Annotated in this window: 51 protein-coding genes and 2 pseudogenes (2 of these 53 running past the window's edge); 9 read left to right on the forward strand and 44 right to left on the reverse strand. The window is 41.5% G+C overall.

The window, feature by feature from the left end; all coding sequences use genetic code 11:
- The 3 genes from MHB38_RS09500 to MHB38_RS09510 form a co-directional block, all read right to left on the reverse strand.
- Positions 1 to 960, reverse strand: partial view of a glycoside hydrolase family 1 protein gene (locus MHB38_RS09500; protein WP_058213716.1) — the 5' portion only. The gene continues 516 nt to the left of window position 1, outside the view; only the first 960 of its 1,476 coding nucleotides appear in the window; its start codon is at positions 958 to 960; its stop codon lies beyond the left edge, outside the window.
- Positions 961 to 974: 14 nt separating this feature from the next.
- The gene (locus MHB38_RS09505; RefSeq protein ID WP_135227037.1) at positions 975 to 2,867 is read right to left on the reverse strand and encodes a beta-glucoside-specific PTS transporter subunit IIABC; all 1,893 of its coding nucleotides are present in this window, start codon (positions 2,865 to 2,867) and stop codon (positions 975 to 977) included.
- Between the two features lie 117 nt (positions 2,868 to 2,984).
- A complete protein-coding gene (locus MHB38_RS09510) occupies positions 2,985 to 3,827 on the reverse strand; it encodes a PRD domain-containing protein (RefSeq protein ID WP_008343748.1) in 843 nt (280 codons plus the stop codon).
- Positions 3,828 to 4,199: 372 nt separating this feature from the next.
- Between MHB38_RS09510 and MHB38_RS09515 the strand changes: the two genes are divergently transcribed.
- Positions 4,200 to 4,508, forward strand: a complete 309-nt coding sequence (locus MHB38_RS09515; protein WP_007499277.1) for a DUF4870 domain-containing protein — start codon at positions 4,200 to 4,202, stop codon at positions 4,506 to 4,508.
- 53 nt (positions 4,509 to 4,561) lie between these two features.
- On the opposite strand, the gene MHB38_RS09520 is transcribed toward MHB38_RS09515, so the two are convergent.
- From MHB38_RS09520 to MHB38_RS09595, 16 genes are all read right to left on the reverse strand, one after another.
- Positions 4,562 to 5,965, reverse strand: a complete 1,404-nt coding sequence (locus MHB38_RS09520) for a sensor histidine kinase (RefSeq protein ID WP_017359555.1) — start codon at positions 5,963 to 5,965, stop codon at positions 4,562 to 4,564.
- Between the two features lie 2 nt (positions 5,966 to 5,967).
- Positions 5,968 to 6,675, reverse strand: a complete 708-nt coding sequence (locus tag MHB38_RS09525; protein ID WP_202734420.1) for a response regulator transcription factor — start codon at positions 6,673 to 6,675, stop codon at positions 5,968 to 5,970.
- Positions 6,676 to 6,806: 131 nt separating this feature from the next.
- Entirely contained in the window at positions 6,807 to 8,072 is a 1,266-nt protein-coding gene (locus tag MHB38_RS09530; RefSeq protein ID WP_025207427.1) for a glycoside hydrolase family 30 beta sandwich domain-containing protein, read from the reverse strand.
- A gap of 41 nt (positions 8,073 to 8,113) precedes the next feature.
- Complete coding sequence (locus MHB38_RS09535; protein WP_046527322.1) at positions 8,114 to 9,658, reverse strand: glycoside hydrolase family 43 protein; 1,545 nt, start codon at positions 9,656 to 9,658, stop codon at positions 8,114 to 8,116.
- Between the two features lie 223 nt (positions 9,659 to 9,881).
- Positions 9,882 to 11,342, reverse strand: coding sequence for a CoA-acylating methylmalonate-semialdehyde dehydrogenase (locus MHB38_RS09540; RefSeq protein ID WP_046527323.1), 1,461 nt, complete (start codon positions 11,340 to 11,342; stop codon positions 9,882 to 9,884).
- Between the two features lie 365 nt (positions 11,343 to 11,707).
- A complete protein-coding gene (locus MHB38_RS09545; RefSeq protein WP_007499268.1) occupies positions 11,708 to 13,039 on the reverse strand; it encodes an alpha-glucosidase/alpha-galactosidase in 1,332 nt (443 codons plus the stop codon).
- 31 nt (positions 13,040 to 13,070) lie between these two features.
- The gene (locus MHB38_RS09550; protein ID WP_007499267.1) at positions 13,071 to 13,901 is read right to left on the reverse strand and encodes a carbohydrate ABC transporter permease; all 831 of its coding nucleotides are present in this window, start codon (positions 13,899 to 13,901) and stop codon (positions 13,071 to 13,073) included.
- Positions 13,901 to 14,833: a carbohydrate ABC transporter permease gene (locus MHB38_RS09555; RefSeq protein WP_007499266.1), complete on the reverse strand. Its 933-nt coding sequence runs from the start codon at positions 14,831 to 14,833 to the stop codon at positions 13,901 to 13,903. Before MHB38_RS09555 ends, MHB38_RS09550 begins: the two co-directional genes overlap by 1 nt.
- A gap of 30 nt (positions 14,834 to 14,863) precedes the next feature.
- Positions 14,864 to 16,120 (reverse strand): ABC transporter substrate-binding protein, encoded by a 1,257-nt coding sequence (locus MHB38_RS09560; RefSeq protein ID WP_341003183.1) that lies wholly within the window; start codon positions 16,118 to 16,120, stop codon positions 14,864 to 14,866.
- Between the two features lie 217 nt (positions 16,121 to 16,337).
- A complete protein-coding gene (locus MHB38_RS09565; protein ID WP_341003185.1) occupies positions 16,338 to 17,378 on the reverse strand; it encodes a LacI family DNA-binding transcriptional regulator in 1,041 nt (346 codons plus the stop codon).
- 183 nt (positions 17,379 to 17,561) lie between these two features.
- Entirely contained in the window at positions 17,562 to 18,254 is a 693-nt protein-coding gene (gene alsE, locus MHB38_RS09570) for a D-allulose 6-phosphate 3-epimerase (RefSeq protein ID WP_008343724.1), read from the reverse strand.
- A 17-nt stretch (positions 18,255 to 18,271) separates the two neighbouring features.
- Positions 18,272 to 19,534: a PTS ascorbate transporter subunit IIC gene (locus tag MHB38_RS09575; RefSeq protein WP_025207436.1), complete on the reverse strand. Its 1,263-nt coding sequence runs from the start codon at positions 19,532 to 19,534 to the stop codon at positions 18,272 to 18,274.
- Between the two features lie 26 nt (positions 19,535 to 19,560).
- Positions 19,561 to 19,827 (reverse strand): PTS sugar transporter subunit IIB, encoded by a 267-nt coding sequence (locus tag MHB38_RS09580; protein WP_017359544.1) that lies wholly within the window; start codon positions 19,825 to 19,827, stop codon positions 19,561 to 19,563.
- 15 nt (positions 19,828 to 19,842) lie between these two features.
- On the reverse strand, positions 19,843 to 21,915 hold the full coding sequence (locus MHB38_RS09585) for a BglG family transcription antiterminator (protein ID WP_341004298.1): 2,073 nt from the start codon (positions 21,913 to 21,915) through the stop codon (positions 19,843 to 19,845).
- 287 nt (positions 21,916 to 22,202) lie between these two features.
- Positions 22,203 to 22,643, reverse strand: a complete 441-nt coding sequence (locus tag MHB38_RS09590; RefSeq protein WP_039963523.1) for a hypothetical protein — start codon at positions 22,641 to 22,643, stop codon at positions 22,203 to 22,205.
- A 200-nt stretch (positions 22,644 to 22,843) separates the two neighbouring features.
- Positions 22,844 to 23,287 carry a GNAT family N-acetyltransferase gene (locus MHB38_RS09595; RefSeq protein WP_046343687.1) on the reverse strand — a complete coding sequence of 148 codons (444 nt, stop codon included), beginning with the start codon at positions 23,285 to 23,287 and terminating at the stop codon, positions 22,844 to 22,846.
- 108 nt (positions 23,288 to 23,395) lie between these two features.
- Between MHB38_RS09595 and pdxR the strand changes: the two genes are divergently transcribed.
- On the forward strand, positions 23,396 to 24,772 hold the full coding sequence (gene pdxR, locus MHB38_RS09600; RefSeq protein WP_341003193.1) for a MocR-like pyridoxine biosynthesis transcription factor PdxR: 1,377 nt from the start codon (positions 23,396 to 23,398) through the stop codon (positions 24,770 to 24,772).
- Positions 24,773 to 24,956: 184 nt separating this feature from the next.
- Here the strand turns inward: pdxR and MHB38_RS09605 are convergent, their stop codons facing one another.
- From MHB38_RS09605 to MHB38_RS09630, 6 genes and pseudogenes are all read right to left on the reverse strand, one after another.
- On the reverse strand, positions 24,957 to 25,256 hold the full coding sequence (locus MHB38_RS09605; protein ID WP_017359539.1) for a contact-dependent growth inhibition system immunity protein: 300 nt from the start codon (positions 25,254 to 25,256) through the stop codon (positions 24,957 to 24,959).
- 113 nt (positions 25,257 to 25,369) lie between these two features.
- Entirely contained in the window at positions 25,370 to 25,825 is a 456-nt protein-coding gene (locus MHB38_RS09610) for a hypothetical protein (RefSeq protein WP_017359538.1), read from the reverse strand.
- Between the two features lie 15 nt (positions 25,826 to 25,840).
- Positions 25,841 to 27,439, reverse strand: coding sequence for a T7SS effector LXG polymorphic toxin (locus tag MHB38_RS09615; RefSeq protein ID WP_076821593.1), 1,599 nt, complete (start codon positions 27,437 to 27,439; stop codon positions 25,841 to 25,843).
- A gap of 302 nt (positions 27,440 to 27,741) precedes the next feature.
- Positions 27,742 to 28,215: a GNAT family N-acetyltransferase gene (locus tag MHB38_RS09620; RefSeq protein WP_017359536.1), complete on the reverse strand. Its 474-nt coding sequence runs from the start codon at positions 28,213 to 28,215 to the stop codon at positions 27,742 to 27,744.
- 118 nt (positions 28,216 to 28,333) lie between these two features.
- A pseudogene (locus MHB38_RS09625) lies at positions 28,334 to 28,474 on the reverse strand (DUF6262 family protein); the annotation flags it as partial.
- A gap of 35 nt (positions 28,475 to 28,509) precedes the next feature.
- Positions 28,510 to 28,929 (reverse strand): MarR family winged helix-turn-helix transcriptional regulator, encoded by a 420-nt coding sequence (locus MHB38_RS09630; RefSeq protein ID WP_052320523.1) that lies wholly within the window; start codon positions 28,927 to 28,929, stop codon positions 28,510 to 28,512.
- A 170-nt stretch (positions 28,930 to 29,099) separates the two neighbouring features.
- Here MHB38_RS09630 and MHB38_RS09635 point away from each other — a divergent pair.
- A pseudogene (locus MHB38_RS09635) lies at positions 29,100 to 30,618 on the forward strand (MDR family MFS transporter); the annotation flags it as partial.
- A gap of 43 nt (positions 30,619 to 30,661) precedes the next feature.
- On the opposite strand, the gene MHB38_RS09640 reads toward MHB38_RS09635, so the two are convergent.
- The 5 genes from MHB38_RS09640 to MHB38_RS09660 form a co-directional block, all read right to left on the reverse strand.
- Positions 30,662 to 31,531 carry a class II fructose-bisphosphate aldolase gene (locus MHB38_RS09640; protein WP_025207447.1) on the reverse strand — a complete coding sequence of 290 codons (870 nt, stop codon included), beginning with the start codon at positions 31,529 to 31,531 and terminating at the stop codon, positions 30,662 to 30,664.
- A 2-nt stretch (positions 31,532 to 31,533) separates the two neighbouring features.
- Positions 31,534 to 31,992 carry a PTS sugar transporter subunit IIA gene (locus MHB38_RS09645; protein WP_017359532.1) on the reverse strand — a complete coding sequence of 153 codons (459 nt, stop codon included), beginning with the start codon at positions 31,990 to 31,992 and terminating at the stop codon, positions 31,534 to 31,536.
- Positions 31,993 to 32,007: 15 nt separating this feature from the next.
- Positions 32,008 to 33,423, reverse strand: coding sequence for a PTS fructose transporter subunit IIC (locus MHB38_RS09650; RefSeq protein WP_341003198.1), 1,416 nt, complete (start codon positions 33,421 to 33,423; stop codon positions 32,008 to 32,010).
- A 12-nt stretch (positions 33,424 to 33,435) separates the two neighbouring features.
- The gene (pfkB, locus tag MHB38_RS09655) at positions 33,436 to 34,350 is read right to left on the reverse strand and encodes a 1-phosphofructokinase (RefSeq protein ID WP_017367375.1); all 915 of its coding nucleotides are present in this window, start codon (positions 34,348 to 34,350) and stop codon (positions 33,436 to 33,438) included.
- Between the two features lie 130 nt (positions 34,351 to 34,480).
- The gene (locus MHB38_RS09660) at positions 34,481 to 35,257 is read right to left on the reverse strand and encodes a MurR/RpiR family transcriptional regulator (RefSeq protein WP_007499235.1); all 777 of its coding nucleotides are present in this window, start codon (positions 35,255 to 35,257) and stop codon (positions 34,481 to 34,483) included.
- 160 nt (positions 35,258 to 35,417) lie between these two features.
- Here MHB38_RS09660 and MHB38_RS09665 point away from each other — a divergent pair, with 160 nt between their 5' ends.
- Positions 35,418 to 36,824 carry a phospholipase D-like domain-containing protein gene (locus MHB38_RS09665; RefSeq protein ID WP_202734413.1) on the forward strand — a complete coding sequence of 469 codons (1,407 nt, stop codon included), beginning with the start codon at positions 35,418 to 35,420 and terminating at the stop codon, positions 36,822 to 36,824.
- Positions 36,825 to 36,836: 12 nt separating this feature from the next.
- Here MHB38_RS09665 and MHB38_RS09670 read toward each other — a convergent pair whose 3' ends face one another.
- From MHB38_RS09670 to MHB38_RS09680, 3 genes are read right to left on the reverse strand one after another with little or no spacing between them, the layout of a single operon-like run.
- Positions 36,837 to 37,322: a DMT family transporter gene (locus tag MHB38_RS09670; RefSeq protein ID WP_017359528.1), complete on the reverse strand. Its 486-nt coding sequence runs from the start codon at positions 37,320 to 37,322 to the stop codon at positions 36,837 to 36,839.
- A 21-nt stretch (positions 37,323 to 37,343) separates the two neighbouring features.
- A complete protein-coding gene (locus MHB38_RS09675) occupies positions 37,344 to 38,030 on the reverse strand; it encodes a Crp/Fnr family transcriptional regulator (protein ID WP_025207452.1) in 687 nt (228 codons plus the stop codon).
- A gap of 13 nt (positions 38,031 to 38,043) precedes the next feature.
- Positions 38,044 to 38,469 carry a DMT family transporter gene (locus MHB38_RS09680; protein ID WP_008343684.1) on the reverse strand — a complete coding sequence of 142 codons (426 nt, stop codon included), beginning with the start codon at positions 38,467 to 38,469 and terminating at the stop codon, positions 38,044 to 38,046.
- A gap of 212 nt (positions 38,470 to 38,681) precedes the next feature.
- Here MHB38_RS09680 and MHB38_RS09685 point away from each other — a divergent pair, with 212 nt between their 5' ends.
- The 3 genes from MHB38_RS09685 (at position 38,682) to cysI (ending at position 43,886) form a co-directional block, all read left to right on the forward strand.
- On the forward strand, positions 38,682 to 40,109 hold the full coding sequence (locus MHB38_RS09685; RefSeq protein WP_202734412.1) for an aldehyde dehydrogenase family protein: 1,428 nt from the start codon (positions 38,682 to 38,684) through the stop codon (positions 40,107 to 40,109).
- Between the two features lie 213 nt (positions 40,110 to 40,322).
- Positions 40,323 to 42,134: an assimilatory sulfite reductase (NADPH) flavoprotein subunit gene (locus MHB38_RS09690; RefSeq protein ID WP_202734411.1), complete on the forward strand. Its 1,812-nt coding sequence runs from the start codon at positions 40,323 to 40,325 to the stop codon at positions 42,132 to 42,134.
- A gap of 33 nt (positions 42,135 to 42,167) precedes the next feature.
- Positions 42,168 to 43,886, forward strand: a complete 1,719-nt coding sequence (cysI, locus tag MHB38_RS09695) for an assimilatory sulfite reductase (NADPH) hemoprotein subunit (protein WP_058213698.1) — start codon at positions 42,168 to 42,170, stop codon at positions 43,884 to 43,886.
- Between the two features lie 27 nt (positions 43,887 to 43,913).
- On the opposite strand, the gene MHB38_RS09700 is transcribed toward cysI, so the two are convergent.
- The 10 genes from MHB38_RS09700 to MHB38_RS09745 form a co-directional block, all read right to left on the reverse strand.
- Positions 43,914 to 45,848 (reverse strand): AMP-binding protein, encoded by a 1,935-nt coding sequence (locus MHB38_RS09700; RefSeq protein ID WP_341003210.1) that lies wholly within the window; start codon positions 45,846 to 45,848, stop codon positions 43,914 to 43,916.
- A 14-nt stretch (positions 45,849 to 45,862) separates the two neighbouring features.
- Positions 45,863 to 47,386: an acyl-CoA carboxylase subunit beta gene (locus MHB38_RS09705; RefSeq protein ID WP_341003212.1), complete on the reverse strand. Its 1,524-nt coding sequence runs from the start codon at positions 47,384 to 47,386 to the stop codon at positions 45,863 to 45,865.
- 18 nt (positions 47,387 to 47,404) lie between these two features.
- Complete coding sequence (locus tag MHB38_RS09710; RefSeq protein WP_202734408.1) at positions 47,405 to 48,187, reverse strand: enoyl-CoA hydratase; 783 nt, start codon at positions 48,185 to 48,187, stop codon at positions 47,405 to 47,407.
- Positions 48,188 to 48,202: 15 nt separating this feature from the next.
- Positions 48,203 to 49,108, reverse strand: coding sequence for a hydroxymethylglutaryl-CoA lyase (locus tag MHB38_RS09715; protein WP_057079455.1), 906 nt, complete (start codon positions 49,106 to 49,108; stop codon positions 48,203 to 48,205).
- A 12-nt stretch (positions 49,109 to 49,120) separates the two neighbouring features.
- Entirely contained in the window at positions 49,121 to 49,336 is a 216-nt protein-coding gene (locus MHB38_RS09720; protein ID WP_008346646.1) for an acetyl-CoA carboxylase biotin carboxyl carrier protein subunit, read from the reverse strand.
- Positions 49,333 to 50,682, reverse strand: a complete 1,350-nt coding sequence (locus tag MHB38_RS09725; RefSeq protein WP_008346644.1) for an acetyl-CoA carboxylase biotin carboxylase subunit — start codon at positions 50,680 to 50,682, stop codon at positions 49,333 to 49,335. The genes MHB38_RS09720 and MHB38_RS09725 overlap by 4 nt, the downstream gene beginning before the upstream one ends.
- An 8-nt stretch (positions 50,683 to 50,690) precedes the next feature.
- The gene (locus MHB38_RS09730) at positions 50,691 to 52,328 is read right to left on the reverse strand and encodes an AMP-binding protein (RefSeq protein ID WP_202734407.1); all 1,638 of its coding nucleotides are present in this window, start codon (positions 52,326 to 52,328) and stop codon (positions 50,691 to 50,693) included.
- A gap of 42 nt (positions 52,329 to 52,370) precedes the next feature.
- Complete coding sequence (locus tag MHB38_RS09735; RefSeq protein WP_202734406.1) at positions 52,371 to 53,513, reverse strand: acyl-CoA dehydrogenase family protein; 1,143 nt, start codon at positions 53,511 to 53,513, stop codon at positions 52,371 to 52,373.
- A gap of 159 nt (positions 53,514 to 53,672) precedes the next feature.
- Positions 53,673 to 55,208, reverse strand: a complete 1,536-nt coding sequence (locus MHB38_RS09740; RefSeq protein WP_144610082.1) for a glycoside hydrolase family 10 protein — start codon at positions 55,206 to 55,208, stop codon at positions 53,673 to 53,675.
- Positions 55,209 to 55,232: 24 nt separating this feature from the next.
- Entirely contained in the window at positions 55,233 to 56,120 is an 888-nt protein-coding gene (locus MHB38_RS09745) for a tyrosine-protein phosphatase (RefSeq protein ID WP_048002649.1), read from the reverse strand.
- A gap of 90 nt (positions 56,121 to 56,210) precedes the next feature.
- Between MHB38_RS09745 and MHB38_RS09750 the strand changes: the two genes are divergently transcribed.
- Both MHB38_RS09750 and MHB38_RS09755 read left to right on the forward strand, forming a co-directional pair.
- Positions 56,211 to 56,963 (forward strand): DeoR/GlpR family DNA-binding transcription regulator, encoded by a 753-nt coding sequence (locus MHB38_RS09750; protein ID WP_048002648.1) that lies wholly within the window; start codon positions 56,211 to 56,213, stop codon positions 56,961 to 56,963.
- A gap of 121 nt (positions 56,964 to 57,084) precedes the next feature.
- On the forward strand, positions 57,085 to 57,474 hold the full coding sequence (locus tag MHB38_RS09755; RefSeq protein WP_017359513.1) for a tautomerase family protein: 390 nt from the start codon (positions 57,085 to 57,087) through the stop codon (positions 57,472 to 57,474).
- A 33-nt stretch (positions 57,475 to 57,507) separates the two neighbouring features.
- Here MHB38_RS09755 and MHB38_RS09760 read toward each other — a convergent pair whose 3' ends face one another.
- A protein-coding gene (locus MHB38_RS09760) for a hypothetical protein (RefSeq protein ID WP_017367394.1) crosses the window boundary here: on the reverse strand, positions 57,508 to 57,671 show its final stretch. Its footprint extends 391 nt past the window's final position; the window shows 164 of its 555 coding nt (coding positions 392-555); its start codon lies off the right edge, out of view; its stop codon occupies positions 57,508 to 57,510.

Genomic DNA, 57,671 nt, shown 5'->3' on the forward strand with positions numbered 1-57,671 from the left:
GATGCCCTCTTTCAAAATTTGCTCATCCTGCTCTTCGATATCAAGTTTGATGTCGTTGTCAGCAAAATATTTCACCATGTATGTTGGATATTCACCTCTAGCTTGAACATCCGGATAGAACATATTCAATTGGTTCGATTTTACCGCTTGCAGCTGGTCCTCTGGTTTCGTTGTTTTTGCATAGGCTTCAATTTGGTTTATCATACAGCCAATTTGGACATTTGGAATGATTTCTTTTGCAGCCTTCACAGTGAGAGCGCTGGCGATAAATTGATGATGTGATGCTTGATACGCAGCCTGTAATTTATGGTCTACTAGGTCCTCTAAAATTCCAGCACCGGTGTAAAGGCTGTTGAGGTTCATATTCATTTCATTGAATGTAATCCAATACTTCACTTTATTTTTATATCTTTCTAAAATGGCACGGGCATATTTTTCAAACAACGGGACAAGCTCTCTACTCATCCAGCCATTATATTTCTCTGTTAAAGTAATCGGCATTTCATAGTGAGACATCGTGACTAACGGTTCAATTCCATATTTCGCACACTCATCAAATACGTTATCGTAAAAAGCCAATCCTTCTTCGTTCGGCTTGTCTTCTAAACCAGTTGGAAAGATTCTTGCCCATGAAATAGACAAGCGAAACACTTTAAAGCCCATCTCTGCAAATAGTGCAATATCCTCTTCATATCGATGGTAAAAATCGATTCCGCGTCTTTTCGGGAAATCAAATTCATCGGGTTGTTCCTTGTATCTTGTTAATTCAGCTGAACTCACATCGAAAGTAAAGTTGTTCACTTTTCCTTTTTCATAAGGATCTTTATATGCAGCAAAGTCTGATGTCGACAGGCCCTTGCCACCTTCTAAGTATGCGCCCTCTATTTGATTGGCAGCAGTTGCGCCACCCCATAAAAAATCATCTGAAAATCCTTTTTTTAATTCTTTCATTTCAATCATCCCTTCTCTTTATATTAGTGAATAAGCATTAAGAGCTTATTTTGACCTGCGGTGACATGAGTGTCACCTGTATGAATCACATCAAGGTATTGCGTTGAATTTGTGACGATTATAGGTGTCACTACATCTAAATGGTTTGATTGAATGCCTTCTATATCAAACGATAATAAATGATCCCCCGTCTTTATCTTATCGCCCTCTTTTACCAGTACATCAAAGAATTGGCCGTTTAGGCTGACCGTATCAATCCCCACGTGGATCAATAATTCAATCCCATCATCTGAAACGAGTCCGATGGCATGTTTAGTAGGTGTAACAGTCACTACTTTTCCTGAGAACGGTGCTTGTACCACCCCCTTATCAGGCAAAATTGCGACTCCCTTCCCCATCATTTCACTTGAGAACACGGAATCATTCACTTCAGATAAAGGAATGACCTTTCCACTCATAGGTGCTTGAACTTCATAAGGGTTTGTTTGCTTAGACATTTGTTGATTCTCTGTACTCTCAGTGTGATTTGGCTTTTCTGCAGCTTGCTCATTAAAAGCCGTGACAGACTCCTGAAATCCAAGGAGAATGGTGATGAGAAGTGACACGATGAAGCTAAGGGCGATTCCAATCAGAGCCAGCTGGAAATTATTTGTCCCTTTCATAATGTAAGTTGGCAGTGAAGTAATGCCTGGGATCGAAAAGGCTGTCGTTTTAACTGAAAATAAACCGTAAAAACATCCACCGACTGCGCCGCCAATTAATGAAGCATAAAAAGGTTTTTTTAGTCTAAGTGTGACTCCATAAATGGCTGGTTCTGTGATCCCGAAGAAACTAGGAAGCAATGTTGAAAGTGCTAAAGACCTTGTTTCTACCCGCTTGGTGCGGATGATGACACCTAACACAGCGCCTGCTTGTGCCATATTCGCAATGAAATTCATCGGAAGCAGCATGATATCGTAACCCACTTTTTCAAAGCTGGCTAACGTGCTTGGGAAGAATGCGTAATGCATTCCAGTTAACACAATGAGTGGCATAAGGCCCCCCATTAATAAACCGGCAATCGGACCAGCGAAATTGAACAAAGAAGTGAAAAAGATTTCTAAATATTGCCCAGAAACGTTCCCAATAGGAGCGATAAAAGCCAGTGTAAGAGGAGCCGTGATCATCAGGCTCAGTACCGGTGTAAATACGATACTTAAAGATTTTGGGATCGCTTTTGTTATCCACTTATCGACAAAACTTAGTAATAGCACACCTAAAATAATTGGTAATACAGAAGATGTGTAATTATTTAGTGGAATACTTAACCCTAAAAAATTTAATGGATCTGCTCCTTTTGCTGCACCTTCGATCATCGTTGGATATAGTAAAATCCCTGCTAATGCGAGCGCAAGAGATTCTCGCGTTTTAAATTTCTTCGCTGCCGAATAAGCAATGAGGAAAGGTAAAAAGTAAAAGACAGCATTTGAAAAAATTTGAAGTACTTGATAGGTAGAACTTGTCTCCGTCAGCCAGCCTAAGCTAACGAACAGTGCCATGATTCCTTTGATCAATCCACTACCAACAATCGCTGGCAAAATAGGTGTGAAAATCCCGCTGATCACATCGAATACGACTTCAATTGGGTTCATCTTTGACGTGTTTTTAACAGGAGCAGAATTATTGCTACTATGACCGGCTAGATGATCGATTTCCTCATAAACCTCTGCTACCTTTGCTCCAATAATGACTTGGAACTGTCCACTTTGGAATTGAGCACCTAAAACACCATCTAATGTTTTCAGCTCATCTACTTTTACCTGACTTTCATCGTTGAGATTAAATCTTAGCCGTGTGATACAATGCCAACTTTGAGATATATTTTCGGTTCCACCAATTAATTTTACAATTTTTCCAGCCAATTCTTTGTTTTCCATGCTTTCACCCCTTCATTTTCACAAAAAAACCTAAACAAAATCCACCATAGAAAAGATCATTCTTTCTCATGGAGATTTGTTTAGGTTAATGCTTTTTCATAACACGCCTAAAAGAAATCATTTATTTTTTTGGTGTTCCTTTGTGATTCGCTCAATATGGATGACTAAAAAAACAAGTTCGTCTTCTGTCACATTCCAATTGAATTCTCGTTTTAACATTTCTTTGATGATCAATCCGCAGGCATAACTCTTCATATAACGATCCTGTATTAATTCTTTTAACGAGTCATCCATCTGCTGCGGTGGTTGATTGGTTTCCTGCCTGACAATAAAATATCTCAAGTGGGTAATAAACCTCGAATAATTAATGGATGATTTATCCAATATCATCTCGAAAATATTTTGAATGATTTTGACGATTTCTTTCGTCAGGTGAGTCATCTTAATGGTGTCTCCCATAGACTGACCATCTATTTGAGCGTTTACAAAATGCAGGGCAATGAGTGAAGCTTCAGTATCTTCAAAAGAAATGCCCATCATCTTTTGAATAATTGTCAGTGCTTTTTTCCCGACTTGATATTCTTGAAAATAGAGATGTGGAATTTCCCACACAATGGGGTTTTCATACGCCATTTTTTCTTCGTGCCTTTGAATAGCGAAGGTGAGATGATCGGATAGCGAAAAGAGCGCGCTGGAACCTAACTTCTTATTCAACATCTCTTCGCCTACGCGAATGATTTTTTCAGTTAATAAAAGGATATCAGTTGGGATAGCGGCAAGTTGAGATTCTAATGGAGACGTCTGATCAGAATAAAATGTCTTACTGACAGCGCTCTCATCAAGTGTATCACCTTTCTTCTTTTTAAAACCTATTCCTGTTCCAAACACAACGACTTCATTTTGAGCCTCTGTTAGAGCTAATACGATATTATTATTTAAAACTTTAACGACGGTGAACATCCTCATCCCACCTTACCTAAAATGCTAAAAAAGCATAAAAAAACACCAAAATCTCAGCAAACAACGTACAAATGTACAATCTGTTTACCTGACTTGGTGGTGCCTGATCATATCAGTAACACTCCTGCATCGGTTACGACTTTATTTTAAATAGACGGATGACCAAAGTCAACTATTTTTTCTGAAAAAATAGATTAAAATACCCAGAATCATTTTATCTTTCCTTGTCTTTTTACAGTTTAACATATTTAAGGTTGCTGTAAGGTTCGGATTAATACGAGTTAAGGTTGAGGTTGTACAATGGGTTTGTAAGGAATTGAGGGATGAGTCAAATGGTCCCCTCTTCTAAATCAATCATAGAGGTGAAAAGCTTTGAGAGAAAATAAAATTTTGTCTTCATTATGTTACTTCAGTATCTTTTTTGCACCGTTTCTATTTCCGATTATCGTTTATTTCTTAGGAAAAGACGAAGTGAAATACCATGCGAAAAAATCACTATGGACACATATTATTCCTTATTTGATTTTCGGTCTTGGTATTGCCGGTTCTGGTTTACTTGGCATGAACGATATCAGTCATGCTGGTCCGTTCTTAATTGCAACGTATGCTGTGACATTCCTTGTGGCGATCTACTTCTTCATTTGGAACATTGTGAAAGGCATTAAAGTGTTTTCAGAATAAGGGTTAGAAAAAACGGTTCTGTGATTGAGCAGAACCGTTTTTTGTATGTCCGTTTAAGCGGGTAATTGGATATCAATCGTTGTTCCTTCTCCTATTATACTTTGTATTGTAATATCTCCCCCGTGTTTTTGGATGATATCTTTTGCAATCGCCATTCCAAGACCTGAGCCTGCATGTGTCCCTCCTGTATTCGTCCCTCTATAGTAGCGGTCAAACACTTTTTCTAGCTCTGCCTCTTCAATTCCTTTGCCGTTGTCTTGAATGGTGATGTGGGTATGTTCTTTTTGTTCAAGCTGTACAATGATTTTCACATCAGCATCATTGTGAACAAGGGCATTTAAAATGAGATTGGTGACCGCTCTTCTTATGAGGATCGTATCAATATTCAGCATAAGCTTGTCTACATTCGTTTGCAGCTCAATGGTCTGATCTGCATATCTCGAATCGTTGAGGATATCAATTAACGTTTCACGCAGCAATGGCACAATGTTCACCAGTTCTTTATGCAGCATCACGTCGTTATTTTTCAGCCTTGTTGTTAAATTGAGATCCTCCATCACATCTTTGATGTACAATGATTTATTCTCTATGATGCTGGCATAATGTCTAATGTCTTGATTTGAAAGAGGATAATTTGGATCTTTCATGATTTCTGCATAGCCTTGAATCGAGGATAATGGTGTTTTAATATCATGAGAAATATGACTGATCCACTCTTCTCGCATTTGCTCTAATTTGTCTTTTTCTTTTTGGCTTGAAGCGAGCTGCTCGGATAAGTGATTGACATTATAGAACACATCTTTATATATCCCCTTCGTTGGCAGCTTTGTCGTATAATCTCCGTTTGTGAGCCGCTGGATGCCATAAATGGCACGGCCGAGCGGTTTGATGAGTTGCCGGCTGAATAAGTATCCAATGAATAAGGCAATGATGGCATCAATCGATAATAAAATCATCGTCCCGATATTGAATTGCGATATTAATTCTTTCGTATCAAAAGAAAATAAATATTTTCCGATGGAAGGGTCCTTAAATCCGATGAAGTAGCTGTATTCCTTACCCTTTCCATTTTTCCCTCCAGCATAGATCGTCGACATCAATTGCTTATCTTTATATTTATGTAAGTTTACAATTTCTATAGGTGTGTATTTGCTCTTTAAGCCTTTAGGTGCTAGTGCATGATAGACGTCTTGTCCATTTTCGTCTAATATTTGAATCCACGCATTTTGTTGTTTTAAGGCTTGCTGTCCTTCTTTACTCACAGTGATATTTTGATTAGACAAGGTGATGTATTGTTCAAATGTTCTTGTGAAGGTTTCCGGCGTATTTTCTTCGTTTTGCTGACTGCTTGCTTGTAGTACAAGCCATATCATGAATCCAAATAAGTTAATAAAGACCGTGATAATGGTCACGATAATGACAGAGACCATGTATCTGCCTGTTAATCGCCATTTCATCTTTACGCATCCTTTACAACAAATTTATAGCCAAGTCCTTTGACCGTCACGAGAAATTCTGGTGTAGATGGGGAATGTTCTATTTTTTCCCGCAGTCTTCGTATATGAACCATTACCGTATTATCAGAACCGAAGAAATCCTCTCCCCAAACCGTTTGATAAAGCGTTTCTTTACTGATGACGCGATTCGGATGCTGCATGAAATAAGTCATCAACATAAGTTCTTTCCGAGTGAGTTCAATCGCCGCACCGTTTTTCGTCAGTTCGGCTTGCTGCTCGTTTAACTCAAATGGTCCTTTTTTGATCACGGGCTCCGCTTGAGAAGGCTGTACGTATGATGACCGTCTTAGCTGGGCTTTTACCCGGTAGGCGACTTCTTTTGGACTGAACGGTTTTGTAATGTAATCATCGCCGCCAATGGCAAGTCCTACAATTTTGTCTGATTCCTCTCCCTTTGCTGATAAAAAGATAATCGGAACATGCGAGACATCTCTGATTTGTTTGCAAATATCGTAGCCTTCTCCGTCTGGCAGCATAATATCCAGTATGACGAGATCTGGTTGTTCTTGATGAAATTGCGTGAGCCCATCACGGGCAGTTGAAGCTGTTAACACCTGGTCAATGCCTTCTCTTGTTAATACGGTATGGATTAATTCTAAAATTTCTTTTTCGTCATCTATAATCAATACTTTGCTTTGAACCTTTGGCATAATGATCACTCTCCTGAAGTCATTGTTATTATTATACCCAAAGTGTTGACGTCGTGAAAAATCAACTTTCTATTTACACAGAAAAAAGCCAATTTTCTTTTTTAATGAGAAAATTGGCTTTTCGTGTTTCTCTAGCGTTTGACCACAAATGTTGTCACACTTTGAGCAGGGAGATGAGCCCAAAATTGATTTCCTGATATGTTTAAGTCAGTTCCAGGTTGAAGGTTGCTGCTGCCGCTCGTCACCCATCTAGACGCCTGAGAAACAGAGCCATTTTGCACGACGAAGTGTTGATTGACCCCTGCATTGTTTTTATTAATCGCCACAATGACGACCTGATTGTTTCCTTTATAAGCTGAGACGAAAACATTTGATTCAGGGCTTTTCGTTGCATCAATTCTGACGTACCCTGGACGCACAAACTTGGAGAAATGCGCCATGTTGTATCCGCGCTTGCTAATCATTCCATCTTCTTTCATAGGACCGTATGATCTCCGGATGTACCACCACACATACGCCTGAAAGTCCCCTTCCACCATTGAATGGTGAATATGCTCTGATACCCCTAATGCCTCAGGCCAGCGGTCCGCTGAATTGTTATCACTATTCGGGTAGTAGACCTCTGTCATCCATAGCTCTTTCCCTGCCCCTTTTTGTTTGAAAAGAGGGTACGGAAGCTGGCTAATTTGGGTTCCGTATAGATGAGCGCCGAGAATGTCCATATTCCTTAGCGCCTGTGGATCGTTTAAGATAGGATCTGAGATATTCTTAAGGTATTGAAAGGATTCTGGTGCAATCACACGTGCATTAATGGAACCGGCATTTTCTCTCATGAAACGCAAGATTTCCTGAGGTGTCCACCATGTCCATTCGTGTGCATAATCGGGCTCGTTTTGAACAGAAATGGCATAAAGATTGACTCCGTTGTTTTTCATGTAAGTGACAAAATCATTCAGATGCTGAGCATATGCTGCGTATTGATTGTATTTAAGCCGCTTGGCAGGTGATCCATTCCGGTTAAATGTTTCAACCATACTGCTTGGAGGATTCCAAGGGGAAGCAATGACTAGAGCACCATGCTCGATCGCTCGTTTGGCCGTCGCAACTTCTCTGCTCCAATTGTTTCTGTTTTCGTCTACATAAATTCTAAGAATGGAAAACCCTAACTGATTTTGTCCATTGCCAAAGGCAGTCTCCCTTTGTGGCGCTGTCAAATCACCAATCCAAGCTGGATGGTTCATTCCGCCAAAACCACGAATCACTTGTCTTTCTGCATTAAGGTTAATGTTTGCGTCAGCTGCTGATACTTCAGCTACTCCAGGTCCTATGAACATGACAGACAGCATGGTGAAACACACCAATAAAGCAAGCATTGGTTTTTTTATACATGACATCAAATTCCCCACTCCTCTATCAAACATTTAAGCACCTTTATTCGCTACCTTTGAGTAAACTGCCAAGAATCAAATTGGAATAGATTTCCCCCGCCTGTTCCGGTAAAGACAAAAAATACGTTGTGCACACCGGATGCGCCGTTAATCGCTGTTTCTATTTCCCGCCAGTTTTGTGTTCCACCGGTGGAAGGTACATTCAGTGTACCGACCAGTCTGCCGTTCGCGCTTCCAAGTCGTACTTCTATTTTCCCGCCTACTGTCGATGCGACATTGGCTTTAAATGTTCTAGCGCCATTTGAACCAAAGTCTACATTCCCTAAAGCCACCCAATCGCCATTTTGAATATTGGTGACATGCTGGTTATTCACTGGTCCTCCTGGTGCTGACGAGGCTTCTGTCAAAATGCGTCCATTCCAAGCGAATGTTTCAGCTTCAACACGTTGATATGGATTCAGATTAGATAGCTGTTTCACCCCTTCATAATTGGCTGCTACTTCTCGAAGGGAGCCATCTGCATTATGCACAAGCTTGTTAATATGTGGAGAGCGATAGCCTTTGCCGCTTCCGTATAATGCAGAGCTAACGGTTTGCGTATGATACACGACATACCACTCGTTTTTAAAATTGAACACCGCATGATGGTTGTTACCGCCGCCACCAAAAAAAGCACCCGGATTTTTCAGAAAGTGTCCTTTATACGTGAAGGGTCCCATCGGGCTTGAACTCGTCATATAGCCGATTTCACCGGGTGGTTTATCAGCAGGATGTGAGCCGCCAAAATTGATGCAATAGGAATAGTAATAGGTACCGTTATACTTATGCATCCCTGAATCTTCAAACATAAAAGGAGCATCAATGGTGGATGCGCTACTGGCCACACTTGTCATATCAGCACCTAGCTTCAGGACTCTTGCTGTTTTAGGATTTGCCCATTGTCCCTGCGTTGGATTGGAACCGCCTGGAACGCCACCGCCGGCATATAGATAACCAGTACCGTCATCATCTACAAATACGGCCGGATCAAAAAGCCATACAACTCCAGACATGCCAGGTGTACTTGGCGTAACGAGCGCTTTTCCAATTGGATCAGTCCATGGACCAATCGGGCTGTCTGCTGTAAGGACTCCAATCCCTCCGCCGCTGTTAGCGAAATAAAGGAAAAATTTATCCTTTCCGTTGATCTTCTTTACCGCTGCTGATGGGGCCCATGATGCGCCTGCCCATTTGGCAATGCCTCTGCCGCCGTTTGCCCCATTTGCCCCCGCTACTGGAATCGCTCCGTGATCGGTCCAGTTGACCATATCCGCCGAAGAGATGACGAATACTCTATTCAGATTTGCAAATGAATTGTCCTTAATCGTTCCGTTGCTTTGATATTCATAGTCATCACTCGACATATAAAGGTACACTCTTCCGTTATAGGTAAGCGCAAACGGGTCTGCTCCTAAGTGATGATCAATGAGCGGGTTTGCATTTCCTACTTGCTTGGCAATTGGTGTGCTTGCCGCATGCGCTTCATATACTGGCAAACAACTCAGTACCAAAGTGAAAATCAATAAACAAACGCTGCACTTCATCCTCGTCCTCATCGAGTCATTTCCTCCTGTTTTCATCTTCCTGATATTGGGGTTTAGGCCCAATTTCAAATTATGTTGATGTTTCGTGATGAAGAATGAATACAAAGAATGATTTCTCCCTGCGAATCCCTGTAAAGAGTACAATGAAAACCCTTACTTTTTAACTAGAAGACAACAAAAAAATGCAGTCTCCATTTTGGAGCTGCATTCTTTCTCAATGTTCAATAAATGTACGCTACATATACCGAGCGGTCACCATTTTCTTTCTCGTGTAAAACTCTACTCCGTCTGTTCCATTGGCGTGCAAGTCTCCGTAGAAGGAATCTTTCCAGCCGGAAAATGGGAAGAAAGCCATTGGAGCAGGAACACCAATGTTAATGCCTAACATGCCGGCTTCGATGTTTTCACGAAATTCTCTTATGCTTGAAGCGCTGTCTGTGTATAGGCAGGCACCGTTTGCGAATTTTGATTGATTGGACAGGTCGATTGCTTCTGCGAGTGATGAGACACGGACAATGGATAAAACTGGGGCAAAAATCTCGTCCTGCCAGATTTTCATTTGATTTGTGACATGATCAAAGATCGTTGGTCCGACAAAATACCCTTCTCCATTTATTTCTTTATCTTGTCTGCCATCACGAATCAGGCTTGCGCCTTCTTCAATTCCTGATTGGATATATTGAAGAGTTCGTTCTTTATGCTCCTTCCGAATGACTGGTCCGAGAAAGACATCTTTATTTATTCCGTTTCCTATGACAAGCTGGTTGGATTCATCGACCAATTGTTGAATCAAGTCGTCTGCCACGTCTTCTTCCACTGCGACAACGGCTGCTGCCATGCAGCGTTCACCTGCTGATCCAAAAGCAGCGCCAATGATTTGTTTTGTGGCTGATTCTAAATCAGCATCTTTCAAGACGATAGAGTGATTTTTTGCACCGGCAAGTGCTTGTACACGTTTACCATGTGATGTCCCTTTTTTATAGACGTATTCTGCGACTGGCTGAGAGCCGACAAACGAAATGGCTTTTACCTTTTCATGTTCAAGCAGACCGTTTACTACATCGTGAGCGCCATTGACAATGTTGAGCACACCTTTTGGAAGTCCCGCTTCTTCAAATAGTTCTGCTAACCGTGCAGCAAGGATTGGCGTCCGTTCTGAAGGCTTTAAAACAAATGTATTTCCGCAAGCGATGGCAAGCGGGAACATCCAGCATGGGACCATCATCGGAAAGTTAAACGGGGTAATGCCGCCGATGACGCCAATTGGGTAGCGGTACATGCCAGACTCTAGACCAGTCGCAATATCAGGCAGTTGTTTCCCCATCATTAAGGTTGGTGCACCAGCGGCAAATTCCACACATTCAATTCCTCGCTGCACCTCTCCTTTTGCTTCTGTTACACTTTTTCCGTTTTCCAGCGTGACAAGTTCAGCTAACTCATCCCATTTCTCTACGAGTAACTGTTGGTATTTAAATAAGATACGTGCGCGCCGGGGAACAGCTGTTTTAGACCAAGTGGTGAACGCTTCTTGTGCTGCCTGGACTGCATGTTCTACATCCGTTTTTGTTGAAAGTGGTACTTCTGCGATGACTTCGCCAGTAGCTGGATTATAAACAGCTTCCGTTTGGTTCGTTTCGGCGTCCACCCATTGTCCGCCAATATAATTTTTCAACGTTTGTACATCTGTTTTGGTCATGTTCCCTCTCTCCTCTTTGTTTGGATTGTGATGCAATCGTGTGTTGATTTATCGTCATTGTCTCATCTAAGGGGCCTTCATCTGTATACACTCTTTGTCAAATGAAACCACAATTTTGCTTTACGTTCTGATAAAACATGTGAAGTCTATACCTTCTAGCTCTTTTGGTTCCGCAGATCTGTCCCCCTTTTAGGTCGTTTTGTCTGTGTGTCATGATCATGTTAATCAATTGATGATATATTTTTGGTTAACTGTTGGTTAACTTTAAAAAATCATAATATTAAAAACGCTTCCAGTCAATGATCAGTTTGTTGATCTAAAAAAACCTGATGCCAGGTGCATCAGGTTAAGACTGTTTATGTTAGTTATTTAGAAGAAATTGCGTATTGACTTGGCTCTGTATAAGCCGGGAGCATCTCCCCGTGTGCTTCAATTAATTCATTACATAGTTTGATGGTGTCATCAATTGATAATTCAGCACTTGTATGCGGGTCTAATAATGCCGCTTGGTAAATGTGTTCTTTTTTGCCGCTGATTGCAGCTTCAATCGTCATGAGCTGTGAGCTGATATTGGTCCGGTTGAGTCCAGCCAATTGTTCAGGTATCTCTCCGATATAACATGGCATGATACCGCTCCGGTCTGCAACACATGGCACTTCCACACAGGCTTTTTCAGGAAGGTTGTGAATGAGTCCTCCTGTGTTCAGTACATTTCCACCAAATTTAAAGGGAACGTTCGTTTCAATCGCTTCAATGATACGTGAACCATATTCTTTAGAGCGCGTATGCGTGATTTGTGTGTTTCCCACAAGGTCATGTTTCATCGTATTCCAATTGTTGATTTGTTCCTCGCAGCGTCGTGGGTATTCATCGAGCGGAATGTTAAACTGTCCAATCAGTTCTGGATAACGAGATTTGATAAAATACGGATGATATTCTGCATTGTGCTCTGAGGATTCGGTGACATAGTAGCCGAATTTATCCATTAGTTCAAAACGAACCATATCAGGATGCCGCGTTTTTTGTTTTTCTTTTGCTCTTGCTTTGATTTCTGGATACAAGTCTTGACCGTCCCGTTTCACTTCTAATAACCATGCCATGTGGTTAATGCCGGCAATTTTTTCTTCAATGCCTTCATGGTCCATTTCAAGTGATTGAAATAAATCTTTCGTACACACCTGTACGCTATGGCAAAGACCAACCGTTTGAACCCGAGTATAACGCAGCATAGCGCCAGTCAGTGTGGCCATTGGATTCGTGTAATTTAATAATAAGGCGTGTGGACATACTTCTTCCATATCCTTTGCGAAGTCCAGCATCACGGGAATGGTTCGAAGGGAGCGGAAAATACCGCCGATGCCAACCGTATCCGCAATCGTTTGTCTTAATCCATATTTTTTTGGAATCTCAAAATCAATAACAGTGCTTGGCTGATAGCCTCCTACCTGGATGGCATTGATGACATATTTCGCATTCTTTAAGGCTTCTTTCCGGTTGTGATACGACTGAATGGTCACATGTGCACCGTAGTTCTCTTTTAAGTGACGTAGCATCGTTTCTGATTCTTTCAGCCGGTTATGGTCGATATCATATAACGCAAATTCAAAGCCAGCAAGTGCGGGAACGAACAAACAATCTCCTAATATATTTTTAGCAAACACGGTACTTCCTGCACCGATAAATGTAATTTTAGACATAGACGACACTCCTTTTTACATCAAGGTTGGATTACCCTTTAACAGAGCCTTGAGACAGCCCTGCAATAAAGTATTTTTGCAACAGTAAAAACATCGTGACCATTGGCAGCATCGCAATAAGAGCAGCGGCGCCAACGAGCTGGAGCTGGTGTTGATTTTGACCAAAGAAATTGGATAAGGCGACTGTAAGTGTATGCATCTCTTTATCTTGCAAGAAGAAGATGGCAAATTGATAGTCGTTCCAAATATACACACAGGCAATGATTAAAACAGAAGCGGTAATCGGCTTCAGCAGCGGAAAAACGACGGTGAAAAAGACTCTGAGTGTTCCCGCGCCATCAATACGAGCGGCTTCTTCAAGCTCCTTTGGTATCGTCGACCGGATAAAACCGGCATATAGAAAAATCGTCAGTGGCAAAAAAGCAGCAACATTGTTTAAAATAGCGATTTGATAAGTATTCATCATGCCAATTTGTACAACCATTTTGTATAAAGGGACAAGGGCTGTGAGCGGCGGTATGACCATAATGGCAATGAATAAGAGATACACCGCTTGATTCAGCTTTGTTCCTCTTCTTGCAAGCGGATAGGCGGCAAGTGATCCAAAGATGATGAGTAGGGCAGCCGAGCTGAACGTAATGATCACTGTATTCAAAAAGGACTGGCCAAGCTGAGCATCTGTCCATGCCATCAGAAAGTTTTCAAAATGAAGCGTTGATGGGAACAACCATTTTGAGCTAAAATCTCCTATCCCCTTTAGAGAGGTCGTGACTAAAATATAAAATGGAATCAGGTGCAGCAATGTGATCAAAAGGGCGAGTAAGGAGTACCATCTTTTCTTTCGTTTATAGGCGTTATCCATCACACCTCGGTCTCCTTTCGTTTGAAATAAATGAGCGCTGCGACACTAACGACAAGGATGATAATAGCCATGAAGACACCTTGCGTCGCTGCATAGCCTGCATCCTGCCGTTTGAAATACAAATCGTACATAAAAGTCGACATCGATTGCGAGGAATCTCCGGGTCCTCCGCCAGTGAGGGCGACAATGACATCAAATAATTTAAGTCCACCGATCACATTGAGCACAACATTGATGGTGATAGATGGCATTAAAAGCGGTAATGTGATGCGCCAAAATTGCTGAAGACCTGAAGCGCCATCGAGTTGTGCTGCTTCATAATAATCTTTAGGTATGCTTTGGAGTCCTGCTAAATAAATGATCATGGCAATCCCGACGAATTGATACGTATTCACAAACACAATGATCCAAGTGTTTAGCTGCGGATTACCAAGTGCGTTCATTGGATCAAATCCAAAAAAGGTAACAACGTCGTTTAAAGCACCACCTTGGTACGCAAAGACAAAATACCAAATATAGCCCATAGCAATCGGGCTGATCATGACGGGTAAATAGATCACCGTTCTTGTGATGGCTCTCATTTTTAAACTTTGATTTAATAAGAGTGCATATCCAAGACCAATCATATTTTGTAAGATGGTGCTCCCGATGCCGTAAAGAAGGGTATTTTTCACAACAAGCCATGTGGTTGGATCTTGCAGTAGTCGTTTGTATTGATCCAGTCCGATCCACTCATACTGTTGTGAGAAACCGTTCCAATTTGTAAAAGAGAGCTGAATCCCGTTAAAAAAGGGATAAATGATAAAGGCACTGACAACGAGAACAGCAGGCAGATACATCCACCAAAGTGAAGAATTTTGGCTATTTTTCATCTTCTGTTTTGGAAAAGAGGTAAATGTCGCCGCCTGTTTTTCTTTTGTGATGTCACTCATTGGCTTCACTCCTGTTTCAGCATGAGCCTGCTATTGTTTTTTCAGACGCTTATATTCCTCTTCCATTTTCTTCGATAATTGTTCCGGTGTGATGGAGCCTGCTAATAATTCTTGACCGGTCGTTGCCATGACAGCCCACATGCCGCTCGGTAAGTATTTTCGATCAAAATAGGGTTCAATCTTAATATCTTCATATTGCTCGTAAAATGTAGAGTAATAGTTTTTGGCTTTGACTTCTTTTAAAGCCGTTTCAGAGGATGTGCCTTCTGCGATTTTCTTTGCGTTTTCAGGCTTTGCTAAAAAGTCAATGAATTGTTTTGCTTCTTTTAGATGCTTTGAGTCTTTCCATGCCGCGACAGTAAAGCGTTCCCCGCCAATCCAGCTTTGCTCATCTCCTTCATGAATAGCTGGTACGGGCATGGTGCCTACTTTGATCGATTGATTGAGTTCAGTCGCCTCAGGTCCTAAAGATCCTCCCACAAAGGTGAAAGCGATTTTGTTTTGTGCCATCAGCTCAGGTGCTTGGGATAGTTTCGCAGTGAGTACATCTTTGTTTAAAAGGTCTTGATCTTTCAGCTCCTTCATAAACTGTGCAAGCGGTGTATAGTGAGACCAATCAAATGATCCATTTTCAAGGTCTTTTCCGTATTGATGTTTTTGATCGGTAATGAGTAAAGGCGTTGCCAGCTCATCAAAGACTTGGGCAATATTTGAATTATCGCCTCCTGGGATCCAGAGCGGCACAACGTCCCCTTTACTTTTTTCTTTGACAGTTTGTAAAGCACTTTCCAGTTCATCCAGTGTTTTAGGAACTTTAATGCCATATTCTTTTAATAGATTGGCATTAAAACTAAGTCCGTCTTTTGCTTGATTCAGCGGATAAGCATAGACTTTGCCATCTTTGTCTTTTAAAATTTGATCGAGTGAAGGATCGAGTTGTTTTACCCAGTCCATCTCCTTTAGATCAGCCACGTATTCGCTATATCGCAGCTTGGCCCAGCCGTGTGTATCAAATAGGTCTGGCATGTCGTTTGCGCCCATTTTGACGCGTATCATATCTTCATAGCTGTTGCCAGGGAAGTTGGCATCAATTCGGATGTTTTGATGTTCTTTTTCAAAGTCACGGATCACTTCTTCAAATGCCTTTCTCTCCCCGCTGTTGCTCATTGTAGAGAATAGAGTCAAGGTCACTTTTCCGTTTGCTTCAGACGCACCGTTATTGCCACAAGCAGACAAGATTATCGACAAAACTAGAGCTGCACACAGCATCAGAATTTTTTTACTCATCGTTTCCTCCTTTTGATCACTGAAAATTCAGACGATTATCGGTAGAATTCATGCAGTTGCGGAAACAAAAGAAGTCCATTATACTGGAATTCTATTCTTTTCAAAGAGATAAGAGAGCAATTGGGTAAACTGCGTTGTTTTCAGCATGATCTGGCCATCATGCTCAGCAGCTTCCTTCCTGCTTTTTTGTCTCTTTTTTGTTTACTGAAATGCTTATTCACCCCCTTTCATGGATTGGGCATGTGCTGCCTCTTTGCATGAGCTTTGTTGGCACGACGACTTTTAGGGGAAGCTTTCTTCCTTCTATCCGCTCAAGCAAAAGCTTTAGACCCACTTCCCCCATTTCTTCTGTATATACTTTGACCGTTGTGAGCGGCGGGCTTGAAAAGGAAGCGGCTTCGATATCATTAAACCCCACGATTGAGACATCTTGAGGTACACGACGACCGGCTTCATGTAGCGCACGCATAGCGCCTATTGCCATAGAGTCACTTCCGATAAAAAAGGCTTCTGGAAGATTTCCTTTCTGAATGGCTTTTTGCATAAGCGAGTAGCCTTCTTGCATCGAATATTCGCCTATGTGGATGTCATTCATATGAAGAGTTCCCGCTTCTTGCATTCTTTTGATAAAAGTTGTTTGTCTTTCGTCCTCAATCACAGCATTTCCTTCGAAATAATGCTCCCTCTCTTTCCCGCCAATATAGCCTAGATGTGTATAGCCGAGAGATTGCAGATGACGAATGGCACGATCTGCCGCCCTGACAAAATCCACATGTACACAATCATACAAATCTTCATCCGCATAATGATTGATGAAAACGATATGTTCCATTCGGTTTGTCATCTTTTCAACCGTATCAGGGCTGATTCGTCCAATGACAATCAAACCGTCAATATCCTTTAGTATCACCCCTTTATCCATGTTTCTTAGGCGAAAGGTATGGAGAGTGGACAGACCTCGTTTGGCATATTCTTTTTCAATTCCTTTTCGAATCGATGAAAAAAAAGGATCATTTAATTCTTCGTCAATGGATTGGGCGACAACGACACCGATGACTGGGGAGGCGGGTGGGCTTTTTACTTCTACTTGATTGGCTTTTCTTGCTCTGACGGGGGTATAGTTTAATTTCTTGGCTATGTCGAGGATGTTTTGTCTTGTTGCGTGTGAAACGGCAAGCGTTTGGTCGCCATTTAACACACGGGATACAGTAGAGACGGATACTTTTGCATCATGAGCAATATCTTTGAGTGTAGTCATAGGTAAACTCCTCATCATTTTTGACTAAATGTTTACTAAAGATATTTGAAGAATAACACATAAATAAAGCGCTTTCAATTATAAATTTGTGCTTTTATGAAGTTTTTGAGTATGTTTTGATAAGGAGATAGTTTGTTTAGTAAAATTGCGTAAAAAAGAGGATGGGCTTCATCCTCCTTTTTACTAAGGTGATTTCATTGTGGCTGTTTCTTTTGCGAACAATTGCTTCATTATTTCCCATGCTTTATCTAATTCTTCGTGAAGGCCAAATAAACCTGAAGTGCCAATGATGTAAATTTCATTTCCTGCCTCAGCAAGCAACCGGAACGTGCTTTCATTACAAGAGCCGTCTACCTCAATTGAAAATGAGTATCCCCCCTTCTCTTTGATTTCTTTCACCTCTTTCATTTTCGGAAGCATTTCTTTGATAAAAGGCTGACCCGCAAACCCTGGATCAATTGTCATGATCGTCACCCGGTCTATTAAATGAATAAAAGCATCTAATGCTGCAACTGGTGTGGCGGGATTGAGAACAAAGCCGACCTCACACTTTCTTTCGTGAATATGCCGAATGATTCGAAAAACGTCTTTTTGCACCACTTCTGGATGTAAACAAATCATCGTTGCGCCTGCATCAATACATGCATCAATTAAAAATTCCTGAGGCTGTTCGGCCATTAGATGAACATCAATCGGAACGTCTGTCAGTTTCCGAAGTTGTTCAATGAAAAAGGGTGATAAGGTCATATTTTTTACGTAATGACCATCCATGACGTCGACATGATAACGGTCTGCCCTTGTGTTCAGAAGCTGAATTTGTTCACGGAAGTGTGTTAAATCCATGCACATCAATGAAGGTGAGAAAATAGCTGTCATCCTGAAATGCCTCCTTTTTAAAGATGAAATAAAAATTTGATCAATCCAATCAATATTCCGATGATACCGAAGTCTGTATCGCCAAATGTTGTCCCTTCAAAGCCAAGAGTGCCTAACACAGGGAGTAAACAAGCTGGTAAAAATGAAAGGAGTATTCCATTCACAAAGGAACCGGCGACTGCACCTCTCACTCCCCCCGTTGCATTGCCATATACGCCCGCTGTCGCACCGCAGAAAAAGTGTGGCACAAGTCCAGGAACAATGACAGTTAAACCAAACAAAGGAAGAAGGAAAATAGACACGATGCCTCCTGCAAAACTGCATAAAAAACCGATGATCACTGCATTTGGAGCAAATGGGAAAACAGTTGGTGCATCAAGTGCCGGCTTTGCCCCTTTGACGAAACGATCGGCAATCCCTTTGAAAGCAGGCACAATTTCCCCGATTGCCATCCGTACACCTGCTAAAATAATGTACACCCCAGCAGCAAAGGTAATGGCCTGAATGAGAATGAAGACAGCAAAGTTCGTACCACCACTAATGTTTTCTATGAATGAAATTCCCGCAAACGGTGCAATCGCAAAGAAAAGCAAAGCCATCGTAATGGAGATGGCCACCGATGTATCTCTTAGAAAACCGAGTGATTTAGGCACTTGAATGGTTTCCGTTGATTTCTCTGGGCGCCCGACCCATTTGCCGATCATTCCCGCTGTAAAATAGCCGAACGTACTGAAATGACCGAGCGCCAGATCATCATTTCCAGTGACTTTCCTTGTAAACGGCTGAAGGATTGCGGGAGCAATGACCATTGCTGCACCTAATACGATTGAACCAGTGGTGATCAGCAGCGTTCCTTGCATGCCAGCTGTTGACAGAACGACTGCAAGCATAGCCGCCATATATAGCGTATGATGCCCAGTTAAAAAGACGTATTTAAAGGGTGTGAATTTTGCCAAAAGCAAATTGACCACCATACCAAAAATCATAATAAGCGCTGTCTGTGTACCGAATTCCTTTTGGGCAATGGCCGCCATGGCATCAGTATTTGGGACAACCCCTTGAATGTGAAAGGCTGCTTCAAACATCTTCCTGAAAACCCCAAGTGAATCAGATACGACTGTGGCGCCCGCTCCTAATATTAAAAAACCCATTGTTGTTTTTAAGGTGCCTGATACAGTATCGGCAGCTGACTTTTTCTGCAAAAGTAAACCAGCGAGTGCAAACAAACCGATGAGAATTGCGGGTGTGCCCAATATATCGTTCATGATCAGTTCTATCATGATGTGAATCCCCCTTTTTCCGTCGATTATATGTGTTTACGAAGGACGTCTTTAATGGCTTCCTGGTCTAACAAGTTATTTAATCCAGCGACCTTTCTTGTGCCGTCATCCAGCTGATCGATAATATCTGTTGCGCCGATATAGAGGTCTGCTTGTTCATTTTTGCTTGTACTGAGATCGGTGTGATCCACTTCCGCTAAAAGTCCTAATTCTTCTAATGCCTTTTTGACATTCATTTCAACAATAAAGCTGCTTCCTAAACCGTTTCCGCATACAACAAGAATTTTTTTCATTCTCTTTTTCCTCCTTTATATTTCTGAAAATTGATTAATTAGTTCTTGAACAGATGCTAATGCTTCTGCTTCAATCAATTGTTTCGTCCGTTTCTCTTCACTTAACAGCATGGTCAGTTGTTTGAGTGCTTTCAGGTGACTCATGCTGTCAATTGCGGCTAACACAATGACGAGCCGCACCTGCTTTTTTCCATCCTTTGAAAACGAAATGGGCTGTTTGAATGACATGAGCGTCATGCTCAATTTGTTCACGCCATCCTCTGGTCTGGCATGCGGAATCGCCACTTGTGGCGCAATCACAATATAAGGGCCATTTTGATGAACAGACTGGATCATCGCTTTCACATAACTTTCCTGAATCGCTTGTTGATCAAGCAAAGGCTGCGCTGCTTTTGTAATGGCCTCCTGCCATGTGTCTGCTGTTTGCTGGAGCTGAATGGTTTCTTTTGTTAATAAATCGTTTAACACTGGTTTCCACCCTTTCTGGTGTGATACATATGTGGAATGAAGCAGCTCCTTCAAGTCATGAAGCAATGCTTTTTCATTTTGAACGATGGTATGCTGCTGAATGATGTTGAATAAAGCATTCACATGGTGCTCATCAAGCTTAGGTTCTGAGCCTTCGCCATATTGAAGCAATGTTTTTTTCTCATAAGCAGTGAGAATCGGGTGAACGAGATGAACAGGTTTTCCTTTAAACGAAATAGGTGTCGTTGATACAACAAAGTCGGCATCAATGGATGTTAATTCTTCATATGAACGTTTTGATAACAGTCCGCGTATGTCGATGTAGCCGATTAATTCAAGAAGCTGCGTTTTCAGCATGTGACTTGTGCCAATTCCTTCTCCGCAGACAATGTAAATAGAACGTTTCGCAATCGACGAAATCCCTTCTCTTCTCATCCAGCCGCCAAAATGCATCGCCACATAGGCAATTTCATGATCGCTCATCTTTGAACAGGCCGCCTTCTCTAAATGGCAAGCAACCTTTTGCGTGATGTCAAACACCTCTGGCTGTGCATGTTTCATGGAATCTGTTAATTCATTGATGATCTCAATGTGATAGATGAGCCTATAATAGGCCGGAATTAAATGCATGGTTAAGTTTTGTTCCAAGACTTCTACTTCCTGGAAGGAAATACACGCATAACGCTGAAAGTCAATGATCATTTGTCTCGCAATGGTTCGAATGAGATGTTCTTCTGGTTTTTGACTTGTTGGAAGTTTTTGTTTTTTGGCACTGAGCCATAGCGTACTAAGAAAATAGATTTCATCATCATGAACCAAAAGACTGGTTTCTTTTTGAATTTGCGCCATGAAACGAATAGCAGCCAAGCATTCATCTGTTTCCTGCAGTGTCCGTTTTTCTTCTGTTGAAATGTGTACAGCACGTCCTAGCTTCATCCGTTTAAAGTAGAAAAAGAGATCCATAGACAGCTGATCCAGCATGTCATCTGCAAACTCAAGCTTCAGATCTTGTTCGGACTGTTGAAGGAGAGCATGTATTCTCTTATATGAGATAGGACCCTTTAACCAAACCGATGGAAATGTTTTTTCATTTTTTATCATGTTGCGAAGGAAATGAATATGAGGTTTCAGTGCCAACCGAATTGTTCTTTCTTCTCCTGAAATTAAATAGCCACTGGCCGCCTGATAATGAAGTGTAAGCTGCTGTTTTGAAAGTGCTTCTTTTAGTTGTTTCATATCTTCAAGCAGTGTATTGCGGCTTACCTTCGTCATCTCTATAAAATCATCAATTTTTAGATGCTTCTCACTGCATGCAATGGATAGGAGCAAGATGGCACGTCTTTCTTTTACACATGGTTCATAGTCATGACCGACAAGAACAGTGTCAGCTTTTTCGATAATGACTTCTCTCTCGTGTGGATGTAAATAGTAGCCTCGTTGATCTTTTCGCTGGACGCCACTAAGCTGATGGGTTTCCAGCCAGCTATTCATTCGTTTGATTTCAGCGTAGACCGTTCGAGTAGAGACATTCAGTCGATTCTGTAAATCTTCAATTGATAAATAAGTGGTCGTGTGAAGCAGCATCGATAATAAAGTCGTGCCCCTTTTGGTTAAGTGCAGTTGGAATCCCTCCCCTCTTCCCTTTGGTTATAAGTCTAATCAACTCGCATGCGTCAAAGAAGTCCAAATGTTTTCAGTAAATGTTGTGCAGGTTTTTGGGTGTTCTTTGTTATAAGAAAAAGCACACTCGTTTGAGTGTGCTTTGAGACTTGTATACAAAGAGCTCTTTGTCTTCTTTTACGTGTTTGAGGACGAATAAACGCAAAAAACCTAGAATGGTATAAAGCCAGTAAAGGTTTTTTCACTTCTTATTCATTTTTTATTTTTCCTATATGTGACGCTTAAACTTATTTTTTGTTTAAACTAAATCCGAAATCCAAATCGTTTTCAAATGAAATACAAATACTCCAATCACCTTCTAATGATATAAAGTAGTGGTGCTGTGGGATATCTAAAAAATAGACTAGTAACTCTTCTAGATGTTTTAATTCAAACTGGTACCCAAACTCTGTAAGGTTATCCCCTATGTAAATTACTTGTAAGTTATTATCTAAATATTTTTCTTTTAATTCAGTTATAAAGAGAAGAGCATCAGAAAGTAACGATTCATGATTTGAGCTCTTACTATAATGTTTATTGGTTTGTAACCAATCTATTTTTGAACCAGCAAAATCAAATTCTTGTTCTATTAAATCTAAATAAATTTTTGGTTTTTTATGTACTTTGACATATTTAAGAAGGTCTTTTAATTCCAAATCCTTTATTAGATCTTCATCATAAGAATTCAATAAAATTACCCCCCCTTTGTGTTTTTTTAAGTCTTTCTTGTCAAAATCCATAGGAATCGCTGTTTTGTCATTTTGTTGCAATCAATTCAGTGTACAATGCCATTGTAGCTTGCTGATCCGTCTCTGACAAAGCATATTCATCTTTTTTTGACCGAGTTATATTAAATTTTCTGCCATACCAAAAATTCATTCTTCTGTGTTCAATCCCAATAATAAATATAGTGCTGAGTTGAAGAATCGCTTGTCATCCCCATTTTTTCATACAATTGTTGTGCTTTTATATTAGAAGTCGCTGTTTCTAAACAGATAAATCGGGCTCCTTTATCGTTTGCAAATGAAAATGCTTTTTTCATCAATTGCTTACCTACCCCCTTTTGACGAAAATCGTTTATAACAAACAAATCATTTAAAATGAACGCATCTTTCATCGCAACAGATGAAAATGTGGGATACAGTTGTACAAATCCTACATATTGTTCACCTTGCTTTGCAACAAACAAAATAGACTCTTGTTTACGGTATCGTTCCACTAGAAAATGATAAGCACCTTCTATATTAGAAGTCTGTTTATAAAATTGGCGATATTGATCAAATAGAACCGAAACTTGTTTTAAATCATTTTCATTAGCTCTTACTATATCCACTCTTCTATCCCCTTTTCATATCAATTAGTAGTATAATAATTGATATTCTGACATGTAAAAATGTACAGATTTATACTTTATTAAATGTCAGAAGGGAGGAATGAAGAAATGAAACATTATATTTTCCCTTTCAGTGCCAATCAACCAAAATATAAACAAATTTATGAGCAATTTAAAAAATTAATCGAGGAGGGAAAGTTAAAAACAGGAGAAAATCTTCCTTCCATTCGTTCACTAGCCAATGACCTAGGTGTTAGTCGCCACACTACACTACAAGCATATGATCAATTATTAGCTGAAGGATATATTCAAGCCAATGAGCGTAAAAGCTATAGTGTCAATGAATTTGAACCGATATTTCTTCAAACCTCTATTCCAGAAGTACCTAGAAATGAACCAATACAATTGATCGATTTCATTGATTTCAAAGCAAGTACTGTTGATGAGGAACAATTCCCTTTAAAAGTTTGGCGGCAAATCTCCAACAAAGTGCTGCAGCAATCCATTAGCTTTCAATACGGAGATCCTTTTGGAGAACCGGGGTTTAAACAAGAACTGGCTGATTATTTATTTCAAGCCAGAGGTATGATCATTAACCTCAAAAATATTATCGTTGGAAGTAATACACAGCAACTACTGTTGTATTTGGGATTTCTATTAAAAGAACGTTTTTCTAGTATGATTGTTGAAAACCCTGGTTATAGCGGTGTACGTGAGGTCTGTCATTTATATGGATTTGAGATTGAAAGTATTCCTGCATCAAAACAAGGTGTATTATTGGACTCACTCGTAAATAAAAGCGGGAAATTATTGTACATAACACCTTCACATCAATATCCTACTGGTACTGCACTATCGATTCAACAGAGAATTGAATTGATTCAATGGGTACGATCAAATAACGGTTTCTTATTAGAGGACGATTACGATGGAGAATTTCGGTATGGACAAAAACCATTTCCTGCTTTAGCCTCTTTAGATGCTGCACATGTCATTTATTTTGGTACGTTTTCAAAAGCATTTCTACCAGCTATACGATTAGCATATATGGTGTTACCTGATTCATTAATCAATATCTATATGAGCAAATTTGAACATTTCGAACATAATGCTTCGTTATTGCACCAACTGACCATGACTGAATTTATGAAAAGTGGTGAATGGACAAAACATATTAAGCGTATGCGCAATACTTATAAAAGGAAAATGAATTTATTGGTACAACAAGTTCAACATTTATTTGGAAAACAAATTGAGATCATTGGTGACAATGCAGGGTTATATATCATGTTACGTATACACACTCCCTATTCCGAAAAAGAATTAATTGAAAAAGCTCTTCAACAGCATGTTAAAGTTTATCCAACAAGTCATTTATTTATCGAAAATCCACCTGTACAACCGCACATACTGCTCGGTTTCGCAAACCTTTCTCTTGAACAAATCGAAAGAGGTATTTGTTTATTAAAAGAAGCATGGGAATAAGATTGGTGGTTCATGAACGATTTTGTTTGAAACTTAGAGCGTGAATTTCATAATTGAATGTTGTGAATCGACTCTTTATCAAAATACCACTTCAACTTTCTATTTTTATCTCCACTTTTTTCGGTATGAAGTTCAATCAACACAAAAAACCTTGAAAGGTATTAGCCAATCAAGGTTCATTTTGTTACTGCATTTTCACTGCTTTTTTCATTTCCTCTATTATTTGATTAAACCACTGTATAGGGTTTAATGAGATCGCCGGAAAGTATATTTCTGCATTATTTTCAATAAAGCTTTCTTTTTTTTGTATTGTTAGAGTACTATTCAAAAAACCCTGACAATCCTTTATAGTAGACAGCAGACATTCTTTGCTAGCTTCATGGATAAACTCATCTAACGCTTCCTCTGGTGAATCAATATCCTGATGAAATGTCCCACCTAAAAAATCTTCTAACTTCTTTAAATAACTAGAGCTCTCATTCATTGAATCACCTATTATCATTAAAATTATCAGTTTAAATAGTCGAGTTTAAAAACCTTCATCTCATAGAAAACAGGTTGTGGTTCTGCTCTTTGATCAATTAATCTTGCTTACAATTAAATTGCGCAGTTTCCAATATGAAGTTCAAAGTGTTTTTCTTCTGAAAATATTTGAGCAATTTTACCTGTTATTTTATCTGCTACAATGATGCTATGATTCTCTGAAAATAGCCAAATTTCTTCAATTGCCTTATCGAAATCTAAAGCTTTTACATTTGCCCAAACAGGAAAAGGGTCATTTTCAATTAAAATAAACCATTCTTTTTTCTCTTTGAGAAAATCTAATGAATTTTTTAACCAAGTCATAATCGAGTCTTTGTCTGTATTTGTTAATATTTCGGAAGGTGTTGAATCTATTTGACGAAATTGTTTTAATACTGTTTCACATAATTTTAGCCATTGAGAAGTATCATCTTCAAAATCAATTACCTCAATATATGCTAAATGTTGTATTTTCTTTTTAGCATTCATCAAAGCAATTTTTTTCTGTATTTTTTCATTTTTATATGCCATATTTTTCATACCTCGTTATTCATTGTAATAGATATGGTGATCACCATTTGGTCCATATATATTTGAATATCTTTCTTTTTTAAAATCATAATTAAATGGATCTGCACCCTCTTTTGGTTTCCCTGCGTGAGTGTGTAATTTTCCATCATTAGTATGTTGCACTATAACTCTTTTCCCTTTTGGGGTATCAAATTCATAGTACCGGCCATGGTGAGTATGGTTAGAACTGTACTCATAATTACGATATTCTTGCCCTTTCTTAAAAACATTATCTCCTACTTGCCATTGACGAGTAGGCTGTTGAGACCTAGGTATCCCCCCTAAATCCTTAGCGTGTCGCAAAGCCCTTTTTCGATTAAATCCTTCTGGACTTTGAGAACTTAAACCTATCTTCCCATGAAACCCTTTTGCCCCAAACGGCAAAAGCATCCCCAGCGCCGCATTCATACTCGCTTCCTGTTGTTCTTTCGAGATCTTATTTCCAAACATATCTCGACCCGTAATCGCTTCGCTGAAGCCGTTTGTTGCGGTGAGGCCATATAAGCCTTTTTGAGACGTTTTCAGGGCGTCAAAAGACTTCTGTGATGTCTTGTAAATGTCGACCGCTCTGACTGCGGCGGACGTGGCTTGAGTCGTTTTATAAACGGCTTTACCGCCTTTGAAAATACGTCCTGCCCATCCGACGATCGGGATGTAGCCTGCTGCTGCCATGCCGCCTGCGGCGACTCGCTGTCCTGCGGTGAGTTCTTCACCTGTGATCGGATCGACACCTGTTGCGGCACGTTTTGCATCGTTCACGCCTGTCAGCTCATTAACGATATTCCCACCGTAATCAAGAGCTTTTTCATACCACGGACGGTTGGCGAGCGCTTCCTGTTCCTTTGCGATCTCGCGAGCTTCTTCTTGATCTTTTTTGATTTTTAGATATTCAGAAGTTTGCTTCTCAATATCGCTTTTTGCCTTGTAGATTTCGCTCTTTTGATACGCTTTCTTGTCAAAATTCATAGGCGAAATGGATTTTCCGTCATTTGTGGCATTGATCATTTCTGCGTACAATGCCATTGTAGCTTGCTGCTCCGTCTCTGACAAAGCATATTCATCTTTTAAATTTTTATCAAGCTCTCTTAGTTCTTTGACCGTCTTTTTTCGTTCATCTTCCGCATCTTCTATTTTTTCAGCAAAGGTTTGGCTATCAAATACCTCTAGGGAAATGAGGTCATCAATATCTTGAAAAATCGTTTTGAGTGCCTGTTTTTGATCTTTCACAATGCTTTTTGCATTCTTGATGCCCATATGTACTGCATTGTCTAAAAAGTGTTCCTCTATAAAGGTATCGCCGCCAAAGCTCGTATCATCCAGTGTCCCAGAAACACCTTCATGAAAGGCTTTTTGCTTATCAATAAAGCTAATAAACATGTCTACATTTCCAGCGAGTTCTTTATAGAAGCTTTTAATGTTATCGGCACCTTTTCCAGTGAAATCATCACCGAGGTTGGCAACACCTTGTAATGCCTTTTTTAAATCTACCATTTGTTCGCGGAGTTCCTGATAGTGTTTTGACCTTGTATCCATGGCACTGGTTAGTGCTTTTGCATCAAGTATCTTCCCCAGCAGAATTCACTCCTTCCTATTCATTGACAAGGTCAATTTTACCAACACAAGGAATGTCATGAAATAGGAATAAAGATACAAAAACACCTTCTATTTAATCAGAGAAAGGTGCGTTTCTTCAAAAAACGGACACCAATCAAGGCATTTTAAGTGCTCAATGATCAGCGTCCGCAGGTTCTTCTTTCTGGACAACATATTCGGTTCATTTTTCTTGTCTATTAAAGGGTATAACATATTTTATATAACGAATATGTTATACCCTTTCTTCTTAAACTAACGCACCTGTTAGCATAACAAAAAAATGATTATTTTATTTTTTTTAGCATTTTAAAATTAGCCAACTTAACCCCCTTTTTTTCCACAGTTTGTGAACAAACAATTTTGTAACCTAGATGTTCAAAAAATGGCTTAGCTGTGATACTTGCTTCGGTATCAATTTCTAAAAGCTTTAGTTTCTTTGCCTCAGATTCGAGCATATCAACTAAAGCTGTGGCTATACCTTGTCCTTGATAATCTTTATGAACGAATAGTCTATCTAAGTACCCGGTATGCGTTAAATCGCTAAAACCAACAACTTTACCATTCACTTTAGCAACAAATGTTATATTTTGACTCAATGATTCCTTCCAAGAATTCATTTTAGATTCTTTTTCATCTCTTGGTGCCCAAGCATCCAATTGTACTTGGGAATAATCTTTTGAATTTACGGAATGAACTGTTTCATAAAACAATGAAATAATCTCTTTTGTATCAGTTTCCTTAAACTTTATAATCTCCACTTTCTGTTATACCTCCCCTTTTTAGGATAAGCATCCTAATATACTTATCATTATTTCAGCAACTTCTTCTTGCGCTATACTGCTCCGTTAGTTGAAGGAGGGTGAACGTTGTTCTCTCTTATAAATTTTTATAGACATCTGCATATGCTACTTTCAGTTGCTCTCTTAATTGCCTATTTTCCTCTTCCAACTTTTTGTTTTTTCTTTTTAGAGATGCAATGAGAGCATCTTTGTTGTTTTCGTTCATTTCTCGCTTTACTTATTTCGGTATAGTTAACGCATCAGTGTGCTTTCTTACGATTTAGACTTAAGCAATTGCAGCTCTTGATCCATTATTTCAGCTGCTTCTGAAATGAATTGAATGATTAAATCTAATTCTTCTGGTTTGTATTCGTTTGTGAGCTGTTTGGTTGATGCTGATAAGGATTGGAAGAGTTCTTTCACCTGTGATTTCCCTGCTGTTAATGGGACAATGATGACTCTTCGTTTGTCCTTTGGGTCTTTTTCTCTTTTTGCGTAGCCCGCTTTTTCAAGCCGGTCAATGAGTGCTGTGACTGCACCGGAGCTAAGGCCTGTTTTTTCACTTAATTCCCCCGCTGTGAGGGGGCCGAGTTCGTTTAATAGATCGGCGGATTTGAGATCTGTTGGAAAAAGGCCGAGCGATTGAGCGGCTGCTTGGTGGAATAAAACGGTTCGTGTGGCGAGGCGCCTCATTGTATGTATGATCTGGGCTGCTCTGTCTTCAGCCTCGTTCTTTATTGACAACTTGTTCTCCTCCCTTTAAAATCAATTTATCTTGATCATCAAGATAAATGTTCTCTTACTTTATGGTTAAGTTGATCATAGCAAAAATAATGAGAGAACGTAAGCAGGAGGTAAATGAAATGAATCACGTGGATAAAGGCAAGGCATCCACTCGCTTTGTTGTCATCGGGTTGCTGTTAGGGATTTTTATGGCAGCGATGGACAACACCATTGTCGCAACAGCAATGGGAAGCATCGTCGCCGATTTGGGCAGTTTTGATAAATTTGCTTGGGTGACTGCTTCTTACATGGTGGCAGTGATGGCCGGTATGCCGATTTATGGAAAGCTTTCAGATATGTATGGTCGAAAGCGTTTTTTTCTGTTTGGACTTATTTTCTTTTTAATTGGATCTGCGCTGTGTGGCATCGCACAAACAATGGATCAGCTCATTATTTACCGTGCGATTCAAGGACTTGGAGGCGGTGCTCTTCTTCCGATCGCTTTCACGATTATCTTTGATATCTTCCCGCCAGAAAAGCGCGGGAAAATGTCCGGTATGTTTGGTGCAGTTTTTGGTCTATCCAGTGTATTAGGACCGCTGTTAGGAGCAATTATTACGGATTCGATCGGCTGGCATTGGGTGTTTTATATTAACGTACCAATTGGTATCGTCAGTGTATTCTTAATCGCCAAATTTTATCAAGAATCGCTTGAGCATCGCAAGCAGAAAATTGACTGGTCAGGTGCCATTACACTTGTCGTTGCGGTTGTCAGTTTAATGTTCGCCCTTGAGCTTGGCGGTAAATCGTATGCATGGGATTCTGTTCAAATCTTGACACTATTTGCTGTGTTTGTTGTCTTTGGCACCATCTTCTTCATTGTTGAACGGAAGGCAGAAGAACCGATTATTTCATTTTGGATGTTTAAAAATCGTTTGTTTGCGACATCTCAAATTTTGGCGTTTTTATATGGCGGGACGTTTATTATTCTAGCTGTCTTTATTCCTATCTTCGTCCAGGCGGTGTACGGTGAATCTGCAACAAGTGCCGGGTTCATTTTAACACCGATGATGATTGGTTCCGTGATTGGCAGTATGATTGGTGGAACGATGCAGACGAAAGTACCTTTTAGACGATTAATGACCATCTCTGTGATTTCATTTTTTGCTGGGATGCTGCTGCTTGCCAATATGTCGCCTGATACAGCAAGATTGTGGCTTACGCTCTTTATGATGATTTCAGGTTTTGGCGTTGGATTTAGCTTCTCCCTTCTGCCATCTGCTTCAATGAATGATCTCTCTCCGCGCTACCGCGGCAGTGCGAATTCTACCAATTCGTTCATGAGATCACTTGGGATGACTTTAGGCGTGACGATTTTTGGAACGATTCAAACCAATGTCCTGACAAATCGTTTAGCAGATGCTTTTAGCGGAATGAAAGGAGCTTCTTCTCCAGTTGGTGATCCACAAGCCATTTTTCAAGAGGGGGCACGCTCACAAATTCCGCCTGATATTTTAAATAAAGTGATTGATGCGATGTCACAAAGTATTACGTATGTATTTATGATTGCTTTATTCCCGATTGCACTTGCGGCGATTACGGTCATATTTATGGGAAATGCACGAGTACGTACATCAAATGAAATGAAAGAAAGCGAATAATGTGAAAAAAGCAGAGCGATGCGGCTCTGCTTTTTTTCATCTTATTGATATAAAAGTTGGGCTTTTCCTTCACTGCCAACGATCTTTATTTTAGATGTGACCATGTCTTTGGCTGCTTGTTTTGCTTTTTGTAAATACATACGCGGATCTAAGCTTTCAGGTTCGTTTGAGAAATGATCACGAATCGCTTCAGAGTATGCATTTTTCAATTCAGTGGACACATTGACCTTTGCCATACCGAGTGCGACACATCTTTTGACATCCTCATCTGGTACAGCTGAACCACCATGAAGGACAAGCGGCACATCGACAAGCGCTGCAATTTGTTCAATGCGGTCAAAGTCGATATCCGGCACCCCTTTATAAATGCCGTGGGCCGTGCCGATCGCAGGTGCTAAAGTAGGTACACTAGTTTCTTCTACAAATTGACGGCATTCTGATGGAATGGCTTTTTGAGCATCCTTTTCATCCACGACAATATCATCTTCTACCCCGCCTACCTTGCCTAACTCGGCTTCTACATTTACACCTACTTTTAAGGCAAGGTCCACCACTTCTTTTGTGCGGCGTACATTTTCTTCATATGAATGCATGGAAGCATCGATCATCACGGATGTATATCCTGCTCGTATACAAGTAAGAATTACATCAAAATCAGTGCAATGATCGAGATGAAGGCCGATTGGGATTTGGTATTGATCCGCTGCCGCCTTTACTGTATCTGCAATGGCTTTTGCACCAAGCGATTGGACCGTGCCAACCGTTGTTTGCAAAATGACAGGTGATTTTAATTCAGCTGCCGTTTCGAGTACCCAGTAAATACTATCAAAGGAATGTACATTGAATGCGACAATTCCGTATTTTTCTTTTTTTGCTGCTTCAAGCATAGGTGTTGTGGAAAGTAAAGGCATGGTCAAACATCCTCTCTCGTCAAAATATCTGTTTTTAATACAGCGAGCATTTCTTCATTTGTTCTTGTTTCGAGCAGTTTTTGCCGTTTCATTTCATCCATTAATCCGCGTGAAAGAGCAGAAAGTGCTTGTAAGTGAGTGGTCCCTGCTTCACTTTTTGGAATGAGCAAGGATAAGAAGAAAAAGCAAGGCTTCCCATCAAAAGCGTCCCATTCGATTCCGGTTTCTGTACGGACGATGACGAGTGCCGGTACTTGAATGGCGTCTGACTGTGTATGCGGAATGGCAAATCCATCTTGAAAGCCGGTTGTACTCAGAGCTTCTCTTTCAGCTAGTCCTTTTTTGACAGCCTCAGGAGATGTGCAAATCCCTGCTTCAGAGGCAATGTCAGCTATGGCTGCAAAAACGCCAGCCTGTGAAGAAGCTGTTTCATGTAGATTCATATAAATATGTTCCATCATTTCTCTTCCTCCCTATTAAACTGCGGGTTTGTCTATTTTCTTGCGGTAAAGTCCGTATAGAATCGCACCTACAAGTGAGCCGATGAGTATGGAAAGCACCCACTGAAATGCGCCTGTGACGACTGGAAGGACAAGGAATCCACCGTGCGGAGCAGGAACCTGTACGCCAAAGAGATACGTCAATATAGCAGAGATGGCGGAACCAAACATGATAATTGGCAGGACAACGACTGGGTTTTTGGCTGCAAATGGAATGGCTCCTTCGGTAATATGAGTCGCTCCGAGAATATAGTTGATCATCCCAGCATTTCGTTCTTGTGGTGTGAAATGTTTTCGGAAAATCGTTGTGGCAATCGCAATGATAAGCGGTGGTGTGATACATGCTGCTGACACCCCTGCCATGAAGTAAAGGTTACCTTCTGCGAGTAAAGCCGTTCCTGTGACATAGGCTGCTTTGTTAAAAGGTCCTCCCATATCAAATCCACACATGGCTCCAACAATTAAACCTAAAAGCAATGGATTTGTGGATTGAACTGATGAGAGAAAATCCATTAATGAATGATTTAGCCCTGTGATTGGAACTAATAGCGGGGTCATGACAGCCCCAATTAAGAAAATACCGATAACAGGATAGAGGAAAATTGATTTTAATCCGTCAAGTGATGCTGGTAATTTTTGAAGCAGGAATTGAAGAAGTACGATGATATACCCTGCTGCAAAACCTGCGATAATACCACCTAAGAATCCAGCGCCTCCATCGTTTGCAAGCAGGCCGCCGATAAATCCGACAACCATCCCTGGGCGTTTGGCGATTGAATCAGCGATAAATGCTGCTAAAATAGGCACCATTAAGCTAAAGCCGAGCCCGCCAATGTTTTTCAAGTAGGCAGCGAACGGATGATACGTTTCATGCTGAGGATCAGCTGAGTAAATACCGAATAGAAAAGATAAAGCGATTAAGACACCGCCCCCAACAACAAATGGAAGCATGTGTGATACACCGTTCATTAAATGCTTATAGATGATGTGTATCCACTTATTCGCTGACTTTTGTTGAGCTGATGAAGGCGCAGATGTTTTTTCTGTTCCAGAAGCTCTTCCTTTCACTTGATGAACGGGGGCTTCTCCATTGATAATGCCTTGAATCAGTTCGTTTGGTGTGCGAATACCCTTTGCTACAGGCACTTCAATGAGTGGTTTGCCGTGAAAACGATCTGTATTCACATCTTTGTCAGCAGCGACAATGACCCCATCGGCCTCCAAAATGTCTTGATCCGTTAAAGCGTTTTCAATTCCTACTTGACCATGCGTTTCAACTTTGATGTCGACCCCTAATTGCTCAGCTGCGATTTTTAATGCCTCAGCTGCCATAAATGTGTGCGCAATGCCTGTTGGACAGCCAGTGGCAGCGACAATTTTCTTGCGGCTCATGTGAACTCCCCCTTATATGTTCTGAATGTGTATTTGCTCAATTAATGAATCAATGTCATGTAAATCACTTAACCCTTTTGAAAAGGCGGTAGATGCCCCTGTTGCAATGCCGTAGCGTAAGCATACTTCATGAGGTTGTCCTTCCAGCTGTTTACTTAGGAATGCAGCGAGCATGGCATCACCAGAACAAGCCGTATTTACGACCGTTCCTATTGGTGCATTTCCTTTTAATACGGCTTCATTTGTAAGGAATAGTGCTCCTTCCCCTCCTCGAGAAATGAGTACTTGCTCTGCACCCATCTCGATCAGCTTTCGCCCTGATTCAACGAGTTCTGTTTCTGATAAACGGTGGGTTTTTCCAAAAAAAGCGGCCATCTCTTCTTCATTTGGTTTTAGTAAATATGGTTTGTACTGAAGAGTCTCTAAAACCGCTTTAGAGCTTGTGTCTAATATAAATTTCACGTTGTTTTGATGACAAATAGCGGCTATCTCTGAGAAAATGCTAGCAGGGACGCCTTTAGGCAAACTGCCTGACATAATGAAGATGCTGCCTTTTGGAATGGTCGAGATTTTTTCGCGAAAGGCATCAAGCGCTTTTGCCTCAATAGCAGGTCCTTGATTCACAAGCTTGTATTCTTCTGTTGTGTTAATAAATACATTAATGCGTGTAATCCCATCCACTGGGATAAAATCGGTTTGAATGGAAAGATCTTTTAACGATTGTTCAATATATGAACCTGAAAACCCAGCAATAAATCCTAATGCAGTGCTGGTGAAGCCATATTTCTTTAGCATAATGGAGACATTAACACCTTTTCCATTTGGCTGATAATCCTCATCTTCCGTGCGGTTGACTGTATCTGCCCGCATTTCTTTTAATGCAATATATAGGTCAATAGCAGGATTTAAGGTGCAGGTATAAATCAATTGGTTTCACCTTCTTTCTTTTCTCTAAAGAAAGTATCTCATACGATTCAGTGAAAATGTTTTCAGATTGTGTAAAGGTTTTCACGGTAAAAAGCCTCCCATCATAAAGTGTGGAAGGCTTTTTGAGTGTTTATTTCATCCGAATTACATAGGCGTCTAGTAAAATGCGGGCAATGACATGAAGCGACAGGCGAGACCTGACTTCATAATCTGGGAAGAATGATTGTTCCCCTTTATATCCGACGAGTGTCATATCTGATATTTTACTTAATGTAGAATCAATTCTCGTTGTGACCGTAATGGTCGTGACCTGCTTCATACTGAGGTTTTGGCAGGCTTCCACTAGTTCAGACGTTTCTCCATTTAATGAAACAAAGATGGCAAGTTCGTTTTTATCAATGTCACGCGATTTGAGCCGAATGATATTCGGGTCGTCATGAACTTCACATGTTTTTCCGATGAGCTGCAATTTGATGGTCATCTCTTTGGCAATCATCTCTGAAAAGCCTCTGCCAAAAATATAAATTTTGTCCGCATCGTGGATTTTTTGAACTGCATCCTCAATTTGCCCAATACTTTGCAGTTGAATCGTCTTTAAGACCTCTTCTTCATTTTTTCGAATGGCTAGTTTGATGTCTTCGTCAATATTTTTTAGTTGATCACTATCATCTGTCATTTTCTTTTCTTGTTTCAATCGATATTTAAAGGATGTATAGCCATTGTATCCGATTTTCTTCATCAGTCTGACAATGGTCGCCGTCGACACGTTGGCTCTTTCACTTAATGTGACGATGGATAAGGTGGAGATATCCTCTAAATGCTGGTGAATATAATGCAGTAAATAACGTTCTGTTTCACTTAACGTTTGATACACATCACTTGGTATATTAAATAATGGTTCATTCAATGCGATTCCCCCTTACTCATTTCATACTATAATTAAATGCCCTATGAAAACAAGATGATTCTTTTATCCTGTATTTTTTATTAGAAAGCTGGATGAGTGAAATTTTGTTTTTAACATAAGCTAAGAAAAAGAACGGTTTGTGTGAAAGGAGTTGATCACTGTGCTTCAATTCTTGTTTTTTCTGATCTTTTTATATGTGGTGTATGTATTTTTGACCGCATTTGTCTTGTTTTATTTACCGTTTCAAAAAACTTGTAAAGAACATTGCATCTATAAAGCCTCTTCTATCTCAGGAGACGACCAAGGCATAAATCAAGTCATGCTGCTTGATGACGGGTTTGAATCGGGTCAAGTGAGAGTTCAAATGATTCGAGAGGCTAAAAAGAACATTCGTTTGAGTTATTATTCCATTCAAAAAGGAAAAACCGCCGAATGGGTGCTTGGTGCTTTAATGGAAGCGGCTGATCGAGGAGTAAAAGTTCAGCTGTTGTTAGATGGCATTTGCCATAGCCTGCGTGGACCGCTGAAGCATTTGCGTTATGCTGTGGCGAATCACCCGAATATGGCCATTCGTTTTTATGAGCCTTTTCGTTTGTTCAAGCCATGGACGTGGCATAACCGCCTTCACGATAAGCTTCTTTTGGCAGATGGCAGGGTCGCTGTCATGGGCGGCAGAAATATTGGTGATAAATACTTTGCAGATCAGCCGCCGAAAGACTTTGCATATGACCGAGATGTGCTGCTGTACAACGCCAAAAAAGGAAAAGTATTAGATGAAATGGAGCAGTATTTCGTTTATTTGTGGAATCATGATTTTACGAAAAGAACGAAAGATGTATTTTCCAAAGCAAAAGCGAAAAAAGGAAAAAAGCTAAGAAAACAGCTACTTCGATCTTATCAGGAAGCCATTCGTACAAAAGAACCCTTTGTCACGTCCACATATGATTGGGCAAAAGACGCCATTCGTGCAAAGCAGATTGCATTTTTCACAAATCCAGTGGAACGCTTAAATAAACGTCCGCTCGTCTTGAAAAAGTTAAACGATCTCGCACAGCGGTCAAAGCGTTCGGTTCTGATCCAGACGCCTTATGTCATACCGACACGGCCAATGAAAGACGGACTCACGCCATTACCAAGTGATATTCAAACGACGGTCGTGACAAATTCTCTTACAGCGACACCAAACCCTTTAGCATTTGCAGGATATTTAAGCACGAAAAAGGAACTCATGAAAACGGGTGTTCATTTGTATGAATATCAAGGGCCGTATTCAATTCACGCGAAATCAATGGTCATTGATGATAACTTAAGTATTATTGGAACATATAATCTAGATGCAAGATCCAGCTTTTTAAATACTGAATCGATTTTGGTGATTGATAGTGCACCATTTGCGTTATCTCTTACGGAAGCAATCGAACGAAAAATCGCTTATAGTGTTCTCGTAGCGAAAGATCGAACAGAATATAAAGCAAGCGACTATGGACAGAAAAAAAAGCCTTTCATGAAAAGGCTCCTTTTAACTGGTTTATCTACCATAACGGTTTTATGGCGGCGGTTGATTTAAATAAAAGGGCAGCTACTTTTGTGGCAGCCCTTTTTCTTTTGACTGCTCCTCTTCTACTGGTTCAAACTTGGTTAACTTAAATACGAGGATTCCTGCCACAATGACAAGTACACCTAATAATTTTGTAAAAGAAAATGTTACTTTTTCTAACCCAAGCCAGCCAAGCGAATCAAATAGAAGCGCACAACCTAGCTGGGAGGTGAGAACAATCGAGATTCCATAAGTGGGACCGAGACGTTTGATGCTCTGAACAAGACAGATGACAACGCCTACCCCGATGGCTCCGCTTATCCAATACCAGGCTTCCATATGCCTTAATTGAAACATGCCGGTTCCTTCTAACAAAAGACCCATCAAAAGTGAAGCGATAAAGCCCATTCCTAGAACTAGCGTCGTTGTTGACCAAGAGCCTGTATGCTCATTGACTTTACTATTAAAAATGGTTTGTAAGCTGACAAGTGCCCCAGCAGTGACAGCTAATATTATTCCTATGATCATATATAAGTCCCTTCGTTTCTTCTATTCATAAATGTTGTGTTCTGCTATTTCTAAAAGCCCTTTTTGATCACAAATCGTAATCTTTCCTCTTCGCCTTTCAATCAGCCCTTTTTCTTGGAACTGCTGAATGACCCGATTAATATGGCGGTAGCTTGTTCCAATTAAGCTCGCTGCATCCGTGAGGCGAAGCGTGCGTGCGTGCGCGTCATCATCACCTGTTAAAACAGACAATAAATAGCTTGCAAGCCTGACCTCTACAGGGTATAAAAGGTGGAAGCTTAAATCATTTGATTTTGTATAAAATTTGTTTGTGATGCCCTTGAGCAAAAAGGCTAAAACTCGTGGATCGTCCTTTGCATGCCGCATGAGGGCTTGATGAGAAATCCTGAGCATATGTACTTCTGTAACGGCTTCAACTGTATTGACCATATCTGTCTGCTGAACGTATTCAATATCTCCAATCGCTTCAAGAGGGTTTTTAAAGCAAAGAATAAACGTTTTTCCTTCCTTTGTGGTGGTGAAAATCTTTAATTTTCCTTTCACCAGCAAGTACATATACTCCCTTTTATCCCCTTTTGAACAAATCAGCTCACCTTGCTGATAACGCCACAAGCTCACATGTGAGATGAGTTTTTGATGAAAGACATTCTGTAACTGATGCATCTTCATATAAGAGGAAAAAAGAGATTCATCATGCAGCTCCTCCATCTGATGCCCTCCTTTATAGTTTTAAGATGATGACGCCTGCAATCATTAAAAAGATGCCTGCATAATGGGGCCATTTCATTTTTTTCTTCTGAACACCAAACCATCCTTTTGCATCGATGGCAAAGGTAAACGCAAGCTGTGCGATAAGTAAAGCAGCGATGGTGAGTGTCACCCCAATGATTTGAATGGCAGTGACCTCATTAAAGATAATAATGGCTGCAAATGCACCTCCAATTAAATAAAGAGGCTGCACTTTTTTGTATTCCTTAAAGTGGCCATCCCGTACGATGAGTAAAATGACGAGAGAGATGATAAACCCTGTCAGCTGCGTGATCGTTGCTGCCTGCCACGTCCCGATATCTTGACTAATTCTGGCGTTGGCTACGCCTTGCAGTGTAATACAAGCTCCTCCTAATAATGCGAAAATAACACCTTTCATTCGTTCAAAAGCTCCTTCTTTTTTCAGTCTAGTTCCATTAAATGATAGATGCCCTCATGTTGAAAAGGACATATGTCCCACTTTGCGTATTATATCAGAAACTTTTTCTCATGCAGTTTCTCTGTTTTAGATTTTTCACAGTGGGTACAGTTTTATATCAGCTGAAAACAGAATATTGGATTGCATCACATATAAAAAGGAGACATGTCAGAATGAGAAATCAAGAGAAACACTTTATTAATGGAGAATGGGTCGCATCAACAGGAAACGAAACGACGGAGGTCATTAACCCTGCGACAGAGGAAGTCATTGGCACCATTAGTTTAGGAACGAAAGAAGATTTAGATAAGGCAGTCAAAGCAGCCCGAGCCGCCTTCCCTTCTTTCTCAAAAACATCTCGAAATGAACGAGTAGAAATGCTGGAAAACATTGTGCGCGGGTACGAAAAACGCAAGGATGAACTTGTAGAAGTGATGACAAAAGAGCTTGGTGCACCGCTGAAAGTGTCCGAAGAAGTTCATTACAAAATGGGTTATGAACATTTTTCTAAAGCAGCGGAAGCACTAAAATCTTATACATTTACCGAAGACCGCGGTGGACATACGATTATAAAAGAAGCGATTGGTGTCAGCGGATTGATTACACCGTGGAACTTCCCGACGAATCAGACATCTCTTAAAATTGCGGGTGCCATTGCGGCAGGTTCACCAGTTGTCTTAAAGCCAGCGGAAATTACCCCTTTTGCTGCGATGATTCTTGCAGAAATTATTGATGAAGCAGGTGTACCGAAAGGAGTCTTCAACTTAGTAAACGGAACGGGTGACGTGATTGGTGACGGCATTAGCTCACATCCTGATATTGACTTCGTTTCATTTACAGGATCAGGTGCCGTCGGCTCTAAAATTATGGAAAATGCAGCGGACAATGTGAAGAAAGTAGCACTTGAGCTTGGCGGAAAATCCCCTCTTATCGTCTTAGACGATGCAGATGTGGACGAAGCAGCAGAAACAGCCATTCATCATATTGCGATGAATACAGGTCAAGTGTGTTCTGCAGCTACACGTGTGCTGATTCCAGAATCAATGAAAGACAAGTTTGAAAAAGCGCTGCTGAACGCCCTGCCGAAGTTTACAGTTGGTGATCCGAGAGAAGATCACGCTACTGGCCCGCTTGTTTCTAAAAAGCAATGGGATACGGTGCAATCTTATATTGAAAAAGGAATCGAAGAAGGTGCTACCCTTCTTGCTGGGGGAACTGGAAAGCCAGACAGAATCGATAAAGGGTATTTCGCCAAGCATACCATTTTCACCAATGTGAAAAATGATATGACCATTGCGCAAGAAGAAATCTTTGGGCCGGTCATGAGTGTGATCACGTATCAAGACCTCGATCATGCCCTTGAGATCGCCAACGATACAGTGTATGGTCTTGCCGGGTATGTTGTTGGTCAAGATGAAAAAACATTAAAATATGTCGCTGAACATATTCGTGCCGGTCAAATCACCATTAACAATGCTGAAACAGATTACTTTGCCCCATTTGGCGGTTTTAAGCAGTCTGGTATCGGAAGAGAATGGGGAGACTTCGGTATCGAGGAATATTTAGAAGTGAAAGCTGTGATGGGACTTCCAACGGCGTAAGTCAGGCGAAAAAGAGGAAAACGGTGATCCGTTTTCCTTTTTTTGTGCCCTCTCCCCTATTCATCCGTGTTTTGTCATTAGAAATCTTAATCATGACAATCAATATTATATATTTTACTTAATGGCAAACTTTCGGTAAAGTTCAAATTGAACCTATATATATAATTCCTATCGAATTAATCTATGTTTATATTCCTTGTGAGGTGGATATTGTTGCAACTTCATGTATTGAACAGTCCGTTTAGCCAGGAGCAGGCAGAGTTACTCAATCAGCTGCTTCCGACTTTAACAGAACAGCAAAAAATTTGGCTTACTGGTTATTTATCAGCACAGGCAACCCTTGCCGGATCAGAAGCTGTCGCTCCGGCGCCTTCTGCCGCAGCATCTGTACAGCCTGTGAGCAAAGATGTGACCGTGCTTTATGGGTCGCAAACAGGCAATTCCGAAGGGTTAGCAAAAAAGACAGCCCAGCATCTTGAAGAGAAAGGCTTTCAAGTGACGCTCTCTTCTATGTCCGATTTTAAACCGAATAATCTGAAAAAAATAAACAATTTACTGGTCATTGTCAGCACACATGGCGAAGGAGATCCGCCGGATAATGCCCTTTCGTTCCATGAATATGTTCACGGCAGACGAGCGCCAAAGCTCGATCATTTAAGCTTTTCTGTCCTTTCATTAGGTGACAGCTCATACGAATTCTTCTGTCAGACAGGAAAAGAATTTGACGAACGATTTGAAGAGCTTGGCGGTACACGCCTGTTTGACCGAGTGGATTGTGACCTTGATTATGATGAGCCATTTTCAGAATGGCTTCAAGGTGTTGCCTCTTCTTTGAGTGAAGGTGAAGCTGTATCACTGCCGCAAGAATCAGCGGGAGCCAACAATCAAGCCGTTTCTGAATATTCAAGAACGAATCCTTTTTATGCTGAAGTTCTTGAAAATATCAACTTAAATGGGCGTGGATCTAATAAAGAAACACGTCACTTAGAGCTTTCGCTTGAAGGTTCAGGCCTCGTGTATGAGCCAGGTGATAGCCTTGGCATTTACCCGACAAATGATCCTGCGCTTGTCGACGAACTGATTCAAACATGCGGGTGGAATGAAGAAGAATCCGTCACCGTTCATAAAAATGGAGACACTCTTCCTTTAAAAGAAGCACTCACCTCGCATTTTGAGATCACGGTTTTAACAAAACCACTTCTTCTAAAGATCGCTGCACTGACAAAAAGTGAATCCTTGCATGCCCTTTTAGAAGAAGGAAACGAAGAAAAACTGAAAGAATATATCGCAGGCCGGGACCTAGTAGATGCGGCTCGTGATTTCGGTCCTTTTGAAGGAACCGCCGCAGATTTCACGTCCATTTTAAGAAAAATCCCTGCACGCCTTTATTCCATTGCAAGCAGTCTCAAAGCAAATGACGAAGAGGTTCATTTGACGATAGGGGCTGTCAGATATGATGCGCACGGCAGAGAACGCCAAGGTGTTTGTTCGATTCTATGTGCAGAGCGCCTGCAGCCAGGTGATACGTTACCTGTTTATATTCAGCACAACCAAAACTTTAAGCTTCCTCAAGATCCAGATGCACCGATCATTATGGTAGGACCAGGCACAGGCATCGCCCCTTTCCGTTCATTTATGCAGGAGCGTGAGGAAATGGGTGCAAACGGAAAGTCATGGTTATTCTTCGGTGATCAGCATTTTGTGACGGATTTCTTATACCAAACGGAATGGCAAAAGTGGTTAAAGGATGGCGTCTTAACGAAAATGGACGTGGCTTTTTCAAGAGATACTGAGGAAAAAGTATATGTCCAGCACCAAATGAAGAAACAAAGCAAAGAATTATTTGAATGGCTTGAGCAAGGTGCTTACGTGTATATTTGCGGAGATGAAAAGCATATGGCGCATGATGTTCACAATACCCTTCTATCCATCATTCAAGAAGAAGGTGCGATGAGCAAAGAAAAAGCAGAAAGCTATCTTGCCAACTTACAGCAGCAAAAACGCTATCAGCGTGACGTTTATTGATTTGATGCTTGAAAGAAAGGAGCTTTTACTTACATGGTGAAGACAGCATTAACAGCGCCGGATGGACCTCCGAGCGACGTAGAGGAAATCAAAGAAAAAAGTGATTATTTACGGGGTACGTTAAAAGAAGTGATGCTTGATCCGATTTCAGCGGGAATTCCGGATGATGACAACCGTCTGATGAAGCATCACGGCAGCTACTTACAAGACGATCGTGATCTGAGAAATGAACGGCAAAAACAAAAGCTTGAGCCTGCCTATCAATTTATGCTGCGTGTCCGTCTGCCTGGCGGAATCGCCACATCTAAGCAGTGGCTTGTGATGGATGAGCTTGCTCACAAATATGGAAACGGTACGTTAAAGCTGACTACTCGTGAAACCTTTCAGCTTCACGGTATTTTAAAATGGAATATGAAAAAGACCATTCAAGACATTCATTCTACTATGCTTGATACAATTGCTGCTTGCGGCGACGTGAACCGGAATGTCATGTGTACTTCAAACCCCTATCAATCAGAAGTGCACCATGATGTATACGAGCTGGCGAAAAAATTAAGTGATGACTTACTTCCACAAACAAGAGCCTATCATGAGATTTGGCTTGATGAGGAAAAGGTTGCGGCAACGCCAGATAAGGAAGTTGAACCGATGTATGGTCCGCTTTATTTGCCAAGGAAATTCAAAATTGGTGTGGCGGTCCCTCCTGCTAACGATATTGATGTCTTTTCGCAGGATTTAGGCTTCATTGCCATTATCGAAAACGATCAACTGGTCGGTTTTAATGTCGCAATTGGCGGCGGAATGGGGATGACGCATGGTGATACAGCGACTTATCCGCAGCTTGCAAAGGTCATCGGCTTTTGTACACCTGAACAAGTCGTAGAAATTGCCAAACAAGTCATCACCATTCAACGTGACTACGGAAACCGTTCCGTGCGAAAAAATGCCCGCTTTAAATATACGGTGGACCGCCTTGGTCTTGAGAATGTAAAAGAAGAACTTGAGCGCCGTCTTGGGTTTACTCTTTTAGAGGCAAAGGACTATCATTTTGATCATAACGGTGACCGTTATGGCTGGGTAAAAGGCATTAATGGCAGATGGCATTATACGATGTTTGTAGAAGGCGGACGCATCACAGACTATAATGATTATCCACTGATGACAGGCATCCGCGAAATCGCCAAAGTTCATACAGGTGACTTCCGTCTAACCGCCAATCAGAATTTAATCATTGGGAATGTGACAACTCATAAAAAGAAACAAATCGAACAGCTCATTCAGAAGTTTGGTTTATCAGACGGCCAGCAGCATTCCGCCCTGCGCCGCAGCTCAATGGCTTGTGTATCTTTGCCAACTTGCGGTTTAGCGATGGCTGAAGCAGAGCGCTACCTTCCACGATTGATTGATAAAATCGAAGACATCGTGGAAGAAAACGGATTAAGTGATAAAGAAATCACCATTCGAATGACTGGTTGTCCAAATGGTTGTGCTCGTCATGCGCTTGGAGAAATTGGATTTATCGGAAAATCACCTGGTAAGTATAATATGTATCTTGGTGCCGCATTTGATGGCAGCAGATTAAGTAAATTATACCGTGAAAATGTGGGTGAGGAAGACATTCTAAAAGAACTTGGCTCTATTCTCCCCCGCTACGCAAAAGAACGAGAAGAAAATGAACATTTCGGCGATTATGTCATTCGGGCAGGGATTGTGAAAGAGACAACAGATGGAACGAATTTTCATGTGCAATAAAAAGAGACAGGAACCATCCTGTCTTTTTTATTTTTTCTGTTTCTTATTCAAGTATTCGGTCAGACTCTTATATACATCTGGATTGTCTAATGAAGATAGATCGGGTGAAGGCTGCTCTTCATACGCCCCTTTCAGTAAACGTCGTACAATTTTTCCATTCCTTGTTTTCGGCAAAGCTGAAATGAGATGAACTTCTTTTGGTGTGAGCGCTTTACCAGCATGTGAACCAACATGGGCTGATAGCTCTTTGATAAGGGTTGCTTCTTCAAAAGCATGAGGACTGGTCACGATGAAACAGACGAGCGCCTCCCCTTTCACCTCATCCTTTACCCCAATCACAGCGGCTTCATGCACGGCAGGATGCCAGGTAAGGATGGATTCAATTTCAGCTGGCCCGATACGTTTCCCTGCTGTATTAATGACATCATCCGATCTGCCGGTGATGTGGAATTCTCCGTCCTCTGTTTGCATGACCCAATCTCCGTGTGTCCATACACCATCAAATCGTTTGAAATACGTATCTTCATAACGCTCCGGTTCGTTCCAAAAACCACATGTCATGCCGACCCATGGCTTTTTCACCACAAGCTCCCCTACCTCATTCATCACGCTTTGCCCGGCTTCATTGTATACATCTGCCGCCATTCCTAAGATCGCCGCATTAAAGAGAATCGGTTTGATGGGTCGAAGCAGCGTACTGCCTACAATGCCACCAGAAACCTCGGTTCCTCCTGAATAATTTAAGATGGGAATGTTCTTTTGACCAATGGTGTGAAATAACCATTGCCACGGAGCTTCATTCCATGGTTCCCCTGTAGAAATAATGGCTTTGACATGCGATAGCTCGACCCCATCAATCGTTTGCTGCATCGCAGAACGAACAAATGTAGGGGAAAGCCCAAAATGAGTGACTTTCTTCTCGTGGATGAATGACCAGAGCTGCTGCTCATCTGGATAATCGGGAGCGCCGTCATATAAAACGATGGCAGCTCCATTGATCAAGCCGCCAAAGACGAGGAATGGCCCCATCATCCAGCCCATATCAGTCAGCCAAAACAGCCGGTCTCCTTTTGCCACATCCATACATAGCCCGGCATCAAAAGCTGCCTTTATCGGAAAGCCTGCGTGTGTATGAACGGCTCCCTTTGGTGTGCCGGTTGTGCCTGACGTATACAAGATCATCAGCGGGTCTTCATTTGTGACATAGGTCGCGCCGGTGATCGGCTGTTCTTTTAACAAATCATTCAGCAGGACATCGTCCTGATATCCGGTATGAGAGGAAGTGTGCACAATCACTTTTTGCACAGTTGCTGTTTTGTTGATGGCATCAGCCACACATTCCCGCATGTTGATCGTTTTCCCTCGCCTCATCATTTCATTCGCTGTGACGACAATGGATGCGCCTGACGCACGAATGCGTACAGCGAGTGGCTCGCTTCCATAGCCTGAGAAGACTGGGCTGAAAATAACACCAATCTTTGCAAAGGCAAGCATGACGGCGACCGTTTCTGGAAGCATTGGCATATAGATGATGGCTACATCCCCTTTTTGAAGTCCTTCTTTCAAAAAGCCAGCTGCAAGACGGCTCACCTTCTCTTGAAGTTCGAGAAATGACCATTTCTTTTCTTCACCGGCTTCATTGCTCCAAATGATGGCGGGCCGATGCTTCGTCTCTTCTTTTTCTGCCCATTTGTCCACAGCCGTTTCGGTGATGTTAAGTGTGCCGCCCTGATACCATTTCGGCCACATCATTGAGTGGTGACCTAATGCCGCTTCATATGGTTTTTTCCACTGAATGCCGACCGCCTTCTCCGCTTCTCTCCAAAACCAGTCTGTGCGATCAATACTGGCTTGATAGAATGAGTCATACGTAGAAAAACCAAGAGATTTCATCCACTGATGCAAACGTGTTTTTTGGCTCTGCTTTTCTTCCGGTATCCATTCTGGTTTCAGGTTGATCATGAGGTCTGCCCCCTTTAAACCGGATAGACCGGATGTTTTCGTTTCGTAAATGTCATGTCTTTCGATGAATAGACTACTAATCTATGACAAAGTTCCGTTCTGAGACGGTCAAATGGGATGACGCCATCGACAATCATTTCAGAGGCAAGCTCATAGATATTCATATCTTCCTGGTATTCCTTCCGTTTCTCTTGTATAAATAAAGCCCTCTCTTCGGGCGGGAGTTCTGCAATTTTATTTGCATAGACGGCATTTACAGCGGCTTCTGGACCCATCACAGCGATTTGCGCCGATGGAAGAGCGAGACAGCAGTCTGGCTCAAAAGCAGGGCCTGCCATTGCATATAGTCCTGCTCCGTATGCTTTACGGACGATGACGGATATTTTCGGAACGGTCGCTTCTGACATAGCGGAGATCATTTTTGCCCCATGACGAATAATGCCGGCTTGTTCCACTTTTGTTCCAATCATAAATCCTGGTATGTCCGCGAGAAAGAGCAGCGGGATATGAAAGGCATCACAGAGCTGAATAAACTTGGCGGCTTTATCAGCTGAGTCGTGGAATAATACGCCGCCTTTGACCCTTGGCTGATTGGCAATGAGACCGATAGGCTGACCGTTCATTCTGCCAAAGCCGGTGATTAACTCTGCGGCAAACAGTTTTTTGATTTCAAAAAATGACCCTTCATCAATCAGTAAATCGATGAGTTGATACATATCAAATGGGGTATTCTGGCCTTTAGGGATTAAGTTTTGGATGGTGGTTTCAGATGGTTTAGGTGCTTTTGCTGCTGTCGTTTTTGGTTTTTCCATATAGTTGGCAGGCATATAGGTTAAATAATCACGTGCAATTTGAATGGCCTCTTCCTCAGTTTTGGCTAATATATCTCCGCATCCAGAAATGCTGCAATGCATTTTCGCACCGCCCATTTCCTCAAGCGATACTTTTTCACCGATCACCATTTCAGCCATTCGCGGCGACCCTAAATACATGGATGCATTTCCTTCGACCATGACGACAATGTCACAAAAAGCAGGGATATACGCACCACCGGCAGCAGAAGGACCGAATAGTAAACAAATTTGAGGAATGCGTCCAGACAGCTTGACTTGGTTATAAAAAATTCGCCCTGCTCCTCTTCTGCCTGGAAACATTGCGATTTGATCGGTGATTCTTGCACCCGCAGAATCGACTAAATACAGCATTGGACAATTGAGCTTCTCGGCCGTTTCTTGAATTCGAATGATTTTTTCTACTGTTTTGACGCCCCACGATCCTGCTTTAACCGTAGAGTCGTTTGCCATGACACAAACAGTCTGCCCATTCATACGCCCGGTTCCTGTGACGACACCATCTGCTGGTAAATGTTCATCTTTGCACTCTGCAAACATGGCATCTTCAATGAAAGAATCCTCATCTAATAGCAAATGAAGCCGATCACGGACAAATAATTTTCCTTTTTCTTTGTTTTTTTGATGGTAGCGTTCTGCCCCGCCCTTTTCAATTCGTTGTTTTTTAAATTCATATTCTTCGATCATAAACATTCCCCTTTCTTGCTATTTGCCAATGTAATGAGGCGTTCGTTTTTCTTGAAAAGCCTTGAGACCTTCTAGTCGATCTTCTGTATGAATAAGCCGCAGATAAGCTTCGTATTCTTTCGTCAGACCTGTTTGTAAATCGTGATCAAGGCTGGATTGAATGGCTTGTTTTGCTTCTTTTAAAGCGATCGGTGCATTTTTGGTGATTTGTTTTGCGAGTGTGATGGCATCATTCATCAGTGAATCGGCTGTAGAGATACGTTCAATCAGTCCGATTTGAACGGCTTCTTCTGCTCGTAAAGAAGTGCCTGTGAAGATCATTTCTTTCGCTTTCCCGGGTCCGATCAGGCGCGGAAGTCTTTGTGTGCCCCCTGCTCCCGGCAGGATAGCTAGTCCTGTTTCCGGCAGGCCGAGCGCTGCACCCGCTCTTGCGATGCGGAGATCACAGGCGAGCGCGAGCTCAAGACCTCCGCCAAGTGCGTGTCCGTTTATCACGGCAATGACAGGAACAGGCAAAGATTCAATGTCTGTAAAGGTTTGCTGAATGGTCAGAACGGCTTCTTTGGCTTCTTGTTCTGTCATCAATCGCCGTTCTTTTAAGTCTGCTCCTGCGCAAAAAACTTTAGCGCCAGCTCCTGTCATGAGCAAACAGCGGATGTTTTCATCATGTTTGATTTCTTGAATCGTTTGATTGATTTCCTCTAGCATAGCAGCTGATAGAGCATTGGCTTGTGCTGGTCTGTTTAAGGTCATGATGCCAATGTGATCATCTTGTATTGAAAAATGGACCAATGAAGTCATGTGATTCACCCTTTATCAAGTAGTGTGAGACTGAAAAGCGCGTAAACAGTGACTTGGCAGGGTTCGATCCACTTTTGCTTCAATCCATTCAGCCGCTTTGATCAAGCGAGGGAGGTCGACATTTGTTTCGATCCCGAGTTTGTGAAGCATGTGTACCACGTCTTCTGTCGCCACGTTTCCGCTGGAGCCAGGTGCATAAGGACAGCCGCCAAGCCCCCCGCTAGAGGCATCAAACATGGTGATGCCGGCTTTTAATGCTGTATAAATATTGGCAAGCCCCATTCCTTTCGTATCATGAAAATGAAGCGCGATTTTATCAGCAGGAAAGCGTTCAAGTAAAAGGTCTAACCGTCTTTCTACTTGCAGCGGATGGGCTTCCCCAATGGTATCCCCAAGTGATATTTCATCAATGCCGAAGGACAGCAACTGTTCCGTTAATCGCAGCACTTGGTCCATCGGTACTTGTCTTTCATAAGGACATCCAAACACGGTTGAAATATAGGCCCGCGTTTGCCGTCCTTCTGCTTTTAAATCGGCTGTCATTTGTTTGATCACAGGCAATGTTTCCTGTATAGATCGATTCATATTCTTTTTGTTATGTGTCTCACTCGCTGAGATAAACATAGCCCCTAGCTCAAGGTTTGCTTCAAAAAAATGGGCTAACCCCTTTTCATTTGGGATGAGTGCGGCATAGGTAATATCCTCTTTTTTGTTTAATGATTGGGCTAATTCTTTGGCGTCTTTTAAGGCTGGAACCCATTTCGGATGAACAAATGAGGTGACTTCAATATAAGGAAGATGGGCTTCTTCGAGTAAATGGATCCATGTTCGCTTCTCCATTGTGTCCAGCCAAACGGATTCATTTTGCAGGCCATCGCGCGGGCCGACCTCTCTAATGAGCACGTTTTTTGGTAATGCCATGCGGCTTTCCCCCTATTCTGTCAGCTCTAAAAGTACCTCTCCCTCGTCAACAAAGTCCCCCTCCGCCTTATACACTTTACTGATCACACCTGCTTCTTCTGCAACAATGGGAATCTCCATTTTCATCGATTCTAAGATGGCGACTTCCTGTCCTTTTTGCACATCATCACCCTGTTTCACAAGAAGCTTCCATAAGTTTCCGGCCATTTGTATCGTGACAGTTTTCATGAACGGTTTTCCTCCCTTTTTTTCATCAGATAATCGGTTGTGATGCTGCCATGTAAAAAGGCAGTTGATTCGGCCATTTCCTTTAAAAGCGGTACATTGGTTTTGATCCCTTCTATTTCATATGCTTGTAATGCTGCTTTTAATCGTTCTATGGCGAGTTTTCGAGTATCACCGTACACAATCATTTTCGCAATCATTGGATCGTAAAATGGGGTAATGACACTTCCGCTCGTTACGCTTGACTCATGACGGATATATGGGGCATCAGGTGTAGAAAGCCGAGTGATCGTGCCTGGCGAAGGGTAAAATGTCACAGGGTCTTCAGCGTATATTCTAACTTCAATCGCATGCCCAATTTGATGAATATCCTTTTGACTGAAGGACAGGGGCTCTAATGCTGCAACTTTCAGCTGCTCCTCGACAAGATCAATCCCGGTAATTTCTTCTGTGACAGGGTGTTCTACTTGCAATCTCGTGTTCATTTCTAAGAAATAAAATTGCTGGTTTTGATCGACTAAACATTCAATCGTGCCCGCATTTTCATACCCAATCGCTTTGGCAGCTTTGACGGCCATCTGTCCCATTTGCTGTCTCACCGTTTCTTCAAGACAGACGGCTGGTGCCTCTTCAACAATTTTCTGATGTCTTCTTTGGAGTGAACAATCTCTTTCAAATAAGTGAACGCCGTGACCGAACGAATCAAAAAGAACTTGAATTTCGATGTGCCGTGCGTGTTCAATCACCTTTTCCATGTATAAAGTACCGTCTTGAAAGAAACTTTGTGCTCTTTTTTGATTTCCTTCAAACGCTCGATGCAGCTCTTCATCGTTGCGGACGAGCTGCATACCAATCCCGCCGCCGCCGCTCGATGCTTTTAGCATAATGGGATAGCCGAGTGTCTGTGCTTTATGAACCCCTTCGTCTGCATCATGGAGTGGGGCTGAAACACCAGGAACGATTGGGATGCCCGCTTGTTCCATCGTTTTTCTCGCTTCAATTTTATTTCCCATCCGCTGAATGACTTGTGCAGATGGTCCAATAAAGGCAATGCCTTCGCTCCGGCAGCGCTCAGCAAATGCCGCATTTTCTGATAAAAGACCATACCCTGGGTGGATAGCATCAGCATTTGTTTGTTTGGCAACCTTAATGATCGCTTCCATGTTTAAATAGCTTTCAGAAACTTTAGCGCCGCCGATATAATAGGCGCTGTCTGCTTCTTGCACATGAAGTGCATGCTGATCAGCCTCTGAATAAACGGCAACGGTTTTGATTCCGAGCCGTTTACATGTCCGAATCACTCTACGGGCAATTTCGCCTCGATTGGCGATCAATACTTGTTCAAACATCGCTGCCTTCACTCCTTTATTAGATCAAGCGCCTGCTTTTTCAAGCGGAATTTCTGAATTTTGCCTGAGGCGGTCATTGGGTACTCATCTGTAATGAAAAAGTATTTCGGGATTTTGTAGCGTGCCATTTGCGACTGACAATAGCTCGTTAATGTCTCAATTGAGACCGACTTCCCTTGTTTCAGCCGAATGAATGCGGCTGCTTCCTCGCCGTATGTCTCGTCGGGAATACCAACGACCTGTGCGTCAAGAATGGCAGGGTGAGTGTATAAGACATCCTCAATCTCTTTTGGGTATACATTCTCTCCGCCTCTGATGATCATATCTTTGAGCCGGCCTGTGATTTTCACATAACCGTCATGATCCATCTCAGCTAAATCCCCTGTATGAAGCCATCCGTCCTCATCAATGACTTCATTTGTTGCTTCTTCGTTTTTATAATAGCCCTTCATGACATGATAGCCTCTTGTACAAAGCTCCCCTTGCTGTCCTCTTGGCACTTCTTCTGACGTTCCTGGTAAAGTAATTTTGACTTCAATTTGAGGAAGCGCACGTCCGACCGTTTGAACTCGTCTTTCAAACGAATCATCGGTTCTTGTTTGGGTAATGACCGGTGAACTTTCGGTCTGACCATAGGCAATCGTGAGTTCTTTAAGTCCCATTTTTTCAATGACTGCTTTCATGACATGGGATGGGCAGAGTGAACCGGCCATAATGCCCGTTCGTAATGTGGACAGGTCATAAGAGTGGAAATTTGGATGATCGAGCTCCGCGATGAACATGGTTGGTACACCGTGAAGAACGGTGCATTTTTCTTTTTCTACTGTTTGAAGGACTCGTTCTGGATGGAATGATTCAAGTGGAATGATCGTTCCCCCTTTTGTGAGACAAGCAAGTACACCAAGAACAGAGCCGAAGCAATGAAAGAACGGCACTGGGATACACATACGGTCCTGCTCTGTTAATTTCATACAATCTGCGATCTGACTCGCATTACAGACGATGTTTGTGTGGCTGAGCATGACGCCTTTTGGATAGCCGGTTGTGCCTGAAGTGTACTGCATATTAATAACGTCATCAGGCGTGAGCTCATTCATTCGCTTCTCCCATTCAAGCTCTTCGGTTCTTTTGGCTGCCACTTGAAGACGATCCCAGCTGAGCATGCCGTTTGGTACATGCTGACCGATATAGATACATCTTTTTAAATAAGGAAATTGTGTGGAAGTGATCTCCTCTTGATGAGCGGTTTGAAGTTCTGGAATCAGCTCTTCAAGCATGTTGACATAGGACGTTTTTTTAAAGCCGTCTACAATAAACAACATTTTGCTATCAGAATGCTTGAGTAAATAGGCGAGTTCCTGTGATTGAAAATTGGTATTCACAGTGACAAGAACAGCACCAATGGAGGCGCAGGCGAATTGAAGAATGAGCCATTCAGGTATATTTGGTGCCATAATGGCGATGTGATCTCCCTTTTTAACCCCTAATGCCATGAGACCTTTACCTGTTGCCTTGACCTCTCGATAAAACGCTTCGTACGAATAACGTAAAGAACGTTCTGGGTAAACAATGGCTTCATGTGCTGGGTGCTGTTCTTTTTTTTCTCTTAATAGGGAGCCAATCGTTTGCGGGTGAATCGACATCATTGCTTTCCTCCCTCATGCATAGTAAGCGTTTTCATTAAGGTATTACGCTAACAGCTGTCTTGCGATCACGAGCCGCTGAATTTCAGAGGTTCCTTCTCCGATTTCCATGAGCTTGGCATCTCTCACAAGCCGTTCAACACCGCATTCTTTCATATAGCCTGTTCCTCCATGAATTTGGACCGCATCAAGACTTGCTTTTGTGGCCATTTCTGAAGCAAACAGTTTGGCATAGGCCGCTTCTTTTGTAAATGGTTTGCCTTGATCTTTCAGCCAAGCGGCTTTCCAGACCATTTGTCTTGCAAGCTCTATTTGCATCGCCATATCCGCCAGCTTAAACTGAATGGCCTGGAAGGATGAGAGCGTCTGACCAAATTGTTTTCTTTCTTTTGCATAGGAAAGTGAAGCATCAAGTGCAGCTTGCGCAATTCCGACAGATAAGGCTGCAATGGAAATTCGTCCGCCGTCTAATGTATATAAAAATTGCTTGAATCCTTTCGATTTGTCTCCCAATATATGATGCGCTGGTACACGCACTTCGTCTAAAATGATTTCAGCCGTATCTGAACCGCGAACCCCCATTTTGTCATATGGGTTTGTAATCGACAGTCCCTTTTGCCCTTTCTCCACAATAAAGGCAGAGATGATCGGACGTCCGTTTTCATCATGATCTGTTACAGCGGTGACAATAATCGTTCTGGCATAATTGGCATTGGTGATCCAGCACTTTTCCCCACTGATGACATATTCTTGTCCGTCTTTAATGGCTTTTGTTTTTGTTCCTTTTGCATCTGATCCGGCGTTTGGTTCTGTTAATCCGAAGGAGCCAAGCGCTGTTCCAGAGGCTAATGGAACAAGATGGTCCATCTTTTGCTCCTCCGTGCCGAAGTAATAAAGTGGACTTGCGCCTAAGGAAACCGCTGCGGCATAACTTAAACCTGTACTCGCACACTGCTTGCCAATTTCCTCGACTGCCAGTGCATACGAGATCGTATCTCCTCCAGAACCTCCATATTTCCCTGGAAAGGGTATACCCATAAAACCGAGCTCCCCCATTTTTTGAAATGTTTTTACGGGAAATGCTGCCTGTTCATCAACAGTTTGAGCGTGTGGTGCAATTTCTGTTCTTGCAAATTCTTTGACCATCTGACGGATCATTTGCTGCTCTTTCGTTAATTCAAAATCCATTTTGCTTCCCCCTTTGGCGCTTTTCTATCATATTTATTATTGAAATAGCTGCTTCATGCCAAGCTTGATTGAATTCAGAAAATTAAAATAAAAATAGTAGAAAAATAGAGAAAGAAAAAAAGCATAAACGGAGGAAAACCCTCATTTATGCTGTCTTTGTTATTTTACTGTTTTTGTAGAAGGTTTGCTTTCATGATGAAGGCGATTGAGTGCCGTCACTTTATAGGTATAGCTCTTCTTTTGATTGGCTAAAATGTCTTTCGTTTGAGTGAAGGAACCAGTTTCTTTTCTGACCGTTTGCACAAATTCGTATGTCCCTTTATTCGACAATCGATAGACTGCATAATAGGATGCACTAGAGCGCGGATCATTTTGTATCTGTAAAACTGCACTATCCTCTGTCTTTTTCACAGATTGAATGATTGGTTTTTTAGGCGCTTTTTGATGAAGCCATGGCATCTCTGGTATGAGAGCCGGTTTGCTATAGGTTTCTTCTATTAATCGTTTCTTTACATTCAAGGGATTCCGATTGATATCTTTCAGACTAAAATGCATGCTTCCTTGTACGAGCTGTGACTGCCTGTTCAGCTCGATCTGGCGAAAATACTCCTCGGGATCAGACCAAGCAGGATCACTGTTTTGATTGATTTTATACGTCGCTTGGCCAATGTACAAATGAACAGGCTGCCCCTTCACTTCATTTGACCACCATTTCGTCAGCACATCATAGGCAGCGGGCTGAAAGCCGATACTCCAATAAATTTGCGGGGTGATATAATCAATATGGTGCTGCTGTATCCATTCTCTTGTATCAGCATACAAATCATCATAATTGGTCATCCCTGCTGTTGTGTTTGAACCGGTTGGGTCATCTTTTATGTTGCGCCATACACCAAATGGGCTAATGCCGAATTTCACATACGGCTTTTCTTTCTTAATGGTGTTATTGATTTGCTTCACTAGCTCGTTCACATTATCTCTTCGCCAATCTTCTATATGTGTGAATTTCTGCCCGTAAGTTTCATACGTTTCTTGATCTGGAAATGGCACACCAGCGATTTTATTCGGGTAAAAATAATCATCCATATGCACCGCATCAATATCGTAGTTTTTCACTACTTCCTCTATCCCGTCAACAATGAAGTCCTGAGCATCAGGAATGCCTGGATTAAAGTACAGCTGATTTCCGTAGGCAATGGTCCACTCAGGGTGTGCTCTTGCAGGATGATCGGCTGATAACCGGTTGAGATCGGTATGATTCATGGTGATTCGATAAGGGTTAAACCAAGCATGAAATTCAAGGCCGCGTTTATGTGCTTCTTCTATCATAAATTCAAGCGGGTCATATCCAGGGTCTTTCCCTTGTGTACCAGTCAAATATTCAGACCATGGACCGAATTTCGATGGATAAAAGGCATCTGCTGTTGGTTTAATTTGCATGATGACGGCGTTCATATTCATCGCTTTGATGTCGTCTAACAGTTGAATGAACTCTTGTTTCTGCTCATCTGCGGGCAGTCCTTTCTTTGAAGGCCAATCTAAGTTATAAACCGATGCGACCCACACTGCACGCATCTCTCTTGTGCTCTCAAGCTTCCCTTTTGGCATCGAACGAGCTAGACTGCTAGACGGAATCAATAAGAAGACACCCATGAAAACTAGTGTCAGAACCGTCATACTGATCTTTTTCAGCATGTTTTGCATCACCTCATATTAAGTTTATTCTGCGTTTTGTGATGGAATGCCAGCAGATGGTGTAAGCAAGATGTTTTTCATTTTAAGCAGCTGAGCTTTCGGGACGTCGCAGGCTTCTAGTAAATACCGCTCTGCACTTCCGTATGTATCCATCATCTCATTCAGTACATCTTCAAGATAATCTTGCTGCACACCGAGCAGGGGCTGAATTTGTTCTTTTGACACCCGATATAAACTCATCATGCGAACAAATCGTTCTTGTCTTTTCACTAGCATTTTCACGCCTTCATTGGAACGCATGTATTCACTTAAAACGGTATGCACCGGTACACCCGCTGCTAATTGAATAAGAGCAGATAAAAAGCCTGTACGGTCCTTTCCACTTGTACAATGAAGCATAAGCGGATAATTTTTTTCATCTGACAGTAATGTAAACAATTGCTGAATCTCTTTTTTTCGCTCATAGAGCATGCTTTGATATACATCTTTCATGATCGGTGTAAAGGATAGAGATTTTCCTTCTGCTATCAGCATACGAAACATGGTCCATTTGCTAGGCATCATGCTGTCAGGCTGCATAGGGATATGAACAATTTTGTCATGTTCCATGATCTTTGGTGGGTGTGATTTTCGTTCTGAGCTTGTACGCAGGTCACAAATCGTTTGAATTCCAAGTGTTGAGAACGTCAATATGTCTTGCTTCGTGAGACGTGATAAATCAGCAGATCGATAAATCATTCCTTGTTTGATGACCATCTGATCCGTTGTTTGAAGTCCCCCTACCTCTCTAAAATTTGCAAGCTTTGAAAATTGTATGTTGTGTTCATTCATAGAAGTGAATATCCTTTCTATCCTCTTTTCTCTATCATACGCTTTTATGAAAAATGAGAAAAGATAAGAGAAAAAGATCATTAGATTCTCCCATGTTGATCAGTGACATCTTTTACGTGGAATTATTGTTATAATAGAATCAGCATATTCGTATTGATTGGAGATTGTAGCATGATAAAAACAAAACGTATTCAGCAAATAAAAGAGTATGTATTTGACCGGGAATCTGCCTCTCTTGATGAGCTTGTGACGCATTTTGGCGTCTCAAAAAACACCATACGCCGAGATGTACAAGCATTGGTAGAATCCGGCGTGCTAAAGAAAGTGTACGGCGGCGTCGCTGTGAATCACACAACATTGGTGGTGTATCAGGAGCGAAAGACTCGTCAGCTGAGTAAAAAACAATTGATCGGACAGGCTGCCGCCGCTTTTGTTGAACATGGTGATATGATTTTTGTTGATTCTGGTACAACGACACTGGAGATGCTTCCCTATTTGAAGGAGAAACAGATTACCGTTGTGACAAATAACGTGGATTTCATTACACAGGCTATGCCTTATGAACACCTCACCATCTTTTCAACCGGGGGTATGCTAGAGCGAAAAACAAATTCTTTCGTTGGTTATCAAAGTGTTGAACGTCTCAAAGCATACAATGTCAATAAAGCATTTATTGCATCAACTGGTTTATCCATTGATCATGGCGTCACGAATTCCTCCCCGCTTGAGACAGATATTAAAAAAACGCTCGTTGAAAAAAACGCCAAAACCTTTTTATTAGTCGATGATAGTAAGTTTGACCATTATGCCTTGACCACGTTTTGTGACTTAAAAGACATAGACATCGTCGTGACGAATGAACAACCAAATGAAGATTACCTTCAATATGGAAAAGAGCATGATGTGAAGTTTGTCACGCCTTAGTCCAGAGCGAAAAAGCCAAGCGCCAATGTTTTGGCTTTTTTCTTATGCGCAAAAGAGTGAAACGGCGAAGTGTTGGTTACATTATGATTGTACATTTAACACATATTTGGAGGTTGACCTGATGCCGTTGTTACGATTTGACGTGATAGAAGGCCGTTCAAAAGAGGAATTAAAAAAACTGCTGGACACTTGCCATGAAGCAATGGTTGATGCCTTTGGGGTACCTGAACGAGATCGCTATCAAATTGTTCATCAGCACCGCCCTGAAGAGATGATGATTGAAGACACTGGGCTTGGTTATCCGAGAACAAAAGATCTTGTTGTCATTAGTGTTGTCAGTAAACAGCGGACGAAAGAGCAAAAGGAACAGCTTTATGCACAAATCGCAGAACGTGTAGAAAAAGAATGCGGGGTTGCCAAGACGGATGTGATGATCTCCATCGTGGAAAATGGAGACGCTGATTGGAGCTTCGGGATGGGTGAGGCTCAATTCATAAGAGGATTGCTCTAAAAAACGGCTCAGGAATTTGAGCCGTTTTTTGATTCATTCATTTTCAAGCTGCATGAGCAAGTTGAATAAATAGCGGTACACTGCTGAGATCACACCAATTAAAGGCGTATCTTCTTTGATGTCTTCTAGTTCAAGAAGCGGAATGTTGATATCAAATAACCCGTCTTGTCCATTAAATTGAAGCTGAGCACCATTTA

Origin of the sequence: Bacillus sp. FSL K6-3176, from assembly GCF_038003325.1 — a bacterium.
In the GTDB taxonomy this organism is placed as follows: Bacteria; Bacillota; Bacilli; order Bacillales; family Bacillaceae; genus Bacillus; species Bacillus altitudinis.

Excerpts from the sequence above, each read along its gene's own strand:
- MHB38_RS09545 (WP_007499268.1), bottom strand. The coding sequence starts at position 13,039 with ATGTCTAAAATTACATTTATCGGTGCAGGAAGTACCGTGTTTGCTAAA.
- MHB38_RS09630 (WP_052320523.1), bottom strand. The coding sequence starts at position 28,929 with ATGAGGCGCCTCGCCACACGAACCGTTTTATTCCACCAAGCAGCCGCT.
- MHB38_RS09710 (WP_202734408.1), bottom strand. The coding sequence starts at position 48,187 with ATGACTTCATTGGTCCATTTTTCAATACAAGATGATCACATTGGCATC.
- MHB38_RS09565 (WP_341003185.1), bottom strand. The coding sequence starts at position 17,378 with ATGACTACACTCAAAGATATTGCTCATGATGCAAAAGTATCCGTCTCT.
- MHB38_RS09640 (WP_025207447.1), bottom strand. The coding sequence starts at position 31,531 with ATGCCTTTACTTTCCACAACACCTATGCTTGAAGCAGCAAAAAAAGAA.
- MHB38_RS09645 (WP_017359532.1), bottom strand. The coding sequence starts at position 31,992 with ATGATGGAACATATTTATATGAATCTACATGAAACAGCTTCTTCACAG.
- cysI (WP_058213698.1), top strand. The coding sequence starts at position 42,168 with ATGGTGAAGACAGCATTAACAGCGCCGGATGGACCTCCGAGCGACGTA.
- MHB38_RS09740 (WP_144610082.1), bottom strand. The coding sequence starts at position 55,208 with ATGCTGAAAAAGATCAGTATGACGGTTCTGACACTAGTTTTCATGGGT.
- MHB38_RS09745 (WP_048002649.1), bottom strand. The coding sequence starts at position 56,120 with ATGATCTTTTTCTCTTATCTTTTCTCATTTTTCATAAAAGCGTATGAT.
- MHB38_RS09735 (WP_202734406.1), bottom strand. The coding sequence starts at position 53,513 with ATGGATTTTGAATTAACGAAAGAGCAGCAAATGATCCGTCAGATGGTC.
- MHB38_RS09605 (WP_017359539.1), bottom strand. The coding sequence starts at position 25,256 with ATGAATGAGAGCTCTAGTTATTTAAAGAAGTTAGAAGATTTTTTAGGT.
- MHB38_RS09715 (WP_057079455.1), bottom strand. The coding sequence starts at position 49,108 with ATGGCATTACCAAAAAACGTGCTCATTAGAGAGGTCGGCCCGCGCGAT.
- MHB38_RS09610 (WP_017359538.1), bottom strand. The coding sequence starts at position 25,825 with ATGGCATATAAAAATGAAAAAATACAGAAAAAAATTGCTTTGATGAAT.
- MHB38_RS09535 (WP_046527322.1), bottom strand. The coding sequence starts at position 9,658 with ATGAGGACGAGGATGAAGTGCAGCGTTTGTTTATTGATTTTCACTTTG.
- MHB38_RS09670 (WP_017359528.1), bottom strand. The coding sequence starts at position 37,322 with ATGATCATAGGAATAATATTAGCTGTCACTGCTGGGGCACTTGTCAGC.
- MHB38_RS09680 (WP_008343684.1), bottom strand. The coding sequence starts at position 38,469 with ATGAAAGGTGTTATTTTCGCATTATTAGGAGGAGCTTGTATTACACTG.
- MHB38_RS09520 (WP_017359555.1), bottom strand. The coding sequence starts at position 5,965 with ATGAAATGGCGATTAACAGGCAGATACATGGTCTCTGTCATTATCGTG.
- MHB38_RS09505 (WP_135227037.1), bottom strand. The coding sequence starts at position 2,867 with ATGGAAAACAAAGAATTGGCTGGAAAAATTGTAAAATTAATTGGTGGA.
- MHB38_RS09525 (WP_202734420.1), bottom strand. The coding sequence starts at position 6,675 with ATGCCAAAGGTTCAAAGCAAAGTATTGATTATAGATGACGAAAAAGAA.
- pdxR (WP_341003193.1), top strand. The coding sequence starts at position 23,396 with ATGAAACATTATATTTTCCCTTTCAGTGCCAATCAACCAAAATATAAA.
- MHB38_RS09580 (WP_017359544.1), bottom strand. The coding sequence starts at position 19,827 with ATGAAAAAAATTCTTGTTGTATGCGGAAACGGTTTAGGAAGCAGCTTT.
- MHB38_RS09510 (WP_008343748.1), bottom strand. The coding sequence starts at position 3,827 with ATGTTCACCGTCGTTAAAGTTTTAAATAATAATATCGTATTAGCTCTA.
- MHB38_RS09560 (WP_341003183.1), bottom strand. The coding sequence starts at position 16,120 with ATGAGTAAAAAAATTCTGATGCTGTGTGCAGCTCTAGTTTTGTCGATA.
- MHB38_RS09685 (WP_202734412.1), top strand. The coding sequence starts at position 38,682 with ATGAGAAATCAAGAGAAACACTTTATTAATGGAGAATGGGTCGCATCA.
- MHB38_RS09755 (WP_017359513.1), top strand. The coding sequence starts at position 57,085 with ATGCCGTTGTTACGATTTGACGTGATAGAAGGCCGTTCAAAAGAGGAA.
- MHB38_RS09540 (WP_046527323.1), bottom strand. The coding sequence starts at position 11,342 with ATGACCAAAACAGATGTACAAACGTTGAAAAATTATATTGGCGGACAA.
- MHB38_RS09720 (WP_008346646.1), bottom strand. The coding sequence starts at position 49,336 with ATGAAAACTGTCACGATACAAATGGCCGGAAACTTATGGAAGCTTCTT.
- MHB38_RS09705 (WP_341003212.1), bottom strand. The coding sequence starts at position 47,386 with ATGATCGAAGAATATGAATTTAAAAAACAACGAATTGAAAAGGGCGGG.
- MHB38_RS09730 (WP_202734407.1), bottom strand. The coding sequence starts at position 52,328 with ATGATGTCGATTCACCCGCAAACGATTGGCTCCCTATTAAGAGAAAAA.
- MHB38_RS09725 (WP_008346644.1), bottom strand. The coding sequence starts at position 50,682 with ATGTTTGAACAAGTATTGATCGCCAATCGAGGCGAAATTGCCCGTAGA.
- MHB38_RS09675 (WP_025207452.1), bottom strand. The coding sequence starts at position 38,030 with ATGGAGGAGCTGCATGATGAATCTCTTTTTTCCTCTTATATGAAGATG.
- alsE (WP_008343724.1), bottom strand. The coding sequence starts at position 18,254 with ATGACAGCTATTTTCTCACCTTCATTGATGTGCATGGATTTAACACAC.
- MHB38_RS09575 (WP_025207436.1), bottom strand. The coding sequence starts at position 19,534 with ATGATAGAACTGATCATGAACGATATATTGGGCACACCCGCAATTCTC.
- MHB38_RS09700 (WP_341003210.1), bottom strand. The coding sequence starts at position 45,848 with ATGATCAACCTGAAACCAGAATGGATACCGGAAGAAAAGCAGAGCCAA.
- MHB38_RS09750 (WP_048002648.1), top strand. The coding sequence starts at position 56,211 with ATGATAAAAACAAAACGTATTCAGCAAATAAAAGAGTATGTATTTGAC.
- MHB38_RS09555 (WP_007499266.1), bottom strand. The coding sequence starts at position 14,833 with ATGAGTGACATCACAAAAGAAAAACAGGCGGCGACATTTACCTCTTTT.
- MHB38_RS09550 (WP_007499267.1), bottom strand. The coding sequence starts at position 13,901 with ATGGATAACGCCTATAAACGAAAGAAAAGATGGTACTCCTTACTCGCC.
- MHB38_RS09650 (WP_341003198.1), bottom strand. The coding sequence starts at position 33,423 with ATGAGCCGCAAGAAAATTGTCGCTGCCACTGGCTGTCCAACAGGCATT.